The sequence below is a fragment of the Sphingobium rhizovicinum genome (assembly GCF_042647625.1).
Classification (GTDB): domain Bacteria; phylum Pseudomonadota; class Alphaproteobacteria; order Sphingomonadales; family Sphingomonadaceae; genus Sphingobium; species Sphingobium rhizovicinum.
This window is the reverse complement of the sequence record NZ_JBHRVU010000005.1, coordinates 1,017,501-1,073,248: the sequence shown is the minus strand read 5'-3', so window position 1 is coordinate 1,073,248 and position 55,748 is coordinate 1,017,501. Positions and strand designations below refer to the sequence as shown.

The window sequence follows — 55,748 nt, the reverse complement described above, 5'->3', positions numbered from 1 at the left end:
GTGACGTCCAGCGCCGTGGTCGGCTCGTCCAGGATGACCAGTTCCGGGTCAGTGATCAGCGCCATCGCCGCCATCAGCCGCTGTAACTGCCCACCCGACAGCTGGTGTGGGTAGCGGCTTCCGATCGTGTCGGGGAAGGGCAGGGCGAGCGCGCGGAACAGCTCCACCGCCTTCGCCTCCGCCTTGTCGCGCGGCATCAGGTCATGGATCAGCGCCGGTTCGACCACCTGATCCATGATCGTGCGCGACGGGTTGAAGGCGGACGCGGCGCTCTGCGCGATATAGGCGATGCGATTGCCCCGCAACTGCGCCAGCCCTTTGGCGTCCAGCGCGCGAATATCGGCGTCGCCCACGCGGATCGATCCGCCGGCAATGGTTGCGCCCGGTCGGGCATGGCCCAGCAGGGTCAGCGCAATCGTCGTCTTGCCCGACCCCGATTCCCCGATCAGCGCCAGCACTTCGCCGCGCTTCAGCGCAAAATCAATGTCGCTGACGATCGGGAATGTCTCACCCTGCGCATTGCGTGCGGTGACGCGCAGATTCTTCACCTCGACATGGAAAGCCTGTATCATTTGCGCTTCCCCCGGCCCGCGCCAGAAACCCCGATTGCGTCGATCAAAAGGTTCACGCCCACCGTCAGCGTCGCAATGGCAATGGCCGGCGCCAATATGGCGAGCGCCCCTTCGCCCAGCCCCGAAATATTCTCGCGCACCAGCGATCCCAGATCGGCGTCAGGCGGCTGCACGCCCAGCCCCAGGAAGGACAGGCCCGACAGCAGCAGCACGATGAACACGAAGCGCAGCCCGAAATCGGCCAGCAGTGGATGGATCATGTTCGGCAGGACTTCGGCGATGGCGATATGGAAGCGGCCTTCGCCCCGTGCTCTAGCCACCTGCACATAGTCCATCTGCGCCAGATTGACCGCCAGCGCGCGGGCGATGCGGTAATTGCCGGGGACATAGGTGATTGCCGCGATCAGCAGCAGCAGCGGCAGCGACGATCCGAACGCCGCCACCAGCACCAGCGAGAAGATTTTCGACGGAATGGAAATCAGCATGTCCATGAAGCGCGACAGTGGTTCGTCCACTTTCGCGCCTCCCACGGCCGCCGTCAGCGCCAGCGCGGTGCCGGTTGCGCTGGCCAGCAAAGCGGCGGCGGCGGCCAGCGCCACCGTATAGCGCGCGCCCCACAGCAGCCGGCTCAATACGTCGCGGCCCAGATAGTCGCTGCCCAGCCAGTGCGCACCGGATGATCCATCGAATACGTCATAGGCCACGAAGGCGCCCACCGGATAGGGGGCCAGCATCGGTCCAACCAGCGCGGCGACCAGCCAGAACAGCGCCAGCGCCAGCCCAACCTTGCCCGACAGAGGCAGGGCCTTCGCCCCCCTGATCGACCGCGCCATCATTGTGCGCGCAGCCGGGGGTTGGCCAGGATCGCGGTGACGTCCGCGATCAGCATCAGGATCAGATAGGCCGCGCAGAATATCATGGCGCAGGCTTGCAACAGCGGCATGTCGCGGCTGGTGACGGCATTGACCATCAGGCTGGCGAGTCCCGGATAGTTGAAGATGGTTTCCACGATCACCGCCCCGCCCAGCAGATAGGAGAGGGAAAGGGCCATGGCGTTGACGATCGGCGCGATCGCATTGGGCATGATGTGCTTCAGCACGACCTGTACTGGCGCGACGCCCTTCAGCACCGCCATTTCGACATAGGGCCGGTCCATCTGGTCGATTACCGCCGCGCGGGTCATCCGCGCCATCTGGGCGATGACGATGATGCTGAGGCACAGGATCGGCATCGCCGCCCCGCGCAGATAATCGCCCCAGCTCATTTCGTCGGAAACGAGCGCGATCGAGGGCAGCCAGCGCAGCTTGACGGAGAAGATCAGCACCGCGATCGTCGCGACCAGAAATTCGGGCACCGCAACCATCGACAAGGTCGTGATATTGAGCGCCCGGTCGATCCGCCCGCCCCGGTTCATGGCGGAACCGATGCCGATCGCCAGCGCCGCCGGCACCGCGACCAGCGCCGTCAGCGCGGCCAGCAACAGGCTGTTGGGCAGGCGGCTGGAAATCACTTCGGAAACCGGCATGTTGGCGACCAGCGACTGGCCAGGGTCGCCACTCACCATACCGCCAAGCCAGCTAATATACCGCACCGGCGCCGGCCTATCGAGGCCCATTTCATGGCGCAGCGCCGCCACTTGCTCCACCGTCGCGCTCTGGCCCAGCGCCTCCTGCGCGGCGTCGCCCGGCAGCAGCTGCGCGATGACGAAGATCGTCACCGACACCAGCAGCAACGTCAGCAGCGATGAGGCCAGCCGCTTGCCGATCAGGACGAAAGCGGCCTTCGCGCCGCTGGAGGTCGAAGCGCCCGCCATCAGCCTTCCCACCACACATGTTCGGCGAATTGATAGCCCATCAGCCCGCCCAGCGACACCGGGCGCAGTCCTTTCAGCCGCCGGTCATAGCCGTCGATCAGGCTGATGAAGACCGGGATGCCGATCCCGCAATGATGATGAACCAGCCCCTGCATTTCGCCATAAAGCTGTTTGCGCCGCGCCTGATCGGCTTCGCCCCGCGCTTCCAGCAGCAGCCTGTCGAAACGCGGATTTTTCCATCCGCTTTCGTTCCAGGCCGCGTCGGATTTGTAGAACAGGCTGAACAACAGGTCGGCGGTCGGGCGCGGATTGGTGTTGCCGAAACCCAGCGGGTGCTTCATCCAGTGGGTCGACCAGTAACCGTCCGCCGGCACGCGATTGACCGCCAGATTGAGGCCCGCGCGCGACCCATATTCCTGCAGGATCGACGCCATGTCGACCGACCCGTCCGCCGCCGGAGAGGCAAAGACGGGCAGGCGCACGCCCGACAGGCCGGCGCGTTGCAGATGCCAGCGCGCCTTGTCCAGATCGAGGCGCGTCTGCGGCAGGTCCGGCCGATAATAGGGGTGAAAGGGCGGGATCGGCTGGTCGTTGGCGATCGTCGCATAACCGCGATAGAGCGCCCGCTTGATCAGCGGCCGGTCCATCAGATATTTCATTGCCGCGACGAAATGCGCGTTGCCGGTTGGCAACTGATCCTGCCGCATGATGAGGTTGGTGTAGAGGCCCGACGGCGTTTCCAGCAATCCATGGCCGCGCGACGCCATGATCCGTTTTGTGGACCGCGGATTGACCGCGATCACCAGCTGAACGTCGCCCGACAGCAACGCATTGACCCGGCTGACCTCGTCGGGAATCCCGATCAGTTCAATCTCGTCCAGCCAGGCCTTGCCCGATTTCCAGTAATTCGGATTGCGCCGCACCAGCGTTCGCACGCCCGGCCGGAACTGGCTCACCATATAGGGTCCGGTGCCATTGGCGGTGCGAAAATCCTTCGTGCCCGCACGCAGGATCAGGAAATGGGACTGGGCGAGGATGGCGGGCAAATCGGCATTGGGACCAGTCAGGCGGATGACGACATCCTGTTTGCCCGTTGCCCTGATCTCGGCAAATTGCTCGGCGATGGTGGCGAGCTTCGATCCGACGGCCGGATCCTTGTGCCGCAGCAGCGACCAGACCACATCCTGCGCGGTCAGGCTGGCGCCGTCATGGAAGGTCACGCCCTTGCGCAGCCGGACATGCCAGACCGTCTGGTCGTTGCTGACGATCCGTTCGGCCAGCGCCGGGCGCGCAATCAGGTCGCCGCCCATCTCTGTCAGGCCGTTATAGACCATATAATGGCGCACATAGTCGGTCGATAGCGCGCCCTTGGCAGGGTCGAGCGTGTCGGCGGTCGAGCTGGACATGCCGGCGACACGGATGCGTCCGCCCCGGCGCGGCTTGCTGGCGGCCATCGCGCCGTCCGGCAGCAGCAGCCCTGCGCTCACACCCAGGCCCGCGCCGATCAGCCCGCGCCGCGAAAGAGGACCAAATATGTCCATCAATGGATCAGATCCTGCCATTTATACCACAGGCCGACCAGCGGCAGGAACCAGGGTTTGCCGAAATGGCCCGGCACGCTCGGCCAGTCGAGATCGCGCCATGGGTTGGCGGCGGCGTCGCCCTGCATGACGCGGGCCATCATCTGCCCCATATAGGTCGCCATCTGCACGCCATGGCCGCTATAGCCCATGGAATAGAATATCCCGTCCTGCTCGCCCGCGCGCGGCAGGCGGTCGGCGGTCAGGTCAACCATCCCGCCCCAGACATGGCTGACGCCCACGCCCTTCAATGCGGGGAAGATGTCGCCCATGACGTCCTTCAATATATGCCCGCTCTTCAGGTCCGATCGCGGATCGCTGATCGCAAAGCGCGCGCGCCCGCCAAAGATCAGCCGATTGTCGGGGGTCAGGCGGAAATAATTGCCGATATTCTTGCTGGTCACATAGTTGCGCCGGTTGGGCAGCAATGTGTCGATCAGCCTATCGTCCAGCGGATCGGTGGCGATGATGAAGCTGCCGACCGACACGATCCGCCGCCGGAAGAAGGCGAAGGGCGCCGCCGCCGGCGCGCCGCCGGTCGCGACCAGTATCCGGGATGCGGTGACTGATCCCCTGGACGTCGTCACCTTCCAGCCGCCCGCTTGCCTATCCATGCCGGTGACTTCAGCATTTTCGAAAATCTGCGCGCCGGCCCGCGCCGCCGCTTCCGCCAACCCCACGCCAAAACGGGCGGGATGGAGTTGCGCGCTGGTCGTCTGGATAAGCGCACCGTGAAAGGCGTCCGATCCGACTTCCTCGGCGATGCGTTCCGGCGGCACCAGTCGGACATTCTCGTCCACTTCCGCCGCCAACAGGTCATGCGCGCGGGCCAGCTTGTCATAATGGGCGGGCTTGGCGGCCAGCTTTACCCGGCCGCAGCGGTGGAAGGCGCAATCGATGCTTTCCGCCGCCACGATCCGTTCGACCATATCGACCGCGTCGCAATGGACGCGGTAATAGGCTTTGGCGACATCCTTGCCGAAGCGGGCGGACAGCGCGCCATAATCATGAGCCGTGCCATTATTGCACTGGCCTCCATTGCGTCCCGAAGCCTCTCCGGCCACCCGTCCCTTTTCCAGCAGCGTTACCGAAACGCCCTGCTTCGCCAGCGCGAGCGCCGCCGACAGGCCGGTGAAGCCGCCGCCGATGATGGCGACGTCCACCTTGCCTTCGACCGCGCCCTGTGCGCCGCCGGCAAAGGCGGGGGCGCTGGCCAGCCAGTAGGATAGGGAAGGGGCCGTCATGGCGCTCTTACAGCCCCACCACCGCCGGCAGCGCGCCGATATGGGGAATTTCAACGTCGCGATAGAAGGGGTTGGACGGCTCATGGCCGCGGCCCACGAATACGCGGCAACCGAAATGCAGGTCGGTGGCCGTATTCTGGTCGTACCGGAAGCTGGAGGAAACGTGCATCATCTCCTCGGGCTTGGCGCCCAGCTGATCGAACATATATTCGAACGCCTGCATGCGCGGCTTATAGGCTTGCGCCATCTGTGCGGTATAGACCGCGTGGAAGGGCGCGCCCAGCATGCCGACATTGTGATGGATCTGGTCGTTCATCGCGTTGGACAGGATGACGAGCGGGATCTTGTCGCCGATCTTGGAAAGGCCGCCGGGCACATCGTCATGCGGTCCCCAGGTCGGAACGGCGGCATAGACGGCGTCGGCATCCGCCTCATTATAGGCGACGCCCCATTTCTGGCAGGTGCGGCGCAGCGAATTGCGGATGATCTCCTGATAGGGTTCCCAGTCGCCCATCACCTGGTCGAAACGATAGGCGCTCCAGTCCTTGCAGAAGGCGGGCAGGTCTTCGGCTGCGACGCGATCGGCCATGAAGGCGGTCGCCATTTCGGTCATGCGGAAACGGGTCAGCGTGCCATAGCAGTCGAAGCTGATATATTTGGGCCGGAAATTGGGCATCGGCGGAGCGTCCTTTGCAGAGTCTACAGGTGGCTTGGGAAGCCGTTTGACGGGTATATTACGACATGGCGTGGCCGGAACATGCGCCCGATATGTTCGGGTCGGGGGGCAGATTCACGGCTTTATCGCGATCCTTTCGGCATAGTTTGCCGCGCCCTTTGGCAACCGGCAATCGGGCCGTCGACATCGGATGAAAAGCAGCGGTCCCACCCCGGCCACGGCATGGAATGTCGCTGCTTTAATAGCCTCGATTCCGTGCGACTTCGCCGTCCAGCGGCGCGCCTGCCTGATGCCGGCGGATATTGGCGATCAGCGCGCGTGCGGCGCTGTCTGCGCGGGTCATGCTGGCGATATGGGGCGTGATGACGATGCGCGGATGCGTCCATAAGGGATGATCGGCAGGCAAAGGTTCGGGGTCGGTCACATCCAGAAACGCGCCGGACAGATGCTCTTCATCAAGCAGCGACAGCAGATCATGCTCCACCAGATGGCCACCCCGTCCGACATTGACCAACGCCGCGCCGCGGGGCAGCTGCGACAGGCTGTTCCGGCACAAAATGCCGCGCGTCTCCTCGGTCAGCGGCAGCAGACAGATCAGTATGTCGCACGCCGCCAGAAAATCGGGCAGCGCCGCTTCCCCGGCATGGCAGGTCACGCCCTCGATTGCGCGGGGCGATCGGCTCCACCCCGATAGCGCGAAGCCGAACGGGGTCAGCGCCTGCAACACCGCCTGCCCCAGATTGCCCAGCCCCATGACGCCGATCCGTCGTTCGCCAGCCGGCGTCAGCTTGATCGGCGCCCAGCGCGCATCCTTCTGCGCCTCGCGATAGTCGATCAGGTTCCGGTGCAGCGCCAGCGTGGCCATCGTCGCATATTCGACCATGCCGGCCGCGATGCCCGGCTCGATCATGCGCACGACCCGCATATGCGGCGGCAACGCGCTCAGATCGAACTGGTCGATGCCAGCGCCGATCGAAAACAGGATTTCCAGATTGGGCAGGCTGGCGATCAGATCGGCTGACGGAGCCCATGCCGCCAGATACTGGATGGCCTCGCGATCATAGGCGTCGGCCTGATCGAAAAAGCCGACATCTTCCGCCTCGTGCGCGAATATGTCCCGCCAGATGCGGCCACGGGTCGGATCGGATGTGTAGAGCAGGGTCATGCCGGCGCCTTTGTAAAAGAAAAGGCCGCCCGTGTCCCCGAGCTTTGAGGGAGGGACACGGACGGCCGGTCGGGGCGGGCACGCCCCGAATGGGAAGGATCAGAAGTCGAAGCTGGCCCGGACCGTGAACTGGCGCGGCGTGCCCGGCTGGATCCACAGCGCCGAATAGGAGCTGGCGTAATATTTCTTGTTGAACAGGTTGTTCACGTCGGCCGACAGCTTGATCTGGTCGGTGATGTTGAACGATCCCAGCACCTTGGCGATGGTGTAGCTGGGCAGGTAGAATTGCGCCGCTGTCTGGCCCAGGCGCTTGCTGACATGGGTTACGCCCGCGCCCAGCATCGCTTCATGATTACCGATCGCAAAATTCTTGAACAGCAGGGCGTTGCCCTGATGCTTGGGAATGTTGATCAGCGGATCGTCCTTAAATACGCCGGCCGACGCATAATCATGGGCCCAACCGGCATCGGTATAGGCATAGGTTGCGAACAGTTCGAACCCGGCGGGCAGCTTGGCGTTGACGTCGAACTCCACGCCCTGGCTCTTGGCTCCGCCCACCGCCATCGACAGGCCGGTCAGCAGGTCGGCGGTCAGGACGTTGCTCTTCTTCATCTTGTACAGCGACAGCGTGCTGGTCAGCCTGCCGTCCGGCGTCACGAACTTCGCACCGACTTCATAGCTTTTGCTGACTTCGGGCGCGAAGGGATTGTTGTTGACGTCGACGCCGCTGTTCGGCCGGAACCCCTTGCCATAGCTGGCGTAGAAGGACAGGCTGCTGGTCGGTTCGAACACCAGTCCCGCCATCGGGCTGAACTTGGTGTAGGACGCCGGGTTGGTCGTCCCCAGGCGATTGTCGATATTCTGGCTGAAGTCGTCATACCGGCCACCGAAGCGCACCTTGAACTGCTCGGTAATCTCGATCTGGTCCTGCGCATAGACGCCCCAGGCCTTCTGGATTTCCGTCGCATTCTGGATCACGCTGGTCGGCGTTGGCGCTGCAATCGTGTAATCGGGATTGAAGATGTCGATCGAATAGGACTGGTCCGCTGCGGTCGGGCGATAGCGCAGCTGATAGGTGTCGATCTTGAAACGGTCCCAGTCCCCGCCGATGCGGATATTGTGGACGATCGATCCGGTTTCCAGCTTGCCGCTGATTTCCCCGCGGAACACCATATGGGTGGTGCTATAGTCGCGATAGCGGCGCTGGCGCGACAGGGTGCGCCCGTCATTGTCCAGCATCTGCCGGCCCATCGCCAGTTCAGGGTCGCTGGAATAGCCTTCAAAGGTCGTCTTCTTGTATCCCGCGCCCAGCATCAGCGTCCAGTCGTCGCTGAAGTCATGCTGATATTGCGCCTGATGCCCCAGCACGCCGATACGGATCGGGCCGTCATTGGGATTGCTCAGGAAGCGCGAATTGGGAATGGCCCCCAGATTATAGCTGGTCGTGCCGTCGGCGTTGGTGGTCGGGATCGCCACGACGCCGCGATCGAACGGCACCTTCTGCTTCACATATTCCAGTTCGTAGGTGAAGATGTCCTTGTCCGACAGCTTCGCCAGGAAGGATGGCGTCAGCGTATATTTCTGCGTCTCCACCGTGTCGCGGAAGCTGTCGCCCTGTTCGGCCGAACCGTTGATGCGCACCGCGATGCTGTCGCTTAGCGGCAGATTATAGTCGCCCTCGACGCGATAGGTTTCCCAACTGCCGCCTGCGACAGAGAAGCTGCCGCCCTGCTTGAAGGTCGGCTTCTTCGTCACGATGTTGATCGTGCCGCCCGGTTCGCCGCGCCCGAACAAGGCGGAGTTCGGCCCCTTGAGCACTTCGATCCGTTCGACGTTGGATGCGTCGCGCGGGCCGCCATAGCCACGGCCGCCGTTGAAGCCGTTGACCAGGAAGCCGCTCGGGAAATTTTCGTCGCCGGCAAAGCCGCGGATCGCGAAACTGTCCCAGAGGCCGCCAAAATTATTCTGCTTCGACACACCGCTCGCCAGTTCCAGTGCGGTGTCGAGCCGGGTGATGTTCAGATCGTCCAGCAGCTTGCCTTCCAGAAACTGGACCGCCTGCGGAATTTCACGGACGGGCGTGTCGCCAAAATATTGGCGCTTCAGGCCGGTGACGACGATTTCGCCATCCGTCGTTTCGGCGGCAGGTTCCTGCGCCTGCGCGGCGGAGGACAAGGCGATGGCGGCGGTGCTGGCGATGCAAGCCAGGCGTAGGGCGGATGATGATCGCATAATGCTGTAACCCCTTCTGAAATCGCTGTTCCCTTATGTCCTGCGAAACGGGGGGATCGGCTTGCCTTGTTATTTTCCCGCGCGGACTTTGTCCTGTCGTGGGGCCGATCCTCGGGTGATTTGCCACCTCTTCTTGGTTTCGAGGCTAGGTTGAGTGACGGAAATATTACGTCAAACTTGGCTCATGGAACGGCGCAAAATTGTGAATCCGGCGCCGTTACGGCAGGAAAATGCTGCGCTGATTTTTGACGCGAAAGGGCGTGAAAACCCCGGAAAATGGCCGCCTTCCACGGGGAAGGCGGCCCAGGTCGACCCTAACGCAGGACCGTCAGAGATATTTGAGCCACCATATGTCCTTGCGGCGCTGCTTAAGCTGCGCGAACCAGCGGGTCGGAAAATAGAGGACGGGGATCAGGATGAAGACCCAGATCCACACCCAGCGCAGCTGGTCGACGCCAAACACCGTCCCCTTGGTCGGGCCGTACATCAGCAGCGCGACATTATAGATGGCCTTCAGCACATAGAGGTGCAGGATGTAGTAGAACATTGGCGCGCCGCCCAGCATGGCCAGCGTCGGCATCGCCTTGCTGCTTTCGAAGCGTTCGAACAGGGCAAGCAACAGGCAGCCCGTGCCGATGGTGGGCATCAGGAACAGCAGCGATGGCGGATATTTGGTCAGCGCCAGAAAGCTCATCACGGTGCGCAGCGGCGTTTCCGCCACGAACCAGGGCTTGTCGCCATAGATGTTCAGCCAGCGAAGGACGACGAAGCCCGCGATCAGGCCAAGGCCCAATAGCGCCAGCCGGCGAATGCGGGGAGCCGGATCGCTGCCCCGCGCGAACCACGGACCGCAGGCATAGCCCAGCAGGATGACGCCGATCCATGGCAGGATCGGATAGGTGGTCTTGACCGCGATGCCGCCAAAATCGATCAGCGACCGCTGGTGCAGCACCGCCCATAGCGCATAGCCCGGCTGGTCGGCCGTCAGCCGGACCGGATCGAGCAGATTGTGCAGGCATACGATGGCAAGACCCACGGCAAATTGCGCCGGTCGCGGCAGGTGCAGCAGCGCAGCGAGCGCAATCATGCTGAAGCCGATCGCCCAGATCACCTGCAACCAGATCGCCGTCGGGGGAAAGGCGGGGGCCTGTGTCGGCCAGGCATAACCGACCACGGTGAATTCCAGAAAGATCAGGAACAGGCCGCGCTTCAGCAGGAATTCCGACACCTGCCCCTTTGTATGCGACTGGCCGTAAAGCCAGGCCGACAGGCCGGTCAGCGCCACGAAGGTCGGCGCGCAGAAGGTGGAGAGCAGCCGGGTGAAGAACAGGCCCGGATCGGTGGTGTTGGCGTCGACCGGGTCCGTGACCTGCAAATGCAGGAACCATGTTTCCCGCACATGATCGACCAGCATGAACAGCATGACGAGACCGCGCAGCGCATCGATGGCGATCAGTCGCGTCCGGGCCTTTGCTGCGTCGATCGGGGATGTCGAGGCCCGAAGGCCGATGGGGGGCGTCTGGCCCGCAATACTGTTCATAACCTTGATCCCTGTCCCCGCTACGTCTTCCGGCCGCATATGATACACTGTATCATTTATGGCAAGAGGGCGCGACGTGTATGCCCAGCGATGCGCCATTCGTGGACGATGGCGCTATCGCCTGAAAATCGAAGCTATGTCTCGCACACGACGGAATGTTCCGAATATGTGAAGGCAAGGAGCGGAAAATATCAAAAAGAGAGGGCCGACGAAGCGCAATGCTTCGCCGGCCCCTTTCCGACGCGATCGGAGTCGGGCGTCAGGCGTCTTCGAGCGCGACGATGTTGACGATATGCGCCTGCGTATATTCCAACAGGCCCGCCTCGCCCAGTTCGCCGCCAAGGCCCGATTGCTTCACGCCGCGAAAGGGGATGTTCGCGTCGATCGCCAGATGCTGGTTGACCCAGACGGTGCCGGTGTCGATTTTCATCGCGATCTGGGTCGCCCGTTCGACATCCTTGCCCCATACCGTGCCGGCCAGCCCATAATCGCTGTCATTGGCCCGTGCTATGACGTCGTCAATATCGTCATATTTCAGCACCGGCAGCACCGGGCCGAACTGTTCCTCCTGCACTAGCGGCGCGTCCTCGGGCAGGTCGCGCACAATGGTCGGCGCGATGAAATACCCGGGCCGGTCCATCGGCTCGCCACCCGCCAGCACGGTGCCGCGCGTCTTGGCGTCGGCGATCAGCGCGCTGACCTTGTCATACTGCATCTTGTTCTGCACCGGGCCGATGGTCGTGCCCTGCTTGGCGCCATCATCGACGATCGCTTCGTTCGCCAGTCTGGCCAGTTCGTCGCAGAAATCATCATATAGCGGGCCGGGCACATAGGCGCGCTTCACCGCGACGCAGATCTGCCCGGCATTGGTCATCGCGCCCTGATAGACCTTCCTGGCCACCTGCCGCGCATCCACATCGTCCAGCACGATCGCCGCGTCATTGCCCCCCAGTTCCAGCGTCACGCGCTTCACTGTCCCGGCGGATGACGCCATCACCTTCTTGCCGGTCGCGGTCGATCCGGTGAAGGCGACCTTGGCAATATCCTTGTGCCCGGTCAGCAATGGTCCCAACTCATTCTGGTCGCAGATGATGTTGAGCACGCCTGCGGGCAATATGTCCTTCGCCAGTTCGCCGAACAGCAACGTGGTCAGCGGCGTTGTCGGCGCGGGCTTCGACACCATCGTATTGCCCGTCACCAATGCCGGTCCCAGCTTGTTCATCAGCAGGATCAGCGGGAAATTCCAGGGCGTGATGGATGCGACCACGCCCAACGGGGTGCGATGTTCGATCACCTTGTTGCCGCCTTCATCCTTCAGCAGCTTGGGTTCAATCCGCATCGCGGCAAAGGCGCGCAGGGTGAAGACGCTGCCCATGATTTCATAGGCGGCCTGATCCAGCGGCTTGCCCTGTTCGGCGGTCAACAGGCTGGCGAATTCGCCGATCCGCGCCTCCAGCGCGTCGGCCAGTTGGTTGGTCAGCGCCGCGCGCTCCTCCACCGGCCTTGCCGCCCAACCGGGCTGCGCCTTCTTGGCCGCCGCGACTGCGCGCTCCAGCAGGGCTTCGTCCGCCTTGGGACAGGTGGCGAAGGGTTGCGCCGTCGCCGGGTTCACCACATCGAATGTGCTGACGCCCGGCACCAGTTCGCCGTCGATCAGCAGTTGATACTCTCGGTCCATCCATCGCTCTCCTGATTTGCGCTGTGCGCCGTCATTGCCTATCGCAAAATCATTCCGGCGCTTATAGCATATATTTGTGCGCTTAGGATACAATATTGGCAAGAGGGTAAAATAGGGATGAAACAGGGGGCCGACCTCCAGTCACTCATCGGCTATCAGGTGCAGCGCGCCAATCTGCGCATGGATGCCGATGCGCGGGCGGCGCTGGCGGATCATGATCTGTCTCCGGCCAAGATGACGGCGCTGATCCTGATCCGCGACAATCCGGGTTGCGACCAGACCGCGCTGGGCCGCGCGCTCAGCATCAATCGGTCGAGCGCGATGAAGCTGGTCAACATCCTGGTCGACAAGGGGTTGATCGAACGACGTCCCGGCCGCGATCTGCGCACCAATGCGCTAGTGCTGCTGCCCCATGGCGAGGCGCAACTGGCGGCGATGATGAAGGCGATGCGCGCGTCCGATGCGCAGATGACCGCGCGCCTGAGCGCCGCAGAGCTGCGCACGCTGCTCGACCTGCTCGACCGTATTGGCCCGGACGACACGGAAAGCGAATGAGGCTTGCGCTAATTGTATCATAGGCGCACAATTATTGCGGAAACCGGCGGCTGATTCGCCGGACCGGCAGGAGAGGTGTGCGTGACGGAAGAAATTTGCCTGGCAGATCGGACCATCGCCGCCCCGTCGCTCGACTGCCTGTTGCGCCCGCAATCGGTCGCCATCATCGGCGCCTCTGACAAGCCCGGTTCGCTTGGCGCCTCGGTTCTTGCAAATCTGGTCCGGCAGGGCTTTGATGGACCCATCTATCTGGTGAACCCGAAGCGTGCGGAGATTGGCGGCCGGCCGTGCATTGCGTCGGTCGATGATCTGCCCGCAGCTGTCGATGTCGCTGTTCTCGCCATTCCGCGCGCCGGTGTGCTGGATGCCATCCGGGGACTGGCGCGCAAGAGCGTCGGCGCCGCCGTCATTTTTTCCGCCGGTTTTGCCGAGGATGGGCCACAGGGTCTGGCCGACCAGCAGGAAATCGCCCGCATCGCCCGCGACAGCGGCATGGTGGTGGAAGGCCCTAATTGCCTTGGCCTTGTCAATTTCCGCGAGAATGTCTCCCTGACCTTCATCGAAATGCCGGAGGCGCGGGCGCAGGGCGATCGCCGCGTCGGCATCGTGTCGCAATCGGGCGCTATGGCCGCCGTGCTGGCGACGACGATGATTCATCGTGAAGTCCCGCTCAGTTGCTACATCTCCACGGGCAATGAGGCGGCGAGCGGGATCGAGGATTATCTCGCCTATCTGGTGGATCAGCCCGACACCGCTGTCATCGCGCTCATCGCCGAACATGTGCGCGATCCCGCCCGATTCCTCACCGCCGCCCGCGCCGCGCGGGCGGCCAATAAATCTGTCGTCCTGCTCCACCCCGGCCGCAGCGCGGCGGGCGCGGCCAGCGCCGCCACCCATACCGGCGCGATGGCGGGCGACCATGCCGTCATGGCCGTCCATGTCCAGCGGGCCGGCGTCATTCTGGTCGATTCGCTGGAGGAACTGGGCGATGTCGTCGAAATCCTCGCCCGCGCGCCCGATGCGGGGATTGGCGGGGCGGGCGTCATTGCCGAATCCGGCGCGTTCAAGGCGATGATGCTCGATCTGGCCGAAGCGGTCGATCTTGATCTGCCGACACTGACCGACGCCGACAGCCCGGCGCTGCGCGCGGCGCTGCCCGATTTCGTTCCTGTCACCAACCCGATGGACATCACCGCACAGGGGTTGGTCGATCCCGGCCTCTATGGCCGCACCCTTGCCGCGCTGGCGCTGGACGACCGGATCGGCACCATCCTCCTGACCCTGATCCAGACAGACATTGGCACATCGCATGTGAAGTTTGCGGCCGTGCTGGATGCGCTGAAGGCGATTGGCGAAACCAAACCGATCATCGTGGGCGGCGTGGACGAAGGTGGCGGCGTTTTTGCCGACGATCTCGCCGCCTTGCGGTCCGCCGGCGTCACCTATCTGCCCACCGCCGAGCGGATGCTCCGCGCGCTCGCCCGCATCGCGGCGCATCGCAAGCGGGACGAAACGATCGCGCCGCTCGGCGCCCCGTCGGTCGAATGTCTGTCAGTCGAATGTCTGTCACAGGTCGGCAGCACCATTCCCGAACATCGGGCGAAGGCGATCATGGGCGCGCAGGGCATCGCCTTCCCCGCCTTCGCTCTGGCGCACAGCGCGGCGGAAGCCGTCGCCGCCGCTGATCGCCTCGGCTATCCGGTGGTCCTGAAGGCCCAGTCGCCCGAACTCCCGCACAAGAGCGATGCGGGAGGGGTCATCATCAACCTGGCCGACGCCGCAGCCGTCGCAGCCGGATGGGATCGATTGATGGCCAATCTCGCCGCCTCGCGGCCCGGCCTGCTGCTGGATGGGGTGCTGGTGGAGGGCATGGCGGCCAAGGGCGTGGAACTCATCGTCGGCGCGCGCAATGATCCGCATTGGGGACCGACCATCCTCGTCGGCTTCGGCGGCGTCGCGGCGGAATTGTTGCACGATGTCTGTTTGCTGCCGCCTGACCTGACCCGCGACGCGATCATTGCGGAAATCCGCACCCTGCGCATGGGGCCGCTGCTCGATGGCTTTCGTGGCGCGCCAGTGATGGACATCGGCGCCGTCGCCGACATCGTCCAGCGCCTCGGCCGGATGGTTGCCGCCACGCCCGCGATCCGCGAGGTCGATCTCAATCCGGTGATCGTCTATCCGCAAGGGCAAGGCGCGCTCGCGCTGGATGCGCTGATCTCGCTTTGAAGAGGGATAGGGCGGTCCCACGACCGCCCTATCCTTCAGGTCAGCGCATAATAGCGCAACACATTGCCGTCTGCTCGCCGCTCGCCCACGCCGACGAATACATGCTTGGTCAGCCAGTCATGTTTGCCCACCGGCGTTTCGAAACTGGGATTGCCGCGCAGATAATAGTCCTGCTGCTCCACCGGCTCGCCGCCGGCAAAGGCCCAGTCGCGCAGCCGTTGCATCGTGTCGGGCTTGCGCCCCCACAGGAAACCGCGATTGTTGAGCAGGATCAGCGTGCCATCCTCCTCCTCCAGCATATAGCGCGCGTCGAACACCGCGACGTCATCGGGCCGGAAATAGGCATAGTCGCCGCCCGATCCCGGCACCGCCTTGCCGCGCAGCCTTGGCCCTTCGAACGTGCCGCTTTCCACATAGACCGCGCTGCGATTGCCGCCCCATGGGGTGTTGGCGATCATCTGGACGCGCGGAAATTGCAGCCGCACCTCCATCACAAATTCCAGCCGGGGATTGTCCAGCGTCGAAAACAGATTTTCCATCATCCTAACTCCAATGTCCCTCCATCCACGAACAGATTGGCGGCGGTGATAAAGCTGGCTTCGTCAGACGCCAGAAACAGCACGGCACGCGCGACTTCCTCCGCCCGGCCCATGCGTTTCATTGGCACTGCCGCGATCATCGCGTCGCGCAAACTGTCCACATCCTTGTCGCTCATGCCGGGATTGCGATGCAGCAGCGGCGTTTCGATCGGGCCGGGACTGACCAGATTGACGCGAATGCCTTCGCCCACCAGTTCGCCCGCAATCACCTTCAACGCCGCATACAGCCCGCCCTTGGCCGCCGCATAGGCGGTGTTGCCCGGTACGAAGGCATGGCCGCCGATCGATCCCGTCGCCACGATCGACCCGCCCCGGCTCATCAGCCGCAACGCCTTCTGGATCGCAAAGACGCATCCGCGCAGGTTGACGCCATGGACATGATCCCAGTCGGCCGGCGTCAGATCGCGCAGCGGTGCGAAGCCGCCCACGCCCGCATTGACGAACAGCGTATCGATCCGCCCGTCCCGCGCTGCGATGTCGGTGATCACCGCCTCCATCGCATCCAGATCGGCAATGTCTGCGCGATAGCCCCGCGCCCCTGCAATCCCCGCCACCGCTGCATCGATCGTCGCCTGATCCCGGCCGGTCAGTCGCACGACGCCGCCCTCCGCTGCAAAGGCCTGCGCGCTGGCGAGGCCAATACCGCTATTGCCGCCGACGACCAGAACCACCTTGTCCTTGAACCGCATCGCTCGTCTCCGGCTCAAAAGGGCGAATGGGGATTGGGGCTTTGGGACGGCACATCCTGCACCACGTCCCAATGTTCGACGATCAGGTCATTCTCGACCCGAAAAATATCCATCACCGCGAAGCCCGGATCGCCGTCGAACCGCCGCACATGATAATGCATGATCACATGATCGCCATCGGCAAAGCGCCGCTTGATGTCATGCACCGCGTCGGGATTTTCCCCGCGCACCTTGCGCAGAAAGGCTTTCAAAGGCGCCAGCCCGGTATCCACCCACTGATTATGCTGGATGTAATCGGGCGCAATGAAGCGATCGGCCGCATCGCCATCCATCGGTATCAGCACATGGTCGAACATCGCCTGCACCAGATCCAGATTGCGCTGCTCCTGCGCATTATAGCCCATTTGCCTCTCCTCATTTTTTGCTTTCCAAAATGATAACGATCGTTATCAAATAAGCAAGGCAGAAGGAGAGGAGAAAGCGTCATGAATCGCGCCGACTATGATCGCTATGCGCAGGCGTTCAACAATCGCGACTATGACGCGGTGTTCGATTTCTATGCGCCCGGCGCCAGCATCCGCTTCTTTGGCGTGGACCTTGGCACGCGGGAAGCGTTCAGGCGCTTCTACGGCTTTCTTCATGCCCATGTCGTTGAGACGCTGACGATCGAGCGCTTCGCCGCCAGCGAAGAACTGATCGCGCTGGAAGGGATCATCCGGGTCGAAGCGATCAAGGATCTGGATGCCGCGACGCTGGCGCAGCAGGGCCTCGACCAGTTCATGCCGATTGCGAAAGGGCAGGTGCAGCAGATGCGCCAATATATCCATTATCATCTGGCCGATGGCAAATTCACCAGTGTCGGTTGCGCCATCGTCGGCTTGACTTGAGCGCCGGCAAATGCCCTATCGCAAGACCATGTCGAACAGCAGCCCCAAGACCGACCCTGCGGCGGCCGAAGCCAGTCCGGCCGACACGCTGCACCGCGTCCTGCGGCTGGCGAACAAGCTGATGGCCCCCTTCTCCACCTATCTGGAGCATCGCTACAAGATCAGCCTGAACGAATTTCGGCTGTTGATGCTGCTTGGTCGCTTTCCCAATTCGGCCAGCCATGAACTGGCGGAAATGACCGGGGTCAATCCGATGAGCGTCTCCCGCGCCGTCGCCGCGCTCCAGAAACATGGCCGCATCACGGTGGAGCGCGACCCGGCCAACAAGCGCCGCAAGATATTGGTGCTGACCGACGAAGGGCAGCGACTCTACCGGCTGATGCGCCCCCAGACGGACAAGGTCGCGACCTATCTCGTCTCCGATCTCAAGGCAAAGGAGGTGGAGACGCTCAACCAGTATCTCGACACGCTGGTCGACACGCTTGAGGCGACCGATGCCGAAGGCAACAGCCGTTTCCTGGAATTCACCCGGCCCGATGGCGAGGCCGATTAGCTAAGGGTTGTGGGGATTTAGGATTCCCATTTATCTGGATATGTGATTCATGTTGTGGATGGATCGCTTTGTACTGACCGACGCCCAATGGGCGAAGATGGAGCCACATTGTCTGGGGAAGGTCAGCGATCCTGGACGCAGCGGCAAGAACAATAGGCTATTCATGGAAGCGGTGTTGTGGATTGTCCGAACGGGCAGTCCATGGCGCGACCTGCCAGCACAGTTCGGCAATTGGAGTACGGCGTTTCGACGCTTTCGCGATTGGCGCGAAGCGGATGTTTTCAAGCGGATTTTCGATGCTTTGTCGGATCAGCCTGACATGGAATACGCTATGATCGATGCCACCATCGTCAAAGTTCATCGTCATGGACAAGGCGCAAAAGGGGGACTTCGAGCCAGGCCATCGGCCGCTCCAAAGGCGGCATGACGACCAAGATATTGGCGCTCACCGACGCCTTGGGCAACCTGGTGCGCTTCCGTCTGATGCCGGGCAATCGCTTCGATAGCGTTGGTGTTGCACCGCTGATCGAAGGCGTCGAGTTCGGAGCGTTGCTCGCCGACAAGGCTTTCGACAGCAACGACATCATTACCGATCTCAACCAACGCGGCGCCAAGATCGTTATCTCTCAGCACCCTCGCCGCGCCATACCCATCCCGCTCGACGCCGAAATGTACAAATGGCGACACCTGATCGAAAACTTCTTCTGTAAACTCAAAGAGTTCAAGCGCATCGCCATGCGCGCATGCAAAACTGATCGCAGCTTCGAGGCCATCATCTACCTCGCTGCTGCCGTCATCAACTCAAGATGAATCCCCACAACCCTTAGATTGTGCCAATGCGGCTGGCAGTTGTTGGCGCAGCAGGTCCAGCAATCCGCTGATCTTGGGCAACAGGTGTCGTCGCTGGGGATAGACGGCCCAGATCGGTTCCTCATCCGGCCGAAAATCGGCCAGCACCTCCTGCAACGCGCCCGAAGCCAGATGCGGCAGCACGTAGAATTCGGGCAACTGGCATATGCCCATGCCTGCCAGTGCCGCCTCCGTCACCGCGCTGCCGCTGTTGCAGCGCCAGCGCCCCTTGGGTCGGATCGTTTCGTCCCGCCCGCCGCGCCTGAACCGCCAGAGCGGCGTCGTCCCGGCCAGACATTCATGATCCGCCAGATCGGCGGGCTTTATCGGCACGCCATGTTTGGCCAGATAATCGGGCGAGGCGCAGCTATAGAGACGGCGTGACGCGATGCGGGTGCCGATCAGCCGCGATTCCGCCAGTTGCCCGGTCCGAATGGCCAGATCATAGCCTTCGCCGACCAGATCGACGATCCGGTTTGTCAGGTCGATCGTCACCCGCAATTTTGCATGCTGCATGGCGTAAAGCTGTACGATCGGCGCGATGAACCGCTCTCCCATCGCCGTGGAGCAGGTGATGCGAATGTCGCCCTGCGGCTCGCCGCCCTCGCTGATCATCGCGATCGCCTCGTCCCGTTCGGCGACGATGCGGCTGCAATGGTCGAAGAACAGCCGTCCCGTATCGGTCAGTCGCACCGTGCGCGTAGTCCGGTGGAACAGGGGCGCCTGCACGCGCGACTCCAGCGCTGCAATGGCGCGGCTCATATGGGTGGTGGACACGCCCAGCGCCTCCGCGCCGGCCTTGAAACTGCCGGCGGCCGCGACTGCGACAAACTCGTCTATCCCTTCCCAGCGGCGCAATGATTATCCCGTCAGTGTAATAATGAATTTCCTATATGCTTTCTTATCGCGCCGGTGGGATATTGCTAGAGCGGGCTCATAACGGCGGAAACAGCCGCTCGGTCTTGCGGCCGGGCGGCTGTTTCCGCCATATCCCATCATCCTTGTCCTTTCGGGAGTAGCCCCCATGAAAACCCGCGCCGCCGTCGCCTTCGAAGCGAAGAAGCCCCTCGAAATCGTCGAGCTGGATCTGGAAGGCCCCAAGGCCGGCGAAGTGCTGGTGGAAATCATGGCGACTGGCATCTGCCATACCGACGCCTATACGCTCGACGGCTTCGACAGCGAAGGCATTTTCCCGTCCGTACTGGGCCATGAAGGCGCGGGCATCGTGCGCGAAGTCGGCGCGGGCGTGACCTCGGTCAAGCCGGGCGACCACGTCATCCCGCTCTACACCCCCGAATGCCGCCAGTGCAAAAGCTGCCTCAGCGGGAAGACCAACCTCTGCACCGCGATCCGCGCGACACAGGGCAAGGGGCTGATGCCCGACGGCACGACCCGCTTCAGCTATAAGGGCCAGCCGATCTACCATTATATGGGCTGTTCCACCTTCTCCAACTTCACCGTCCTGCCGGAAATCGCGCTGGCCAAGATTCGCGAAGATGCGCCTTTCCAATCGAGCTGCTACATCGGCTGCGGCGTGACGACCGGCGTGGGCGCGGTCATCAACACGGCCAAGGTGCAGGTGGGCGACAATGTCGTCGTCTTCGGGCTTGGCGGCATCGGCCTCAACGTCATTCAGGGCGCGCGCCTCGCCGGCGCGAACAAGATCATCGGCGTCGACATCAATCCCGATCGCGAGGAATGGGGGCGCAAGTTCGGCATGACTGACTTCCTCAACAGTAAGGGTCTGTCGCGCGAGGACACGGTCGCGAAAATCGTGGAGATGACCGACGGCGGCGCCGACTATACGTTCGACGCGACCGGCAATACCGAAGTGATGCGCACCGCGCTGGAAGCCTGCCATCGCGGCTGGGGCACGTCGATCATCATCGGCGTGGCCGAAGCGGGCAAGACCATCGAGACGCGCCCCTTCCAACTCGTCACCGGGCGCAACTGGCGCGGCACGGCATTCGGCGGGGCCAAGGGGCGGACCGACGTGCCCAAGATCGTCGACATGTACATGACCGGCAAGATCGAGATCGATCCCATGATCACCCATGTCATGGGGCTGGAGGAGATCAACACCGCCTTCGACCTGATGCATGCGGGCAAGAGCATCCGTTCGGTCGTCGTCTTCTGATGGAGACGGTCAGCACCAATCGCGCCCATGGCGGCGTGCAGGGCGTGTACCGGCATGCCTCCGCCGCCACCGGCACGGACATGACCTTCTCCGTCTATGTCCCGCCGCATGCGGAAGGCGCGCGCCTGCCGGTGGTCTGGTATCTGTCGGGGCTGACCTGCACCCATGCCAATGTCACCGAAAAAGGCGAGTTCCGTGCGCTGTGCGCGGAACTGGGCCTGATCTTCGTCGCGCCCGATACGTCGCCGCGTGGAGAAGGCGTGGCGGACGATCCCGACGGCGCCTATGATTTCGGCCTTGGCGCGGGCTTCTATGTCGATGCGACCCAAGCGCCCTTTGCTGCCAATTACCGGATGTGGTCCTATGTCACGGACGAACTCCCCGCTCTGATCGCGGCGGAATTTCCCGCCGATATGGATCGTCAGTCGATCATGGGGCATAGCATGGGCGGTCATGGCGCGCTGACCATCGGCCTCAGCTTTCCCGATCGGTTCAAGGCGGTGTCCGCCTTCGCCCCGATCGTCGCGTCTTCGCAGGTGCCCTGGGGCCAGAAGGCGCTGGGCGGCTATCTGGGCGATGACAAGGCGGCATGGCGCAAGCATGACGCCGTCGCGCTGATCGAGGATGGCGCGCGCGTGCCCGCCCTGCTGGTGGATCAGGGCGCGGCCGATACCTTTCTGGAAAAGGAATTGCGCCCCGACCTGCTACGTGCCGCCTGTGATGCGGCCGGCATCCCGCTGACGCTCACGTTGCGCGAGGGGTATGATCACAGCTATTATTTCATCTCGACCTTCATGGCCGATCATCTGCGCTGGCATGCCGATCGTTTAAAGGCGGGGAGCAAGGCATGAGCAGCGCCCTGTTGCAGAGCTATTATGAGGCCTTCAACCGCGGGGATGCCGCGGCGATGCTGGATCTGCTGACCGACGATGTGGTGCATGAACCTTCGCAAGGCGCGGTACGCACGGGCAAGGCGGCCTTCGCCGATTTCCTCACCCATATGAACCGCTGCTATAGCGAGCAGGTGATTGATCCGGTCCTCCTGACGACGGTGGAGGGCGCGCACGGCGCGGCGGAGTTCCTGCTGGAAGGCCGCTATCTGGAAACCGACGGCGATCTGCCGCCAGCCAGCGGCCAGACCTATCGGCTGCGTGTCGGCGCCTTCTTTGAGTTTGTCGACGGCCGCATCGCGCGGGTCAGCAACCATTATAATCTGGCCGACTGGCTGGCCCAGGTGGGCTAACCCGCCCGCTGCCGCCCCAGCGCCAGCATCACCAGCGCCATCAGAGCGAAGCTGCCGCCCAGCAACAGGGTTAGCGGCAACACCGCCATCGACGGCAGCAGCGACACTGCGCCGCTCGCCAGCGCGGTGATCGCCAGTTGCAGCGTGCCGAGCAGCCCTGCGGCCGCGCCCGCCCCGCCGGCGGCGGCATCCAGTGCGGAGATTGCCGCAGGGGTCAGGATCAGCCCGGCCAGCGCGAAGAGCAGCATGGCGTAAAGCTGGAACAGGGGGAGTGAGACAAGGAGTGAGACGGTTGCGAGCGTCATCAGCAGCGATGCGGCGATTGCGACACTTGCCGCTAACGTCACCAGCCGCCCCGCGCCCAGCCGCCGCATCATCGTCGGCGCAAACTGGGTGGCGATGATCGACGTTCCGGCATTGAGCGCCAGCAACAGGCTGTATTGATGGGCAGTCAGGCCAAAGCCCTGCGTGTAGAGAAAGGGCGCGGCGGTGACGAAGGCAAAGGGGATGGTCGTGCCCAGACCCGCGACCATGGTCCAGCCAAGGAAGGCGGGGCTGGTCAATAGCTGGCGATAGCTGGCCAGCATCGGCAAGCGGTGCAGCCGGCGCTCGGCAGGCAGGGTTTCCGGCAGGAATAGCAGCACCGCCAGCAGCGCGATCCCGCCGCCCCCCGCCAGCAGCGCGAACAGGCCGCGCCATGGCAGGATTTGCAGCAGGATGCTGCCGGCCAGCGGCGCCAGCACCGGCGAAATGCCGATGATCAGGAAGGTGAAGGCCATCAGCCTGGCCGCGCGATGACCGCTGAACCGATCGCGGATCATCGCCCGCACGCTCGACGTGCCGGCGCAGGCGCCCATGCCCTGGAGAAAGCGGCAGAGGATCAGCTGATCGAGGCTGGTCGCCGCCGCGCAGGCGATCGAGGCGAGGATGAACAGGGCAAGGCCGCCCAGCAAAGGCCGCCGCCGGCCATATATATCCCCCAAAGTGCCGAGCGGAATCTGCGCCAGCGCCAGCCCCAGGAAGAAGGCGGACAAGGTACGCTGTATCCCACCGGTGTCGACCGCGAAGCTGCGCGCCATGCCGGGCATGGCGGGCAGATAGAGGTCGATCGCCAGCGGACCCAGCGACGACAGAAAGCCAAAGGCGATGCCCAGCGCCAGACCGGGTTCGTCCTGCCTGTCGGCCGTCGCCTCCATGGTTGCCGCCATTCGTCCCTCCCGCCTATTTGATAACGATCGTTATATTTATTCAGGGGCAGACACAAGCGGCGATGCGGAGGGACCGGCACAACGGATCGGCACATGGGCAAAGATGCGCATGCCCGGTTTACAACTGTGTCATAAGCATACAGTATCGCGGGCAATAACAAACAGGAGAGGATCGCCGCCATGGCATCGACCCTTAACATCGCCCTGCCGGCGGACGATCCGCGCGCGATCCTGGCCGCCCGGCCGATGCGCTGGCCGCAATGCATGGCGATCGCCATCTGCTTCCTGCTGAGCGCGCTCGACGGCTTCGACATATTGGCCGTGACCTTCGCCGCGCCGGGGATCGCGCGGCAATGGGATGTCGGGCCGGGGGCGATCGGACTGGTCGTATCGGCGGGCCTCGCCGGCATGGTGGTGGGATCGCTGACGCTGGGTCAGCTGGCCGACCGGATCGGCCGGCGGCCGCAGGTGCTGCTGTGCCTTGCGATCATGATCCTGGGGATGTTCGCATCCGCCTTTGCCGCCAATGTGACGATGCTGTGCCTGCTGCGGGCTTTCACCGGCCTTGGCCTGGGCGCGGTGCTGGCGTCGATCAACGCCCTGTCCGCCGAATTCGCCAACCGGAAGCGGCGCGATCTGGCGGTCAGCATCATGGCGGCCGGCTATCCGGTGGGCGGCATCGTGGGCGGATGGGCGGCGGCGCAACTGCTCAAACATCATGGCTGGGAATCGATCTTCCTGTTCGGGGCGGGCGCGACGGCGGCGATCGTGCCGCTGGTCCTGCTGTTCCTGCCCGAATCGATCGGCTGGCTGGCGACGCGCGGCGGCCCCGATGCGCTGAAGCGGATCAACGCCATCCTTGGGCGTTTGGGCCAGCCGCATGCCGCGCGCATCGCCGCGATCGACGCGCCAAAGGCGGCGATGGCGACGCTGTTCACCGATCGCTATCGCGCCACGACGATCGCGCTGATCGCCATGTACGGCCTGCATATGATGACTTTCTATTATGCGCTGGGTTGGACGCCCTCGCTGGTCGTGGCGCTGGGCTTCGATCCGTCGCAGGCGACGATCGTGTCGGTGGTGATGAACATGGGCGGCGCGACCGGCGGGCTGGTGCTGGGCCTGCTGTCGCCGCGTCTGGGCCTGCGCCCGCTGGTGATTACTGGCCTTGTCGGGGCGACCATTGCGGTTGCCGCGTTCGGCGGCATCCCGGCGGACATGCTGTTGTTGCAGGGCGGAGCGTTCCTGCTGGGTTTCCTGTCCAATGGCGCGGTCGTGGGCCTTTATGCGCTGATCGCCAACATCTATCCCACCACGCTGCGGGCGACGGGGACCGGAGCGGTGATCGGCTTTGGCCGGTGCGGTGCGGCGCTGGGACCGTTTCTGGCCGGGCAGTTGCTGGCTATGGGTGCGGGCAGGGGCGTGACGTCCCTGCTGCTGGCGCTGGGGTCGGGCCTGGCCGCGCTGGTGCTGATCATCGCGCGCCTGCAAGTCGCAGACGAAGAGGATTGAAGGATAGGGCGTTCGACCATGGCCGAACGCCCGTCCCATTATCGTCCCATGCACACTTCCACGCCAGCCATGCCGCGCGTGATGGCGAAGGGCTTGTCGATGCTTATGCGCGCGTGCATCACCCCGCCCATGGCAAGGCAGCGATCGCCCAGCCGCTGGGCGAAGGTTTCGATCAGGGGAATGTGGACCAGCGCCAGTTCCTCGGCCGCCTGCGCCACGCGGCGATAATCCACCGTCTCGCCAATCCCGTCGACCCGCCCGGCATTCAGAGTCAACTCGACCGAAATCACCAGCGGTTGCCGTCGGCCAATCTCGTCGGGGTTGATGCCAATGTCGGCCAGCAGCGGCAGGTCGCGGACCCGCACGATCGTCGTGCATTGTGTCTCAGTCATGCCGCGCCCTTTCCGCCGCCGTCACCGTGTTGCTCAGCAGGCAGGCGATGGTCATCGGTCCCACCCCGCCCGGCACCGGCGTCACCGCCCGCGCATGGTCCAGTTCATGGGTGGCGCAATCGCCCACCAGCCGCATCGATCCGTCCGCCTGCCCGATCCGGCTGATGCCCACATCGATGACGATCGCGCCGGGCTTCACCCAATAGCCGCGCACCAGATGCGGCGCCCCGGCGGCGGCGATGATGATGTCCGCCTTGCGCGCAATATCGGGCAGGTCGCGCGTTTCGATATGGGTGACGGTGACGGTCGCTTCCCGCTCCAGCAGCAGCATGGCGACCGGCTTGCCCACGATGTTGGATTTGCCGATCACCACGACGTCCAGTCCGCGATAGTCCGTCACCACGCTGTCCAGCAGCTTCATGATGCCCAGCGGCGTGCAGGGGACAAGGCCGCCAGTGCCGGTGGACAGGCGGCCGACATTGACCGGATGGAAGCCGTCCACATCCTTGGCCGGGTCGATCCTGTCCAGCACGCACGCGGCATCGATCTGCGGCGGCAATGGCAACTGGATCAATATGCCGTCGATCGCGTCGTCGCCATTCAGCCGGTCGATGAGCGTCATCAGTGTCGTCTGCGTCGTATCGGCGGGCAGGCGATGTTCGACCGATCGGATGCCAACCCTGGCGCATTCCGCCACCTTACGCCCGACATAGACTTCGCTCGCCGGATCGCTGCCGACCAGTATCACCGCCAGCGCGGCGGCATGGCCGGTGCGGGCGTGCAGCGCGTCCACGCGCGCGGCCGTCTCCGCCGACAGGGCGCGCGCCAGCGCGCGTCCGTCGATTCGCTGGGCCACGGCCTCAGGCCCGGAAGACGACAGTGCGTGCGCCATTCTGGAAAACCCGTCCCTGAAGATGATGCTGCACGGCGGTCGCCAGCACGCGCCGTTCGATGTCGCGTCCCTTGCGGACCAGATCGTCGGGCGTGTCGGCATGGTTGATCGCCTCCACATCCTGATGGATGATCGGTCCTTCATCCAGATCGGCGGTCACATAATGGGCGGTCGCGCCGATCATCTTGACCCCGCGGGCATGCGCCTGATGATAGGGTTTGGCGCCCTTGAAGCCGGGCAGGAAACTGTGGTGGATGTTGATGCAGCGCCCTGACAGGAACCCGGCCAGATCGTCGCTCAATATCTGCATATAGCGCGCCAGCACGATCAGGTCGGCGCCGGTCTGCTCCACGATCGCCTTGATCTGCGCCTCCTGCTGCGGCTTGCTGTCCTTCGTAATCGGCAGATGATGATAAGGCAGATCGCCCATCAGCGACGTCGTCAGCACATGGCGGGGATGGTTGCTGACGATGCCGACCACATCCATGTTCAGCTCGCCGATGCGCCAGCGATACAGAAGATCTCCCAGGCAATGGTCGAACTTGCTGACCAGCAGCAAAATCTTCTGCCGCTCGCTGCGGCGGCGCAGGGCCCAGTCCATGCCGCGCTCGCGCGCCAGCGGCCCGAAGGCGGCCGCCAGCGGTGCGATCTCATTGTCGCCAATTTCAAATTCGACGCGCATGAAGAAGCGGTCGGTCAGCCTGTCATTATATTGCTGCGCATCGGTGATGTTGCCGCCCTGCCGCGTCAGGAAGGTCGCGACATCGGCGACCAGCCCCGGCCGGTCGTCGCATTGCAGGGTGAGGGTGCAGATTTCGGTCATGCTCGTTTCTCTCCACGGGGGCGCGCGCTCAAGGGCGGGCCTTATAATTGTTGATCCATTCGACCGTGCGGGTGAGGCCGCCGAACGGATAGAAATGCAGCCGCACCTTGCCATGCTGGGGACCAAGCGCCTTGCCCAGCGCATCGACCAGCTTGTCGGGGCCAGCGGTGCCGATCAGCTTCGTGATCGAAATGCCATATTTGGCGAGCACCGATGTCGAAGCGCCCACGCCGCAGCGGGCGGCAAAGCGCATCAGCGTCTTGATGCCCGCTGGCCCCGGCACCCCGATCCGCACCGGCGCATCGATCCCGCGCGCGCGCAATTCGGCCAGCCATTGCAGGATCGGCGCGGCGTCGAAGCTGAACTGGGTGACGATCAGCGGTGCCATCTTCCGGCTGGCGATCTCGGCGCATTTTTCGGTCAGGACCGCAAAAGTCTGTTCACGGCTCATATTGGGATGGCCTTCGGGATGGCCGCCGATGCCGATCGCCTGGATGCCCGCGCGTTCGAACGCGCCGGTACTGATCAGCGCCATGCTGTCGCCATAGGGACCGGCCGCTTCCGCGGGGTCGCCGGCGATGACGAAGCATCGCCGCACGCCGGCTTGCTGCACGACCGCCTCCAGATAGCCCTCGAAATCATCGCCCGATTCCAGCCGGCGTGCGGAAAAATGCGGCATCGGTTCAAAGCCAAGATCGCGCACCACCTTCGTCGCGGCGATCCGCGCCTCCAGCGACTCGCCGGGCAGGAAGGTGACGGCGACCGGCGTTTCGCCTGCAATAGCCGGGGCCGCCTCGACCAGCGCCTCCATATCCCTGGCGGTGATCTCCAGCGAATAGCCGTCGGTCATGCCCTTTGGCGGCAAATCCCAGTTTGGATGGATCGACGGCAGGCTCATGATTCTCTCCCGGCAGGACTGGTTGCCGGGACGGTCTGGCGCATCTTCTTGGCGCTCTTTGTATCCCGGGCGTATTTTCCCCCTAGCCGATCGAAAAACATTCGTATAGATGAAATATTCATGAGTGCGAAAACATCGGAGAGGGGCGCAGAGACGCCATTAATCATCCTTCCGGGGCTGATCTGCGACTCGCGCATGTTCGGCGACACGCTCGCCGCCTTCTCCGGCAGCCGGGTGATCGACGGCTTTTATGGCGGCGCGGACCGGATCGGGGCGATGGCCGACCATGCGCTGGCGCATATGCCGGCGCGCTGCGCTTTACTGGGCCATTCCATGGGCGCCCGCGTCGCGCTGGAGGTAATGCGCAAGGCGCCCGAACGGGTCGAGCGGCTGGCGCTGGTCGATACCGGCGTTCATCCGGTCAAACCCGGCGAGCAGGAGGGACGCTATCGGCTGCGCGACCTTGGCCGGGCGCAGGGGATGGCGGCGCTGGTGGCGCAATGGCTGCCGCCGATGATGGGGGCGGACGCGCTGCGCGACGAAGGGCTGATGGACCGGCTCTACGCCATGGCGGTCGGTGCGGGCCTGCCGATTTTCGAAGCGCAGATCGAGGCGCTGCTGCATCGCCCCGCGCTCGACACGCTGCTGCCGACCATCGCCTGCCCGACGGTCGCGATCGTGGGGCAGGAGGATCGCTGGTCCCCCGTCGCCCAGCATCAGGCGATCGTCGCCGCCATTCCCGGCGCACGCCTGCGCGTGGTGCCGGGGGCGGGCCATATGATGCCTGCGGAAACGCCGCGGGCCTTCAACAGACACGTGCGGGAATGGCTCGACCGGCCATCGCCCGACAACGGTGTGAACTTTGCCAATCAAGTCGAAGGAGAGGTTTGAATGACCGACAAGACCCTGCAACAGCTGCTCGATGAAAAGGGCGACATCGTCCATTTCCTGCGCAACCAGCAGACCGGCCCCAATGTCTATCCCGGCGTTCCGGCCGAATATAGCAACTGGCGCGACGAACAGCGCAGCTGGGCGGAAAGTTCGGTGCTGTTCAACCAGAGCTTCCACATGGTCGACCTGCTCGTCACCGGTCCCGGCGCGTTCGACATGCTGGCCTGGCTGGCGCCCAACAGCTTCAAGGGCTTCGTCCCCAACCGCGCCAAGCAGTTCGCGCCCGTAACTCCGGAAGGCTATGTGATTGGCGATGTCATCCTCTTCTATCTGGAGGAGGAAAAGTTCGAACTGGTCGGCCGCGCGCCTTCGATCGAATGGGTCGAATATTGGGCGTCGACCGGCAAATGGGATGTGAAGGTGGAACGCGACGAGCGCACCGCCGCCCGTCCGCTGGACGAGCAGGGCTATCGCCGCAATTATCGCTTCCAGTTGCAGGGGCCGAACGCCATGCCGGTGCTGGAAAAGGCGATGGGCCAGACCCCGCCGGACCTGAAATTCTTCCACATGGCGCCGATCACCATCGCCGGCGTCGAAGTGCGCGCGCTGCGCCATGGCATGGCCGGCCAGCCGGGCTATGAGTTGTTTGGCCCGTGGAAGGATTATGACACTGTCCGCAATGCGCTGATCGAAGCGGGCAAGGATCATGGCCTGGCGCTGTGCGGCGGCCGCACCTATTCGTCGAACACGCTGGAATCGGGCTGGATCCCCTCGCCGCTCCCCGCCACCTACACCGGCGAAGGCTCGAAGGGCTTCCGCGAATGGCTCGGCGCCAACACCTATGAAGGCAAATGCTCGCTGGGCGGCAGCTTCGTCTCCGACAGGATCGAGGATTATTATCTGAACCCGTGGGAGCTGGGCTATGGCATCATGGTCAAGTTCGACCATGAGTTTGTCGGCCGCGAGGCGCTGGAAAAGATCAAGGATCAGCCGCATCGGCAGAAGGTGACGCTGGCGCTGGACAATGAGGATATTGTCCGCGTCATGAGCTCGATGCTCCAGACTGGCGACAAGGCGAAGTTCCTGGAGTTCCCCAGCGCCGTCTATTGCATGCATCCCTATGACGCGGTGCTGAAGGACGGCAAGACGATCGGCCTGTCGACCTGGATCGGCTATACGGTGAATGCCGGTCGTTTCCTGGCGCTGGCGATGGTCGATGCGGCTTATGCCGAACCGGGCACCGAAGTCACTTTGCTGTGGGGCGAACCCGATGGCGGCACATCAAAGCCGACCGTCGAACCGCATGTCCAGACGGAGATCAAGGCGATCGTCTCCTCGGTCCCCTATTCGGAAGCCGCGCGCGACAATTATGCCGACGGCTGGCGCACCAAGGCCGCCTGATCCAACCATAGCCGAGTGCGATGGGAACGGGGGATGCTAAAACGGCGTCCCCCGTTTTTCTGTTTTTAGAGGAATGCCGGATTGCGGCCAAGAGCGGTCGTCCGGCGGTCATTTTGGCCTGCCCCATAGTCGTCACCCCAGCGAAGGCTGGGGTCTCAGGCGGTAGCAGAATGAGGCCAGCCGTATAGCGCTATCCATTTATGTCGCGTGCGCCTGCCTGAGATGCCAGCCTTCGCTGGCATGACGAAATTCTTGAAAGCTGCCATTCCGCTATCCACCCTTCACGGACATGCTCACGGAACATCCGCGACATCCCCAAAATCCTTCCAATGTAGGATTTTGTCTGATCTATCCTTTTGGATGGATCAGCCCCCCCCGCGCATCCCGGCTTTCCGTTGCCAATCCGTCGCTTCCCCGGCGCGTGGCGGTGGCGCAACTGTCGCGTGGGTGGCGCGTCGCTGTGACCCTAATGGCGCTTCCGCGTCGCTCCGGCGGTGCGTTGCTGTCGCTTTGCCGGAAATCGTGCGACGACGCTGTGAACTTCGGCCTGTCGCGTCGCGGTGGCGTACTATGCTAGGCCGCCGGCCCCTCCGCTGCGGCGAACAGCGCCACCGCCTGTTGCAGTTTGGCGATCGTGCGCGCCTCCAGTTCTTCGGTGAAGCGCGGCATCGGGATGGCCACGGCAAAGGCGCCTGCGGCGACGCCGCCCGCCGTCACCGCCATGCCAAGGCCGCAAATGCCGGGCGTATATTCCTCCCGCGTGCGGCCGATGCCGGTGGCGCGCACCTGCGCCAGTTCGGCGCGCAGCACCGTTTCGTCGGTGATGCTGCCCGGCGTGAAGGCGCTGAGCGGGGTGGCGGCGAAATAGGCGTCCAGTTCCGCCTGGGGCATGGCCGCCAGCAGCGCCTTGCCCGCGGCGAGGCAATGGATCGGGCTGCGCGTGCCGACGCTGATCGAATAGCGCAGCGACTGTTCCGCCGTTTCGGTGACGATCGCCTCCAGTTGCCACCCGTCGCGCACGAAGAAGGACGCCGTTTCGTTGGTTTGCAGGCGCAGCGATTTGACCAGCGGGCGCACCCGGTCCGCCAGCGACAGCGATCCGCGCGGCGCCGCCAGCCGGTCCAGCGCCGGACCGGGCAGATAGCGCCGGCCGTCGCGCGCCAGATAGTCGCGCTCCACCAGGGTCGCGAGCAGATAGGACAGGCTGCTGACCGGGATCGCCAACCCGGCCGCAATTTCCTGCGCGACCACCCCGGTCGGGCGCGCGACGACATATTCGATGATGTCGATGGTGCGCATCGCCGATTTGACGGTGGATGGCGTGGAGCCAATCATATGCGGCCTACCCCTTTAGAAGATCAGGCTGCCCCGCCGTTCGGCAAAGCGCCAGCCTTCGTCCGTTTGGACGAAAAGATCGTGAAAGGAACCGACCTTAGGCGCTCCATCGCCGGTGAACAACAGCATCGCGCTTTCGCCCCGCGCCTCGCCTTCGTTCAGCACATCGACGACGATGTTGGAGCAGAAATGGCGTGTCGTGCGCGCCGGCCGGGCCAGAAAGGCGGCCAGGATCGCGTCCCGCCCGACGATCCAGTCGTCTGGCGCGGTCGGGCGCGCCATGCGGCCATGGGGCGCATAGAGCGCCGCGACATCATGCCAGCGCGCCGCATCGTTAAGATTGGCGTAGAGCGCAATGAGGCGGGCGCAATCCAACTCGATCGCGCGGCGCTGCTGCGCATGATCGGCGTCTGTGGGGGCCATGGGGTGATCCTTCTCCTTGATCGGGATCACCCTGTCATAAATTCATGTATATGGAAATGTCATAAACATGAATTTCTAAACCGGAGTCTTGCTCTTTTCCAGATCATAGCTGCCAAGGCCGGGCTTGTAGCTTTTCTCATCGATGAACTGGCGAATGCCTTCCTTGCGACCTTCGCTCTTGTCGTGGAAATTGGCGGCTTCCTGCATCCGCACCAGATAATCCTCCGCCTCGTCATAGGTCATGGTGCCCACGCGGCGGACGGCGTCCTTGGCGAATTTGAGCGCGACCGGATTCTTCCTGAGCAGCAATTCGGCCACCTGCGTCGTGCGCGCCTTGAGTTGCTCCAGCGGCACGCTTTCATTCACCAGCCGCATCGCCGCCGCCGCCTTGCCGTCGATCAGGTCGCCGGTCAGGGTCAGCCACATGGCGTCGCGCATCGGCAGCAGGTCGACCACCACCTTGGTCACGCCGCCGCCGGGCAATATGCCCCAATTGATTTCGGAGAGGCCGAACTGCGCTTCATCCGCGCAGATGGCGAGGTCGCAGGCGAAAAGCGGGCCAAAGCCGCCGCCAAAGCACCAGCCATTGACCATGGCGATGGTCGGTTTCTGATACCAGCGCAGGCGGCGGAACCAGCCATAGCTTTCGGCCTGCGATTTGCGCACGCCGCGCAGGCCCTGCGCTTCGGTTTCGCGGAAATATTCCTTCAGGTCCATGCCAGCGGACCAGGCGCTGCCTTCGCCGCCCAGCACCAGCACGCCGACATCGTCGCGATATTCCAGTTCGTCCAGCACCTCCATCATGCGCCGGTTCAGCGTCGGACTCATCGCGTTGCGTTTGGCGGGGCGGGCGAAATTCACCCAGGCGATGCGGTTTTCGACATGAAAGGAAACGACGTCCTGCTCTTCCATCATCCTGGCTCCCATCTGTAATATGTATCATTGGCATACAATCTGATCGGGGGTGCAGGCAAGTGGTTTTTGCAGCCTTGCTTGACAAGTGGGCTTTGCTTCTAAATGATAACGATCGTTATTAAATAAGCCGGCGCGACCGGCGGAGCGAGGTGAGATGGATGGGACGGGCATGAAGGCGCCGCCGGTGGCCGCCGCGACGATCGCGGCCTTTGCGGCGATCGTCGGCAAGGATCATGTCTTCTTCGCGCCGGAGGATCAGGCCAGCTATCAGGACAAGTTCGCCATTGACGACGCCCGCCATCACCCCGCCGGTGCGGTCGCCCCCGCGAGCGTTGAGGAGATACAGGCGATCGTGCGGATCGCGTCGGAGCGCGGCGTTGCGCTCTGGCCGATCAGCCGGGGCAAGAATCTGGGCTATGGCGGCTCCGCGCCGTTGCTGGCGGGGTCGGTGGTGCTGGACCTTAGCCGCATGAAGAAGATCGATTATGATGAGGCGAACGGCACGGTGTTGCTGGAGCCGGGGGTTGGCTTTTACGATCTGTATGATTTTCTGAAGGCGAAGGGGATGAAGCACTGGCTGTCGGTGCCCGGCAATAGCTGGGGGTCGGTGGTCGGCAATGCGCTGGATCGCGGCATGGGCTATACCCCCTATGGCGAACATGCGACCCGAATCTGCGGCATAGAGGCGGTGATGGCCGACGGACTGGTGGTGCGCACCGGCATGGGGGCGCTCGACGGCGCACCGACCTGGCAGCTTTATCGCTTCGGTTTCGGCCCCGGCTGGGACCAGATGTTCGTCCAGTCCAATTTCGGCATCGTCACCAAGATGGGCCTGTGGTTGATGCCGGCGCCGGAATCGCTGATGGGCATGGATCTGGAATTTGACCGGCCCGACGATCTGGGGCCGTTGATCGATGCGATCGCGCCGTTGCGCCGCGAAGGATTGTTGCAGCAGTCGCCGACCATCGGCAACTGGCTGCGCGCCGCCGCCGTGGTCACGACCCGCGACCAGTGGACCGACAGGCCCGGCGCCTTGCCCGACGATGTGATCGCCGCGATCCGCAAGAAGTTCAACGTCGGCTGGTGGGGCGTCAGTCTGCGTCTTTACGGGCGGGAAACGGTCAACAAGGCGGCCTATGCGATATTGGAGCAGGAAATGGGGAAGCTCAAACCCCTGTCGATGCGGCCCACGACATGGAGGACGGGCGAGCCGCTGGAGGCGACCGGCTGGACCGGAACGCCGCTGACCATGCCGATGCAGAACGCCAACTGGCATGGCGGGCGCGGCGGGCATATCGGCTTTTCTCCCATCCTGCCGCAATCGGGCGCGGCGGCGCAGGCGCAGTTCCAGCGCACCTACGCCCGCTACAGGGAATATGGCATGGATTATCAGGCCAGCTTCGCCTTTGGCGAACGCCATCTGATCAACGTCAACGCCGTGCTGATCAACAAGGATGATGCGGACCTGATGGGCCGGGTCGATCCTTTCCTCAAGCATCTGATCGCGGACGCCAAGGCGCAGGGCTATGGCGAATATCGCACCCATCTCGATTATATGGACGCGGTCGCCGGCACCTATGATTATAACAAGGGGGCGCTGGGGCAACTGAACCGCAAGGTGAAGGATGCGCTTGATCCCAGGGGCGTCATCGCGCCGGGCAAGAGCGGCATATGGCCCAGCAATCGTGCGGGAGGACAAGGCTGATGCGCCAGGGAATGATCGCGCTCGCCGCGGCCGCGCTGATATTGGCGGGCGCCGCCTGTGGTCGTGCGGCCGAGGCGCCGACGGATGCGCCAAAGGGACCGCCGCCTTTGCCTGCGCCCGACACGCTATCGTCACGTCCTGCGGCGGGACCGGGCGAGAGGCTTTATCTCGAAAAATGCGCCATGTGCCATGGGCCGGGCGGTATGGGGACGGGGCTGCTGGCGCGGCGGACCGACCAGCCTCTGCTGGAAAAGCGCACCGATCTGACGGCCGATTATGTGGTGCAGGCGGCGCGCATGGGCATCGGCAACATGCCCGCCATTCCGCGCGGCGAGGTGAGCGACGCGGATTTGCAGCAGATCGCCGAGCATCTGGCCAAGGGGGCAAAGCCATGAGCGGCCTGTCCCGCCGGGGTTTTCTGGCGAGTGCGGCGGGGGCATCGGCGGCGCTGGCCGGTGGGCGGGCGGATGGGGCCACCCTGCCGCTGCTGTTGCACGATCCTGAACTGTCAGCCGGTCGCCGCTTCGCCGCCCGCGCGCACTATCTGGGTGGGCAGGCCGTGGCTCTGGAGGGCGACCGGGTGCGGCAGATGCGGGCCTTGCTAGCCATTTCGCCCGCTGCGATCTTCGCCGTTACCCGGAGGAGTGATGAACTGCTGGTCGGGGAAATTGCGGCGGAAGCGGGCTATCGTCGCGTGGCGCTGGTGCGTCATGACAGGGGGGGCGTGACAGCGAAGCGTGCGTTGGACGGCGCTGCCGTTGCCAGACTGGCCCATCTCTCCGGCGCAGCATGGCCGGAAGCCTTTGCCGAACTGGCGCTGGACAAGATCGGTGAGTGCGCCGTTGCGCCCGACAGTCGGGTCATGCCTGCCTTCAGTTGGGTGATGATCCGAAAATAGAGCATAATCCGATCATTCTGAATCGGATTATGCTCTATTTCTCTTTTATTTTCCGCATTTTCCGAGTCAGCAGATGATGCCATCTGCTTCAAAAATGCTCTAACCCCGTTCGCTTCGAGCGTGTCGAGAAGCGGCCAGAACGGCGCTTCCGTTTCTCGACTTCGCTCGAAACGAACGGCCGGTGTCACCGCCGAATAATCAGCGAATCCGGCCGTTTGCGCGGCACCCACTCACCGCGACCCGGAAAATTCTTCAGCACTTCGCCGTCCCATAGCCGCACCGTGCGGCGATGGAAGCGCCACTGGCCGTCCGCGCCCTTGACCGCATGATCGTCGTACCAGCCGGCGAAGCGCAGCAGATAGGGCGGCTCCCCCTCGCACTCGGTCACGAAGGCGAAGGATCGCATCGTGCAACTGCCATCCTCTTGCGGCCTATATTGGGTCTGCGTCACATGATGCTGACGGCCCGGAAAGCCGGGCGCGTTGCGATAATGGTCTGCGATGCCGCGAATCCCCTCATGCCCTTCCCAGATGTCGGGATCGTCAAATACTTCCTCCACCATGCGCGCGTCGGGGGTGAAGCAGGCGACCAGTCCGTCGACATCGCCGGTGTCCAGCGCCCAGCTATAGGCGGCGATCAGGTCTTGCAGCGCGATCCGGTCCTCGATCGGAAGGGAAGGCATGATAGTCACTCTCCTTGGCTTGTGTCTCTTGACGTAATAATAACAATCGTTACGGTTGTCTGCAACAAGACGGCAGATCATGCAAGCGAGAGGACGCATGGGGAAGATCATCATTTCAGGCGCTTCGGGATCCTTCGGCCGGGCGGCGGCGGAATTGCTGCTGGAAGAGGTCGCGCCGCGGGACGCGATATTGCTGACCCGCACGCCGGCGAAGCTGGCCGATATGGCGGCAAAGGGCGCGGATGTGCGCTTTGCCGATTTTGACGATCCCGCCAGCCTGCCGGCCGCCATGGCCGGGGGCGAGAAGATGCTGCTGATCAGCACCGCGCGGGTCGGCACGCGAGTCGGCCAGCATCGCAACGCCGTGGAGGCGGCAATGGCGGCCGGCGTGAGGCATATCGTCTACACATCGATCATCGCCGCCGACGCGCCAGGCAATCCGGCCATCGTCAAACATGACCATCGCGCAACCGAGGAGATTATCGAGGCGTCGGGCGCGGCGTGGACGCATTTGCGCGACAGCCAATATGCCGAGGCGATCGCCGGGCCGATGACGATCCCGGCGCTGATGGCGGGCGGAAAGCCCGACAATTGCGGTGACGGGCCGGTCGCCTTCGTCAGCCGCGACGATTGCGTCGCGACGGCCGTTGGCGTTCTGACCCAGTCGGGTCATGAGAATAAGGCCTATGTGCTGACCGGCCCCGACCTCATCACCATTCCGCAGGCGATGGCGCTGGCGAGCGAACTGGCGGGCAAGCCGATCCTGGTCGAAGCGGTCGATGATGATGCGATGTTCGCCTATTTCGATGGGCTGGGCGCGCCGCGCCATGCCTCCGACATCATCCCTGACGGGCCGATCCCCTGGTCGAGTGACGATATGGTGACGTTCGGCCAGTCGATCCGCGAAGGCTATTTCGCGCAAAAGACCGATTGGGTCGAGACGATCACCGGCCGCAAGCCCAAAAGCCTGCGCGACGTGATGCTGGCGCATAAGGGAAGCTGGCCGCTGTGAGAAAGGCGCTATTGGCATTGGCCGGGTTGCTGGCGCTGGCGGGGTGCGCGCGTGGCGGCAGCGACGCGGGGGCAGGCGACGACTGGCCCTATACCGGCGGCGACGTCTGGGGCAGCCATCATTCGCGCCTGACCGATATCGACAAGGATAATGTCGCAAAGCTCGGCCTTGCCTGGTCCTATGACCTCAACACCAGTCGCGTCCAGGAAGCGACGCCGGTGGTGGTCGATGGCGTGATGTACACCAGTGGCAATCTGGGCCGCGTCTATGCGCTGGACGCGGCGAGCGGCAAGCCGCTCTGGACCTTCGAGCCGGAGGTCGACATGCAGGCGAACCGATCCGCCTGCTGCGATCAGGCCAATCGCGGCGTCGCGCTCGCCAATGGCAAGGTGATGGTCGGCGCGCTCGACGGGATGCTGTATGCACTCGACGCGAAGAGCGGCAAAGTCGTCTGGAAAGTCGACACGGTGGTCGATCATAGCCGGGGTTACACCAGCACCGGCGCGCCCGAAGTAGCGGGCGATCTGGTGCTGATCGGGAATGCCGGCGCGGAATATGACACGCGCGGCTATGTCACCGCCTATCGCATTGCCGACGGCGGGCAGGCCTGGCGCTTTTACACCGTGCCGCATGATCCGGCGAAGGGGCCGCAGGAGGATAAGGCGCTCGACGCCGCGCTCAAGACCTGGGACGCCAACAGCCGCTGGGATATTGGCGGCGGCGGCACCGTATGGGACGCGATCAATTACGATCCCAAGTTCGGCACCGTTTATATCGGCGTCGGCAATGGCGGCCCCTATTCGATCGCGACCCGGTCGCCCAAGGGCGGCACCAACCTCTATCTCTCCTCGATCGTCGCCCTCGATGCCAAAAGCGGCGCGGTCAAATGGCATTATCAGGAAACGCCCGGCGACAGCTGGGACTTCACCGCCACCCAGCCGATGGTGCTGACGGAGATGGAGGTGGACGGGCAGGTTCGGCCGGTCATCCTCCATTCGCCCAAAAATGGCTATCTGTTCGTGCTGGACCGGCAAGCCGGCAAACCGCTGCGGGTCAACGCGCTGGTGCGGACCAACTGGACCAAAGGGTTCGACAAGGATGGCGTGCCGCAGATGACGCCGGAGCGCACCGACTTCTGGAATGGCCCGCGCCTGATCTTCCCGGCCTCGGCGGGTGCGCGTAACTGGTATCCGGCGGCCTATGATGCGCAGCGGAAAAGCTATTACGCCTCCGTGCTGGATATGGGGAATTTGATGTTCACCGTGCCGCCCGGCACCCCGGCGGAAGCGCGGCGTCCCAAGGCGCTGAATGTCCAGACGACCCTGATCTTCACGCCGCAATTGCAGGCATTGCTGCCCACTTTGCCGCCCGCGATCCGCGAACAGGTGGAAAAGTTGCCCGAAATGCAATGGGTCAAGGACAAGCCCTATAGCAGCGAGTTGCGCGCCATCGATCCGCTGACCGGCAAGGCGCGCTGGTCGGTGCCGACCGAAGGCTGGCAGGACCGGATGGGCATGCTGTCCACTGCATCTGGCCTGATCTTCCATGGTACGATTGGCGGCAAGCTGATCGTTCGCGATGCTGACACGGGCAAGCTGATCAAGGCAATCGACACCGGCAGTTCGATCATGGCGGCGCCCATGACCTATCGGGTGAAGGGCGTGCAATATGTTGCGGTCGCGACGGGCTTTGGCGGTGGCGGATGGGGCTATGTGCCGCGCTATTCGGCCGCCTATCGCTATGGCAACGCCAACCGCATCCTGGTGTTCAGGCTGGACGGCGGGCCGGTGCCCAAACCGGCGGAATTGCCGCCGATGGAGGCCGCGCTCGCACCGCCTGCGCAAAAGCCGGGCGTGACTTCAGCGACGATCGCGCAGGGGCAGGCGCTGTTCTTCCAGAATTGCGCTATCTGCCACAGCAATCAGTTGCGCTCCACCGCGCCCGATCTGCGCCGGATGCAGCCGGCGACGCATGATGTCTTCGCGCCGATCGTGCGGGAGGGGGTGTTGCTGCCCGGCGGGATGCCGCGCTGGGATGACCTGCTGAGCGTTCAGGATGTGGATGCGATCCACGCCTGGCTGATCGACGAACAGGGCAAGCTGCACGCACGCGAAACGAAGATGCGGGCGGCGGGCCAGCCGATCGACGCGCCCAGCGCCGCCATCATGTCCAATTTCTAGGAATGATCATGGAAGAGACGGATCTCATCGTCGTTGGCGGCGGGTCGGCGGGATGCGCCATGGCCGGGCGGCTCGCCGAAGCGGGCCTTGCCGTCGCGCTGATCGAGGCGGGCGGGACCGACCGGCATATGCGATCGCGCATCCCGGCGCTGACCAGCGCGATCGTCCAGAACCCGGCCTATGACTGGTGTTATCAGGTGGAGCCGGACCCGTCGCTGGGCGGGCGGGCGGACATCTGGCCGGCGGGCAGGATGCTGGGCGGGGGCAGCGCGCTCAACGGCATGATGTTCATTCGTGGCCATCGCTGGGATTATGACGAATGGGCGCGGCAGGGCGTGGCGGGCTGGGATTATGAAGCGGTCCTGCCCTATTTCCGGCGGCTGGAGGATAATGAGCGCGGCGCCGACACATGGCGCGGCGCGGGTGGGCCGATTGCGGTGTCGGAAGGCCGTGCGCGTTATCCGATTACCGATCAATGGATCGCCGCGGCGCAGGCGGCAGGCATCGCCCGATCGCCAGACCTGAATGGCGAAAGCGCCGAGGGCGTCGATTATGTGCAGGTATCGCAGCGGGGCGGTGAGCGCTGTTCGGCGGCGCGAGGCTATCTGCACGAACGGCGTGGCGGCAAAGCGCCCGCCATCCTGCTGGGCGCGCAATTGCTGCGTATCCTGATCGACAATAATCGCGCCATCGGCATCGTCTATTGGCAGGATGGCGTCGAAAAGATGCTGCGCGCGCGTCATGGCGTGGTGCTGAGCGCCGGCGCGATGAACACGCCGCGCCTGCTGATGCTGTCGGGCATCGGTCCGGCCGATCATCTGCGCGCTCATGGCATTGATGTCGTGCGCGATCTGCCCGGCGTCGGCGGCAATTTGCAGGATCATGTCGGCACCCATGTCGTCAACGAAGTCGATGTGAGGACGCTGAACAGCGATGCGCAGGGACTGCGCGGAGCATGGCAGTTGTTGCGCTATGCGCTTGCCCGGCGGGGCGCGCTGACCACGGCGATCGGCCACGCCCAGGCGTTCGTGAAAAGCCGGTCGGATTTGCCCGCGCCCAATCTCCAGATCAGCTTCGCCGCCTTCGCGTTCGACTTTGATGCGCGGGGCCGGCTGATGCTGCGCAAGACGCCGTCCGTCTCGACGCTGGTCGGATTGATGCGGCCCAGTCATCGCGGACGGATCAGCCTGCGATCGGCCGATGCTTTCGCGCCGCCGAAGATCGCGCATCGCCAGCTGGGCAGCGACGATGACATCGACCAGATCGTCGAGGGGATCGGCATCGCCCGGTCGATCCTGCGTGAGACACCGATTGCGACACATATAATAGATGAATTGCGGCCCGGACCTGACCTGACCGATCCGCAACAGTTGCGCGCCTATGTGAAGATGGCGTCGATCCCGCTCTATCACCCGGTCGGCACGGCGAAGATGGGCAGGGCGGACGATCCGCAGGCGGTGGTCGATGCCGATCTGGCGGTGATCGGCATTGACGGCCTGTGGGTGGCCGATGCCTCGGTCATGCCGACGCTGCCGGCGGGCAACACCAATGCGACGGCGATCATGATTGGCGACAAGGGCGCGGACCATGTCCTCAAGCGCCTTGATCGCCCCAGCCAAGTCCGATAGGGCCGGCGCTGCGTCCGGTTCCCCGCAAGGGGATCAAAAGGGAACGGGGTTCAAGACCCCGGCTGCCCCTGCAACTGTGAGCGGCGAGCCAGCGAGGCACAAGCCATTGGGACGCCTGTCCCGAGAAGGCGCTTCGCCCCGGCATTGACCCGCAAGCCAGGAGACCTGCCGGCCGTGGTCGTTCTTCGACCGGACAGGGTGTGCCGGGCGAACGGGGTCATCCCTCGCGCAACGACGAGCCGACCGTGCGGGAGCGCGGCGGGGATGTCGTGCGCGTGAAGTGCATTGCATCGTCGTTTCGTCGCCGCGCGGTCCTGTCACGGACCGGGGATCATGATGCGCGCGTCATTTATATATAGATTTTCCAGCCAGAGGCCGGCCTGAGCCATGTTGCGGCCGGTCGAGGATGTGCCCGCAGTGGTGGTGTGCAACAGCTGTCGCCATTCGCCCGATGCGCGCGAGGATGCGGAAGGCGTGCGCGGCGGCGCGCGGCTGGCGGAAGCATTGCGGCGGGTGAAGGCCCAGTCGCCCCGCTATGAGGGTGTCGCAGTGCAGGACATGCCCTGCCTGTTCGCCTGTTCGGAGCATTGCACCGTCCATCTGCGCGCGCCGGGCAAAGTCGGTTATGTGTTGGGGCGCTTCACCCCCGATGAGGAGGCTGCGCGCGCGATCCTGGACTATGCCGCCCATTATGCGGAGAGCGAGCATGGCCGCGTGCCCTTTGCCGACTGGCCGCAGGGGGTGAAGGGTCATTTCATCGTCCGCACCCCGCCGCCCGGTTTCGTCGCGACATGAGCCGCTTTCCAACCGTCGCCGCGTTCGAGGCGGCGCTGGCGTCGCTGCCCGGCCCGGATCAGGCGGCGCGCGATGCCGCCGCCGCGCGACAGATGCAACTGACCAAGCCGGCCGGATCGCTGGGCCGGCTGGAAGACATTGCGTTGTTCATGGCGGGATGGCAGGGGCGGGCGCGGCCGCGGATCGACCATGGCCTGGCGCTGGTCTTCGCCGGCAATCATGGCGTGACCCGGCATGGGGTCAGCGCCTTTCCTGCAGAAGTGACGGCGCAGATGGTGGCCAATTTCGCCGCCGGGGGCGCGGCTATCAACGCGCTGGCCGGGGCGGCGGGACTGGACCTGCGTATCGTGCCGATCGATCTGGACCGGCCGACGGCGGACTTCACGGTCGAACCGGCGATGAGCGAGGCGCAATGTCTGGCGGCGATCAATGCGGGAGCCGATGCGGTCGATCCGTCGCTGGACCTGTTGTTGCTGGGCGAAATGGGCATTGGCAACACTACGGCGGCGGCGGCGCTGTGCCTGCGCAGTTTCGGCGGTACGGCGCAGAATTGGGTTGGCGCAGGCACCGGGGTTGGGGCGCATGGCCAGATGGTCAAGCGACAGGTGCTCGACCTTGCCATGGCCTGCCATGCCGATTTGCCCAGAACGCCGTTCGAAACGCTGCGCTGCGTGGGCGGGCGTGAAATCGCGGCGATGGCCGGGGCGATGCTGGCGGCGCGGCATCATCTTATTCCCGTGGTGCTGGACGGCTTTGTCTGTTCTGCTGCGCTGGGGGCGATGGCGGCAGGGGCACCGGACATTTGCAACCATGTGATCGCCGGCCATCGTTCGGCCGAAGCGGCACATGGACGCCTGCTAAAACGGCTGGTGCTGACGCCGCTGCTGGACCTGGGCATGCGGCTGGGTGAGGGCAGCGGCGGCGCGGTTGCGGTTGCGGTGATGCGGTCCGCGCTGGCGATGCATGACCAGATGGCGACCTTTGCCGACGCGGGCGTGTCGGCCGGTTGATGCAAAGCGTGCTGCTCCACCTGATGCGGCATGGCGCGCCGGCGGAAACGGGGCGGTTGCTGGGACATGGCGACTGGCCTTCGACCGATGCGGGGATCGCCGCCTGTCGGGCGCGGGCGAAGGGGCTGGATGTGGCGGCGATCCAGTGTTCCGACCTGTCGCGTACGGCGCAGGCGGCGGCGGCGATCGCGCAGGATTGCGGCCTGACGCCCCGGATCGACGTGCGATGGCGGGAGCTGGATTTTGGCGCGTGGGACGGCGCCGATCCGGCGACGCTGGACGCGGGTGCGCTGGCGCAATTCCATGCCGACCCTGACGCTAGCCCGCCGCCCGGAGGCGAGCGCTGGTCGGCGCTGGTGGCGCGGGTCGGCGCGGCGATTGCCGATCTGTCGGCCGAACCGGCATTGATCGTCACCCATGGCGGGGCGATGCGCGCGGCGCTGGCCAGCCTGTGCGGTTTCGACCAGCGCCAGACATGGGCGATCGACCTGCCCTATGCCGCGTGCCTGACCCTGCGGCTGTGGCGGGGAGAGCCGCGCTGGGGGCAGATTGTCGGGCTGGCGACATGAAGGGGCTGGTGCTGGCGATCCAGTTTTTGACGCGCCTGCCCATGCCGCGCGTTACGGCGGACGATCGGGATTTTGCAGCGTCGATCCGCTGGTTTCCGGCAGCGGGTCTGGCCGTGGGCGTTATGATCGGCGGGGCAGCGTGGATCGGCATGCGGGCCGATGTCTGGACCGGCGCGCTGCTGGCGCTGATCGCCTGGGTCTGGGTGACGGGCGCGCTGCATCTGGATGGCCTTGCCGATCTGGCTGATGCGTCGGGGGCCGTGCACAAGGGACCGGATCGGCTGCGCGTGGTGCTGGCCGATCCGCATGTCGGCGCGATGGGTGCCGTAGCGGTGGCGGTGCAGGTCGCGGCGAAGCTGGTGCTGCTCCATGGTCTGCTGGATCAGCAGGCATGGCTGGCGTTGATCTTGATCCCCGGTGTCGCGCGGGGCGGGCCGCTGGTCTGGAGCCGCTGGTTGCCGCCGCTGCATGACGGGCTGGGCGCGCGCTTTCAGCATGCGGTGAGACGGGTCGACCTGCTGATCTGGGCGGCGGCGCTGCTGGCCGCAGGCTGGTTCGCGCCGGCGCTGTGGGTGGCGCCTTTGCTGATGCTGTACTGGGCATGGAAGCTGCGCCGGTTGCTGGGCGGCATATCCGGTGATGGCCATGGCGCGGGGATCGAACTGATGGAAAGCGGGCTGTTGCTGGCGACGCTGATCGCGGGGCGGCTGTGACAAGTCCATGGACCTATCATGGCGGCCGGCTGGATGCGGCGCGCCGCCATTATGGCGGCGGCGATGCGGACTGGATCGACCTGTCGACCGGGATCAATCCCAATCCCTGGCCGGTCGAGCGCGCGGGCGGAATCGATTGGGCCAGCCTGCCCGGCGAAGGGGCGCTCGCCGATCTGGAGGGCGCTGCTGGCCGCTATTTCGGCGTGGCGGCGGACCATGTCTGCGCGCTGCCGGGAACGGAAATCGGGCTGCGCATGCTGGCCGACATGCTGCCCGGCGCAGCGCGATACGCCACGCCCTGCTATCGCACCCATGGCGATATTTATCCGGCTGGTCGGGCCATCGCTCTTGATGAAGAGGCGGGCGGGGAGGGCGAGACAATGCTGCTCGCCAATCCCAACAATCCCGATGGCCGCTTGCTGACTCCGGCCGAACTCAACGCAATGCTGGCGCGGGTCGAGGCGACGGGCGGCTGGCTGGTGGTCGATGAAGCCTTTGTCGACATCCATCCCGGCTTCAGTCTGGCGGATCGGATCGGGGAGGGGCGGCGACTGCTGATCTTCCGATCCTTCGGCAAATTTTTCGGCCTTGCCGGGGTGCGGCTGGGGTTTTTGCTGGGGCCGCAGGAAATTGTTGCGCGCTATCGTGTGCGGCTGGGCAGCTGGCCGGTGTCGGCGGCGGCGCTGGCGATCGGGCGGGCTGCCTATGCCGATGCGGCGTGGATCGATGCGACCCGCAAGGCACTGGTGGCGCAGGGGGCGGGGCTGGATGCGCTATTGCGTCGTCACGGTCTGGAGCCGGCCGGGGCCTGTCCGTTGTTTCGGCTGGTTGCCTGCGATGACGCAGCCGCCCTGTTCGACCGGCTGGCGCGGGCGGCCATCCTGACCCGGCCCTTCGCCGATCAGCCGCACTGGCTGCGCTTCGGCCTGCCGGCCGATGGGGCGGCGCTGGATCGCCTGGACCGGGCGCTGACCCATGGCTGAGCCGGTGGCGTTGCTGGCGATGGCGATGGAGGCGCCGATCGGCTGGCCCGATGCGGTGCAGCGCCGGATCGGCCATCCGGTCGGGCTGTTCGCTGCGATCGATGGATGCGCGATCGGATGTTGCGGGCCTGCGTGGATCCTGCTGGTGGATGCATGGTGGCGCGCTGCTGGCTGGATGCCGGGCATGGCGGCGGGCAGTCTGCACCGCCATGTCCGGGCCGTGGCCGTTCCGCTGAGCGGGGGCGATCTGGATCAGGCGCGCAGGGCTGTCGGCATGATCGTGGGGCGGGATACGGCGCAGCTTGACCGGGCCGGGGTCGCGCGCGCCGCGATCGAAAGTCTGGCGGAAAGTTTCTGCGATGGCGTGGCGGCGCCGCTCTTCTGGCTGCTGGTCGGCGGACTGCCGGGGCTTTGGGCCTATAAGGCGATCAATACCGCCGACAGCCTGATCGGGCATAAGGAGCAACGCTGGCGGGCCTTTGGCTGGGCGGCGGCGCGGCTGGACGATGGGCTGAACCTGATTCCGGCGCGGCTGGCGGGGCTGTTGCTGTGTCTGGCGGCTGGACGCGGATGGCGCATTCTATGGCGCGATGCGCGCCGCCATGCTTCGCCCAATGCGGGCTGGCCGGAGGCGGCGATGGCCGGGGCGCTTAACCTGTCGCTGGCCGGGCCGATCACCTATGACGGCATACGCCATGAGAAGGACTGGATCGGATCGGGCCGCCGCGATCTGGACGGGCAGGATATAGAGCGGGCGCTGCGCCTGTATCGGCGGGCCTGCCTGTTGCTGGCGGCGATGGCGGGGGGGAGCGCATGGGCATGGGGATGAACCATCTGCTGGTGCTGGGCGGCGCGCGATCGGGTAAGAGCCGCCATGCGCAGATGCGCGCGGAGGCCATGCCGGGCGAACTGATCTATGTGGCGACGGCGCAGGCGCTGGACGCGGAAATGGCCGACCGGATCGACCGCCACCGCGCCGATCGCGGTGCGCGCTGGCGCACGGTCGATGCACCGTTCGATCTGGCGGAGGTCGTGCAGGCGCAGGCGCGGCCGGGCCGCACGCTGTTGATCGATTGTCTGACGCTATGGGCGTCCAACCTGTTGCTGGCGGATCGGGATATGGACGCCGCGCTTGCGGCGCTCATCAATGCGCTCGACCATGCGCAGGGGCCGGTCATTCTGGTCGCCAATGAAGTGGGACTGGGCATCGTGCCCGATAATGCGCTGGCCCGGCGCTTTCGTGACATGGCGGGGACGATCAATCAGGCGGTCGCCGCCCATTGCGCCGAAGTCCTTTTCGTTGCGGCGGGGCTGCCCTTGCGATTGAAATAGGCTGCGACCGACTCTTGCTCTTGGCAACAATAATAACGATTGTTACTATGAGTCGAAATAAGAGAGGATCGAAAGGCTATGCCTGCCTACCCCCGGACCATCCATTTCATCGGCCTGAACACGCCCGTTGGCGTCGAATGGTCGGCACGCAATCTGGACGTGATCGGAGACATTCCGGCTGAAATTGACGGCGCCTTTTTCCGTGCCGTACCCGATCCCGCGCATGCGCCGATGTTCGATGATGACATCGTCCTGTCGGGCGACGGCATGGTCGCGAAATTCGCGATTCAGGACGGCAAGGTCGACTATGCCATCCGTTTTGTCGAAACCGAGCGCTATGCGCTGGAGAAGGACGCCCGCCGCGCCTTGTTCGGCCGCTATCGCAACCCTTTCACCGACGATCCTGCTGTCGCCGGCCGCGACCGGACCGTCGCCAATACGACACCGGTCTGGCATGGCGGCCGCCTGTTCATGACCAAGGAGGACGGGCTGGGCTATGAGGTCGATCCCGACACGCTGGCGACGATCGGCCGCTGGGATTATCATGGCGCCTTCACGTCGCAGACCTTCACCGCCCATCCGCGCGTCGATCCGGACACGGGGGAGATGTTCTTCTTCGGTTATGAGGCGGACGGCCTCTGCTCCACCAGGATCGCCTATGCCATCGCCGATCGCGACGGCAATCTGGTGTCGGAACAATGGTTCGATCAGCCCTATTGCTCGACCATCCATGATTTCGCGATCACGCAAAATTACGCGATCTTCCCGATCTTCCCCACCACCGCCGACCTGGACCGGCTGAAGGCTGGCGGCGAACATTGGGCGCATCAGCAGCATCTGGATAGCTGGGTCGGCATCATGCCCCGCTATGGCAAGGTGGAGGAAATGCGCTGGTTCAAGGGTCGGCCGGGCATTTCCGCCTTCCACCTGCTCAATGCCTTCGAGGAGGATGGCCGCATCCATCTCGACCTCTGCCTGTTGGACACCAATGCCTTTGGTTTCATGCGCGAAGCCGGCGGCATTCAGCGCGACCAGCGCGACATTCATGGCGGCCTCACCCGCTGGACCTTCGACATGGAAAAGCCGGGCGATGGCTATGAGGAGCGGGTCGTCGGCCCGCCGGGCGATATGCCGCGGCTTCGCGATGCGGATCAGGGCAGGCCCTATCGGGCGGCCTGGTATCTGTCGATGAACATGGCCGGCGGCCCTCCGCTGCTGGGCGGGCCGGTGGGTGTCGCTTTCAATGCGCTGTTGCGGATCGAGCCGGGCAATGGCCGGATCGACATGATGGGGCTGGAGCCCGGCATGGCGATCAGCGAGCCGGTGCATGTGCCCTCGCAACGGCCCGACCATGAAGGCTGGTTGCTGATGGTGGTGGACCGGCAGGTGGGAGAAGCAGATTTCAAGTCTGCCCTGTGGATCGTCGATGCTGGCGCGATCGACGCAGGCCCGATTGCGCAGGTGCCCATGCCCCTGCCGATGCGGGCGCAGGTGCATGGCGCCTGGGTATCGGCGGCGCAGCTTGCCACCGCAAAAAGTCGCCGACCGGCTTGACATAATAGTAACGATCGTTATTGATTGCAGGAGAGGGAAGGCGATGCGTCCTCCCCTCCAACAAGGACTGCAAAGCAGAACCGGCCAGCGGGGCGGGTGAGAGGATGAAGGGCAAGGCAGGCGCACAAGCGCCGCCCGCCCGGTGCCGTCGACAGGCGGCGCCGGTCCCTCTTTCCACGCCTGCGGCCATGAAAAGAGGGAGGACAAGCATGACATCCTTTGGAAAGTGCGCATTTCGGGGCCATGGTGCAGCGCTGGCCCTGGTCGCGGCGATGACCGCCGCGCCGGCCTTCGCGCAGGAAGCGACACCCCCGGACCAACCGGCCGATCAGGCCAACAGCGCGGACATCATCGTCACCGCCCAGTTCCGCGCCCAGAATTTGCAGGACACGCCGATCGCGATCACTGCCGTCTCGGCCGATACGCTGGCCGCGCGCAGCCAGACTAGCGTCACCGATCTCGGCCAGTTCGCGCCCAATGTGGCGCTGGCCCCGGCGACCAGCATTCAGGGCAACAGCGTCGCCGCCTTCATCCGCGGCGTGGGCCAGCTTGACGCCAGCTTCGCACTGGAACCGGGCGTGGGCATCTATGTCGACGACATTTATTATGGCACCACCTTCGGCGCGGTCATGGACCTGACCGATCTGGAACGGGTGGAGGTGCTGCGCGGGCCACAGGGCACGCTGGCCGGCAAGAACAGCGTCGGCGGCGCGGTCAAGCTGTTCAGCAAGAAGCCGGATTCCACCCCCGGCGGCTTTATCGAGGCGACCTATGGCCGGTTCGACCGGATCGAACTGCGCGGCAGCGCCAATATTCCGCTGACGAACGACCTGTTCCTGCGCGTGTCCGGCGTGTCGAAAAATGTCGACGGCTATATGAGCCTGCTCGACTATGGCTGCGTCAATCCGACATCGGGCATCCCGGCCAGCAGCGGCAATAAAAATTGCAATATCGGCACCGAAGGCGGCATCGACGTGATGGGCCTGCGCGCCGCGCTCCGCTACGCACCCGCCGGATCGCCGCTCGAAATCAACATCGTGAGCGATGTGTCGCGCGACAATAGCGAGGTGGTCGCCACCAAATTGCTCTATGCCGATAATCCATCGGTGCGCAGCTATGACGCCAGCGATGCGACGGTCGGCATCCCCTTCGACAGCCGCTTCCTGACCGGGGCGAAAAGCTACACCTCATACGCCACCTATGCCACCGGCGGCAATTATACGACCGCCTTCGGCATCCCGACCCAGGTCGCGCCGGGCGGCTTCACCGCCAGCCCGACCAGCACGGTCAAGGCATGGGGCCTGTCCGGCACGATCGATTATGATCTGTCCGACAGCCTGAAACTCAAATCCATCACCGGCTGGCGCGAAGCCCATGGCACCAGCGCGATCGATGTGGACGGATCGCCGCTCGCCATCCTGCTCCAGCAATTCACCTATGGCCATGAACAGTTCACGCAGGAACTGCGCCTCAGCGCCAATTTCAACGATCTGGTCGATCTGACCGTGGGCGGCTTCTATTATAGCGCGACCGACACAATCAAAGGGCGCAGCCAGATCCCGACCCTGTTGTTCGACTTCATGTCCGACGATGTGATCAAGAATCGCAGCATATCCGCCTTCGCCCATGGCGAATTTCATGTGACCGACGCCTTCAACATCATCGGCGGCCTGCGCTACACCGACGACAAGAAGACCTACCGCTATTCCCGCCGCAATGTGGACGGCAGCCTGCCGAGCGGCGCCTTCTTCACCCCCAATTTCCTGCTGGCGGGGCTGGATGGGCTGACCGGCACGTTCAAGGGCGACCGGCTCGATTATCGTCTGGGCGTCAATTATCGCTGGTCCGGCGACCTGATGACCTATGCCCAGTTGTCGACCGGCTTCAAGGGCGGCGGCATCAACCCGCGCCCGTCCGCCCCGGATCAGGTGTTGACCTTCGGCCCGGAAACGCTGACCACTTATGAAGCGGGCTTCAAGGCCGATCTGCTGGGCCGCATGCTGCGCCTGAACGGCGCGGTCTTCCTCAATAAATATAAGGATATGCAGCTTGTCCGCTATCAGTGCCCGGAAAGCGTGGTGCTGTCCTGCTCGGTGCCGTCCAATGCGGGCGATGCGGAAGTGTTCGGCTGGGAAGCGGAAGCGCAATTCCATCCGGCTGACGGCCTGTCGATCGACGCATCGGTCGGCTATCTCGATTTCGACTATACGAAGATCACCAATGCCGCGACGCTGGTGACGAAGGACATGATCGCGCCCTTCATCAGCAAATGGCAATTGTCGGCCGGTATTCAGTATGAGGCCGATCTGGGCGGCAACGGCACGCTGACGCCGCGGATCGACTGGTCCTGGCGCTCCAACTTCTATTATAATTCGGTCAACAACGCCTATAATCTGATCGATCCGCCCAGCCTGGTGAATGCGCGGCTGACCTATCAGGCGGCGAACAGGGACTGGTCGCTCAGCGCCGGCGTCACCAATCTCTTCGACAAATTCTATTATAATGGCGTCGCGGAAAATGTCGGCACCTTCGGCGTCGTGACCGGCACCGTCGGCCGCCCGCGCGAATGGACCGTGACCGTGAAGAAGAATTTCTGATCCTTGTCTGGCCGGGATGATCCCCGGCGAAAGGGCGAGGATCGGCCATGCCGTAGGGAAGGGGAGGAAGGCCCGTTCGCGACAAGCGGGCGGGCCTTTTTCATGGGGCCATGTACTCGGATTGCGGCGTGTGTTGAGATGCGTCTGGCCCAGAATGCGCGCAATCGGGGATCACCCAACCCCGTTCGGCCCTTCGACAAGCTCAGGAGCGCCTGAAGCCCTGTTCTGCTCTTTGGGTGGGTGACGAATGCGCGGCCAACATGGGATTGTCGGCAGGTCGGAAGGCAATCACGTCGCGGGCATAGGCACGCCCAAAGTAGCCCACAAACTGAAAGTGGTTCTTTACGTCAGTCCGAACATTTCGTTCATTGATCGCCATTTCACGCGCGCTGGCATCAGATCTTTATGAAGAAAGGCGGCGAAAACCTCGGCAGCGTCCTTTAACAAGAACCATTCATCGTGCTTCAGAACGATCTCCCCTGCGCCCGTCATAATTTTGGCACCATCCTTATACTTGGGCGTGGGTGTCTCCTGAAAAGCTCTCTCATGCTGCGGAGGCTTAATGCGGCGACGCTCTAGGACGCACCATGGGCGACTGCCTACTACCTGTATGTAATCTCCTGCCTCATCAGTGAGTGACGCGAAAGACGTTCCTCCCCGCTGCAATTTGAGAACTACCGTTCGCACCTGCTCTTCTGACGGGTTCCGGATTAAGGGCTGTCCCTCTGCCTCAAGCAGCATAGTTGATGAACAGGGACGGATCAGCTTGCGTAGAAAAACCATCGGTCGATAATGACGCCTCCAATGCCTGCTTTCCACCATATTCGCTATTCGCGGACAACGCCCGACAATCAGGCGAAATCCGTCAGGTGAAGGCACGCAGCACGCGCTCAATCGTCTTCCCACGGGTTGAGTATGGGAACGCCCGTCGCCTCAAAGTCAGCGACATTGCGCGTCACTATGGTCAAGCCATGCGCTTGAGCGGTTGCGGCAATCCAGCCATCGCGCTCACTTACCGGATCGGGAACGTGCAGCGCAGCGCAAGCAACTGCGACTGTCGAGTCCATCGCCAGCACACGACCGGCAAAGCCGGGTTTGACGATATGGTCGAGCCAGTGCCGTAATCGCTCGCCCTGTGCGGGATCACGACGCTCGACACGCACCACGCCCAGTTCCAGTTCGAACAGCGACATGGCCGAAACGAAAGTTGTGCTGGGATCGGTTGCCTTGAGCCATGCCACGACCGCCGGCGCTGCGCGACCGGATCGGGCCTTGCGACTTTCGGAAATGACATTGGTGTCGATCAGGAACATCAATCCAGTTCCGCCGGACGCGAAGCGAGACGGGCCTTGGGCGGCTCAAAATCGAAATCCTGATCATCGTCGGGCATCAGCACGTCCAACAGTGACATGCCGCGCCCTGCCAAACGCTCATAATCCTTGATCGCCATCACAACGAGCGAAGGCTTGTTGCGGTCGGTGATGAAGACGGGACCAGACAGGGCGGCACGCTTGATGCTGCCAGGGTCGCGATTGAACTCCCGACTGGTGAAAGTGGCTGTCATTGGTGCATCCATATGTCGTTACATACAGACATGTGTATGTGTGGCGTCAGAATGTCAATGGAGCAGCTATGCAACCGGATCCGCAGTTCGTCGGGAAAATGGCGATTCATTTTCCGCCATCCCGACTATGTCCCGCAACTGCACGCCGATACACTCTTACAATGTAGGATTTCTTCTGATCTACCATGGCGGATGACGCCATCCTCCCCCCTGAAATCGATCGCCCTCGCCACGCGCGGGACGCGCGCGTGGCAGGTGCAAAGCTGTTGCGTTTCTGCCGCGTCCCCGTCGCGTTGCGGCCGCCTGACAGGCGCGTCTCCGCAGGGGCAGGTGGCGCGTCACAGGCGCTTGGGGGACGCTTCGCGAGGGCTTTGCAGGCGCGTTCTGCCCTTTTGACCCCGACGACACTGTGAACTTCGGGAGTATCCTACACGCCACCCCATCTTCGCCCCCCCCCCCCAACCGCCCGATTGACCGTTGCAATAATAATAACGGTCGTTATGATGTTTCCATCAGCTGGCCGACCGTCCGGATCAGGGGCGGCGGCGCACAGGCAGGAGAGGATTGATCATGTTGCCCGACGCCGTTCGCATTGCCCATCCCGACAGGCTGTTCATCGGCGGCGCATGGGTCGCATCGACCGGCGATGGCGTGATCGACATCGTCTCGCCCAATAGCGAGGAGGTCGTCGCCCAGGTCGCGGAAGGCAATGCGGCGGATATGGACCGCGCTGTCGCCGCCGCGCGCAAAGCCTTCGACGAAGGGCCGTGGCCGACCATGGCCCCGGCGGAACGCGGCGCGATTGTCCGGCGCATGGGCGCGGAACTGGAAAAGCGCGCGCCCGAACTGGCGGCCGCCTGGACCGCGCAGGTCGGCGGCCTCGCCAGCTTCGCCCTGATCATGACCGGCGGCGCCACCGCGACGATGATGGCGATCGCCGGCTATGCCGACAGCTATCCCTTCGTGGAGCGCCGCCCGTCGCATATGGTGGACACCGCCATCGTCGTGCAGGAACCGGCCGGCGTCGTCGCGGCGATCGCGCCGTGGAATGCGCCCTATGGCATCATGTCGGCCAAGGTCGCCTATGCACTGGTTGCGGGCTGCACCGTCATCATGAAACCTTCGCCCGAAACCCCGCTGGAGGCCTATATCATGGCCGAAGCGGCGGAGGCGGCCGGGGTGCCCGCCGGGGTCGTCAATCTGGTCGCCGCCGGGCGCGATGCGTCCGATCATCTGGTCCGTAATCCCGGCATCGACAAGGTGACTTTCACCGGGTCGACGCTGGCGGGCAAGCGGATCGGCGAAGTCTGCGCCGGGCGCGTGGCGCGCTGCACGCTGGAACTGGGCGGCAAGTCGGCGGCGATCGTGCGCGACGACTTCCCGATCGAGGTGGCCGCCGCGATCCTGGGCAACACCATCACCATCATGAGCGGGCAGGTCTGCGCCATGCTGAGCCGCGCCATCGTGCCGAAGCACCGGCATGACGAACTGGCCGACGCCATCGCAAAAGTGATGCAGGGCATCCGCATCGGCCATAGCGACGCGCCCGATACCCAGCTTGGCCCGGTGGCGATGAAGCGGCAACTGGACCGGGTGGAGGAATATGTCGCGCTGGGCCGCGAGAGCGCCGACCTCGTCACCGGCGGCAATCGCCCGGCGCATATGAACAAGGGCTATTTCATCGAACCGACCCTGTTCGCCAATGTCGATAACGCCAGCCGCATCGCGCAGGAGGAGATTTTCGGTCCCGTCCTCTGCCTGATCCCGGCGGAAGATGAGGAGGATGCGATCCGCATCGCCAATGACAGCGCCTTCGGCCTCAACGGATCGGTGCTGACCCATGATGCCGACGCGGCCTATCGCATCGGCCGGCGCATCCGGGCCGGGGGCTTTGGCCAGAATGGCATGAAGCTGGAATTCGGCCTGCCCTTTGGCGGGTTCAAGCAATCGGGCATTGGCCGCGAAGGCGGGGTGGAGGGGCTGCATCCCTATCTGGAAACCAAGACGATCCTGCTCGACGCGGCGCCTGCGGGCTTCTGACCATGATCGGCCTCAATGCGCAGGGGCGCGGGACCGGCGCGGCCTTCACCGCCGCCCGGATCATCTTCGGCGGCTGGTTCCTCTTCTCGGGGGTGGAATATTTCACCCCCTTCGACCTTCAGCCGCTGGGCAACACGCCGCTGGCGCAGGAATTCACGCTGGCGCTGATCCATTCGGGCCTGTTCGCCTGGATCAAGGTCATGGAAGTGGTCGCGGCCTTGCTCATATTGGCGAACCGGGCGGTGCTGCCGGCCGCGCTCGCCTGCGTGCCGCTCAACATCGTGATCGGCTACTGGAATTTCGTGCTGGATCCCGGCGTGGTCGAATATGCGTTCGGCATTGTGACGCTGCTGCTCAATGCGATCCTGCTCTGGCCATGGCGGGGGGAATTGGTCGGGCTGCTGCGCTGGTAAAGGAGCCTTGACCTGTCCTGCCCATTTCGGGATGGCGGTAAGCCTGTGTCCGACAGGATAAGGATTTGCGCCGCTTGGAACCGACTACCCTGCTGTCGAAGGCGTCGCCCGGTCTGCTGGCCGCAACCCGGATCGCCTTTGTCGTGCCCGGCTATGCTATATCGGCCTGGGCGCCGCTCATTCCGCATGTGCAGGCGCAGATCGGCCTTAATCCGGGCCAGTTGGGGCTTGCCCTGCTGGCTCTGGGCGCCGGATCGATGACGACGATGCCCATGGCGGGCGGTCTGGTGGGGAAATTGGGGTGCCGGCGGCTCTTTGCCGGATCGGGTTACGCCATTGCGCTGATCCTTCCCTTGCTGGCGCTGGCGCGATCGGCCTGGTTTCTGGCCTCGGCGCTGTTCGTGCTGGGGCTGGCGATCGGCTTGTTCAGTTGCGCCCGCAACCTGCACGGAATCCATACCGAACAGGCTTTGGGTCGGCGTCTGATGTCGGGCTTCCACGGCTTCTATAGCATGGGGTGCATCTTGGGTGCCGGCACGATGAGCGTGCTGATGGGATCCGGCGTGTCGCCGGCGATCGCCATTCTGCTGGTCGCGATCGCCGTGATGATCGGCGTGACCGTGTCGACGCCGCGCATCACGGATGAACGCAATGCCAGCGGGCCGGCCCATGCCTGGCCGCGCGGCGTGGTGCTGGGGATCGGTCTCTTATGCTTTATCATCTTCATGGCGGAAGGATCGGTGCTGGACTGGAGCGCGCTGCTTCTGTCGGACCATTTCCATCTTGATGCAGCGCGGGCGGGCCTTGGCTATGTCGCCTTCGCCACGATGATGACGGTCGGTCGCTTGAGCGGCGATGCGCTGGTCCGTCGCTTTGGCGATGGCATCATGCTGGGTCTTGGACCAATCATTGCCGCCTTCGGCTTCTGCATCGCCATATTGCCGTTGCATTGGACATTGGCGGTCGCCGGCTTTGCGCTGGTGGGGGCGGGATTGGCCAATATCGTGCCGCTGCTCTACAGCGCGGTCGGTCGGCAAACCATCATGCCGCAAAATCTCGCACTCGCGGCGGCCGGATCGATCGGGTTCGCCGGCGTGCTGACCGGCCCTGCCGCTATCGGCTTCATTGCCCAGTGGACCAGT

Annotated in this window: 55 protein-coding genes and 1 riboswitch (2 of these 56 cut by a window edge); of the genes, 29 read left to right on the top strand and 26 right to left on the bottom strand. The window is 64.1% G+C overall.

The window, feature by feature from the left end; genetic code table 11:
• The 10 genes from ACFOKF_RS23665 to ACFOKF_RS23620 all read right to left on the bottom strand — a co-directional run.
• Positions 1–572 carry the 5' end (the start) of an ABC transporter ATP-binding protein gene (locus ACFOKF_RS23665; protein ID WP_380799063.1) on the bottom strand. It extends 1,249 nt beyond the left edge of the window, so 572 of the gene's 1,821 nt are visible here — the first part of the coding sequence; the start codon lies at positions 570–572; its stop codon lies off the left edge, out of view.
• The gene (locus ACFOKF_RS23660; RefSeq protein ID WP_380799061.1) at positions 569–1,408 is read right to left on the bottom strand and encodes an ABC transporter permease; all 840 of its coding nucleotides are present in this window, start codon (positions 1,406–1,408) and stop codon (positions 569–571) included. Before ACFOKF_RS23660 ends, ACFOKF_RS23665 begins: the two co-directional genes overlap by 4 nt.
• On the bottom strand, positions 1,405–2,385 hold the full coding sequence (locus tag ACFOKF_RS23655) for an ABC transporter permease (RefSeq protein ID WP_380799059.1): 981 nt from the start codon (positions 2,383–2,385) through the stop codon (positions 1,405–1,407). The genes ACFOKF_RS23660 and ACFOKF_RS23655 overlap by 4 nt, the downstream gene beginning before the upstream one ends.
• Complete coding sequence (locus ACFOKF_RS23650) at positions 2,385–3,926, bottom strand: ABC transporter substrate-binding protein (protein WP_380799058.1); 1,542 nt, start codon at positions 3,924–3,926, stop codon at positions 2,385–2,387. Before ACFOKF_RS23650 ends, ACFOKF_RS23655 begins: the two co-directional genes overlap by 1 nt.
• A complete protein-coding gene (locus ACFOKF_RS23645; protein ID WP_380799056.1) occupies positions 3,926–5,209 on the bottom strand; it encodes an NAD(P)/FAD-dependent oxidoreductase in 1,284 nt (427 codons plus the stop codon). The genes ACFOKF_RS23650 and ACFOKF_RS23645 overlap by 1 nt, the downstream gene beginning before the upstream one ends.
• 7 nt (positions 5,210–5,216) lie before the next feature.
• Entirely contained in the window at positions 5,217–5,885 is a 669-nt protein-coding gene (locus ACFOKF_RS23640; protein WP_380799055.1) for a haloacid dehalogenase type II, read from the bottom strand.
• A 238-nt stretch (positions 5,886–6,123) separates the two neighbouring features.
• Entirely contained in the window at positions 6,124–7,050 is a 927-nt protein-coding gene (locus tag ACFOKF_RS23635) for a 2-hydroxyacid dehydrogenase (RefSeq protein WP_380799054.1), read from the bottom strand.
• A gap of 99 nt (positions 7,051–7,149) precedes the next feature.
• Positions 7,150–9,282, bottom strand: a complete 2,133-nt coding sequence (locus tag ACFOKF_RS23630) for a TonB-dependent siderophore receptor (RefSeq protein WP_380799053.1) — start codon at positions 9,280–9,282, stop codon at positions 7,150–7,152.
• 328 nt (positions 9,283–9,610) lie between these two features.
• The gene (locus tag ACFOKF_RS23625; protein WP_380799052.1) at positions 9,611–10,822 is read right to left on the bottom strand and encodes a DUF1624 domain-containing protein; all 1,212 of its coding nucleotides are present in this window, start codon (positions 10,820–10,822) and stop codon (positions 9,611–9,613) included.
• Positions 10,823–11,081: 259 nt separating this feature from the next.
• Positions 11,082–12,500 (bottom strand): aldehyde dehydrogenase family protein, encoded by a 1,419-nt coding sequence (locus ACFOKF_RS23620; protein WP_380799051.1) that lies wholly within the window; start codon positions 12,498–12,500, stop codon positions 11,082–11,084.
• 117 nt (positions 12,501–12,617) lie between these two features.
• Here ACFOKF_RS23620 and ACFOKF_RS23615 point away from each other — a divergent pair, with 117 nt between their 5' ends.
• Both ACFOKF_RS23615 and ACFOKF_RS23610 read left to right on the top strand, forming a co-directional pair.
• Positions 12,618–13,055: a MarR family winged helix-turn-helix transcriptional regulator gene (locus ACFOKF_RS23615; protein WP_380799050.1), complete on the top strand. Its 438-nt coding sequence runs from the start codon at positions 12,618–12,620 to the stop codon at positions 13,053–13,055.
• 81 nt (positions 13,056–13,136) lie between these two features.
• Positions 13,137–15,284: an acetate--CoA ligase family protein gene (locus ACFOKF_RS23610; protein WP_380799048.1), complete on the top strand. Its 2,148-nt coding sequence runs from the start codon at positions 13,137–13,139 to the stop codon at positions 15,282–15,284.
• Positions 15,285–15,319: 35 nt separating this feature from the next.
• Here the strand turns inward: ACFOKF_RS23610 and ACFOKF_RS23605 are convergent, their stop codons facing one another.
• The 3 genes from ACFOKF_RS23605 to ACFOKF_RS23595 are packed head-to-tail and all read right to left on the bottom strand — an operon-like array spanning position 15,320 to position 16,976.
• Positions 15,320–15,823, bottom strand: coding sequence for a DUF3237 domain-containing protein (locus ACFOKF_RS23605; RefSeq protein ID WP_380799348.1), 504 nt, complete (start codon positions 15,821–15,823; stop codon positions 15,320–15,322).
• Positions 15,823–16,572, bottom strand: coding sequence for an SDR family oxidoreductase (locus tag ACFOKF_RS23600; RefSeq protein ID WP_380799047.1), 750 nt, complete (start codon positions 16,570–16,572; stop codon positions 15,823–15,825). Before ACFOKF_RS23600 ends, ACFOKF_RS23605 begins: the two co-directional genes overlap by 1 nt.
• A gap of 14 nt (positions 16,573–16,586) precedes the next feature.
• Positions 16,587–16,976, bottom strand: coding sequence for a nuclear transport factor 2 family protein (locus tag ACFOKF_RS23595; protein ID WP_380799045.1), 390 nt, complete (start codon positions 16,974–16,976; stop codon positions 16,587–16,589).
• An 81-nt stretch (positions 16,977–17,057) separates the two neighbouring features.
• On the opposite strand from ACFOKF_RS23595, the gene ACFOKF_RS23590 reads away from it, so the two are divergent.
• The 3 genes from ACFOKF_RS23590 (at position 17,058) to ACFOKF_RS23580 (ending at position 18,822) form a co-directional block, all read left to right on the top strand.
• Positions 17,058–17,459, top strand: coding sequence for a nuclear transport factor 2 family protein (locus tag ACFOKF_RS23590; protein ID WP_380799044.1), 402 nt, complete (start codon positions 17,058–17,060; stop codon positions 17,457–17,459).
• A gap of 10 nt (positions 17,460–17,469) precedes the next feature.
• Positions 17,470–18,012 carry a MarR family winged helix-turn-helix transcriptional regulator gene (locus ACFOKF_RS23585; RefSeq protein WP_380799043.1) on the top strand — a complete coding sequence of 181 codons (543 nt, stop codon included), beginning with the start codon at positions 17,470–17,472 and terminating at the stop codon, positions 18,010–18,012.
• Between the two features lie 58 nt (positions 18,013–18,070).
• A protein-coding gene (locus ACFOKF_RS23580) for an IS5 family transposase (protein ID WP_380797779.1) occupies positions 18,071–18,822 on the top strand; the annotation gives its coding sequence in 2 pieces (ribosomal slippage) (positions 18,071–18,401 and positions 18,401–18,822; 753 coding nt in all).
• On the opposite strand, the gene ACFOKF_RS23575 is transcribed toward ACFOKF_RS23580, so the two are convergent.
• Positions 18,814–19,719 (bottom strand): LysR family transcriptional regulator, encoded by a 906-nt coding sequence (locus tag ACFOKF_RS23575; protein WP_380799042.1) that lies wholly within the window; start codon positions 19,717–19,719, stop codon positions 18,814–18,816. The genes ACFOKF_RS23580 and ACFOKF_RS23575 overlap by 9 nt on opposite strands.
• A 166-nt stretch (positions 19,720–19,885) precedes the next feature.
• Between ACFOKF_RS23575 and ACFOKF_RS23570 the strand changes: the two genes are divergently transcribed.
• From ACFOKF_RS23570 to ACFOKF_RS23560, 3 genes are read left to right on the top strand one after another with little or no spacing between them, the layout of a single operon-like run.
• Positions 19,886–20,998 (top strand): S-(hydroxymethyl)glutathione dehydrogenase/class III alcohol dehydrogenase, encoded by a 1,113-nt coding sequence (locus ACFOKF_RS23570; protein WP_380799040.1) that lies wholly within the window; start codon positions 19,886–19,888, stop codon positions 20,996–20,998.
• Complete coding sequence (gene fghA / locus ACFOKF_RS23565; protein WP_380799039.1) at positions 20,998–21,849, top strand: S-formylglutathione hydrolase; 852 nt, start codon at positions 20,998–21,000, stop codon at positions 21,847–21,849. The genes ACFOKF_RS23570 and fghA overlap by 1 nt, the downstream gene beginning before the upstream one ends.
• Complete coding sequence (locus ACFOKF_RS23560) at positions 21,846–22,241, top strand: ketosteroid isomerase-related protein (RefSeq protein WP_380799037.1); 396 nt, start codon at positions 21,846–21,848, stop codon at positions 22,239–22,241. The genes fghA and ACFOKF_RS23560 overlap by 4 nt, the downstream gene beginning before the upstream one ends.
• On the opposite strand, the gene ACFOKF_RS23555 is transcribed toward ACFOKF_RS23560, so the two are convergent.
• Positions 22,238–23,449 carry a multidrug effflux MFS transporter gene (locus ACFOKF_RS23555; protein ID WP_380799036.1) on the bottom strand — a complete coding sequence of 404 codons (1,212 nt, stop codon included), beginning with the start codon at positions 23,447–23,449 and terminating at the stop codon, positions 22,238–22,240. The genes ACFOKF_RS23560 and ACFOKF_RS23555 overlap by 4 nt on opposite strands.
• A 180-nt stretch (positions 23,450–23,629) precedes the next feature.
• Here ACFOKF_RS23555 and ACFOKF_RS23550 point away from each other — a divergent pair, with 180 nt between their 5' ends.
• Positions 23,630–24,961: an MFS transporter gene (locus ACFOKF_RS23550; protein WP_380799035.1), complete on the top strand. Its 1,332-nt coding sequence runs from the start codon at positions 23,630–23,632 to the stop codon at positions 24,959–24,961.
• A gap of 38 nt (positions 24,962–24,999) precedes the next feature.
• On the opposite strand, the gene ACFOKF_RS23545 is transcribed toward ACFOKF_RS23550, so the two are convergent.
• From ACFOKF_RS23545 to ACFOKF_RS23530, 4 genes are read right to left on the bottom strand one after another with little or no spacing between them, the layout of a single operon-like run.
• The gene (locus tag ACFOKF_RS23545; RefSeq protein ID WP_380799033.1) at positions 25,000–25,353 is read right to left on the bottom strand and encodes a dihydroneopterin aldolase; all 354 of its coding nucleotides are present in this window, start codon (positions 25,351–25,353) and stop codon (positions 25,000–25,002) included.
• Entirely contained in the window at positions 25,346–26,245 is a 900-nt protein-coding gene (locus ACFOKF_RS23540) for a bifunctional 5,10-methylenetetrahydrofolate dehydrogenase/5,10-methenyltetrahydrofolate cyclohydrolase (RefSeq protein ID WP_380799032.1), read from the bottom strand. Before ACFOKF_RS23540 ends, ACFOKF_RS23545 begins: the two co-directional genes overlap by 8 nt.
• Positions 26,214–27,068, bottom strand: a complete 855-nt coding sequence (purU, locus tag ACFOKF_RS23535) for a formyltetrahydrofolate deformylase (RefSeq protein ID WP_380799031.1) — start codon at positions 27,066–27,068, stop codon at positions 26,214–26,216. The genes ACFOKF_RS23540 and purU overlap by 32 nt, the downstream gene beginning before the upstream one ends.
• Before the next feature lie 28 nt (positions 27,069–27,096).
• Positions 27,097–27,966 carry a methylenetetrahydrofolate reductase gene (locus ACFOKF_RS23530; RefSeq protein WP_380799030.1) on the bottom strand — a complete coding sequence of 290 codons (870 nt, stop codon included), beginning with the start codon at positions 27,964–27,966 and terminating at the stop codon, positions 27,097–27,099.
• Between the two features lie 195 nt (positions 27,967–28,161).
• Here ACFOKF_RS23530 and ACFOKF_RS23525 point away from each other — a divergent pair, with 195 nt between their 5' ends.
• Both ACFOKF_RS23525 and desA read left to right on the top strand, forming a co-directional pair.
• Positions 28,162–28,857, top strand: a complete 696-nt coding sequence (locus tag ACFOKF_RS23525; protein WP_380799029.1) for an alpha/beta fold hydrolase — start codon at positions 28,162–28,164, stop codon at positions 28,855–28,857.
• Entirely contained in the window at positions 28,858–30,258 is a 1,401-nt protein-coding gene (gene desA, locus ACFOKF_RS23520; protein WP_380799028.1) for a syringate O-demethylase, read from the top strand.
• Between the two features lie 573 nt (positions 30,259–30,831).
• Here the strand turns inward: desA and ACFOKF_RS23515 are convergent.
• The 3 genes from ACFOKF_RS23515 to ACFOKF_RS23505 form a co-directional block, all read right to left on the bottom strand.
• Positions 30,832–31,593: an IclR family transcriptional regulator gene (locus ACFOKF_RS23515; RefSeq protein ID WP_380799027.1), complete on the bottom strand. Its 762-nt coding sequence runs from the start codon at positions 31,591–31,593 to the stop codon at positions 30,832–30,834.
• Positions 31,594–31,608: 15 nt separating this feature from the next.
• Positions 31,609–32,016 carry a nuclear transport factor 2 family protein gene (locus ACFOKF_RS23510; protein WP_380799025.1) on the bottom strand — a complete coding sequence of 136 codons (408 nt, stop codon included), beginning with the start codon at positions 32,014–32,016 and terminating at the stop codon, positions 31,609–31,611.
• Positions 32,017–32,091: 75 nt separating this feature from the next.
• Positions 32,092–32,931: a p-hydroxycinnamoyl CoA hydratase/lyase gene (locus ACFOKF_RS23505; protein WP_380799024.1), complete on the bottom strand. Its 840-nt coding sequence runs from the start codon at positions 32,929–32,931 to the stop codon at positions 32,092–32,094.
• A gap of 169 nt (positions 32,932–33,100) precedes the next feature.
• Here ACFOKF_RS23505 and ACFOKF_RS23500 point away from each other — a divergent pair, with 169 nt between their 5' ends.
• The 3 genes from ACFOKF_RS23500 to ACFOKF_RS23490 are packed head-to-tail and all read left to right on the top strand — an operon-like array spanning position 33,101 to position 35,534.
• Positions 33,101–34,636 carry an FAD-binding oxidoreductase gene (locus ACFOKF_RS23500; protein WP_380799023.1) on the top strand — a complete coding sequence of 512 codons (1,536 nt, stop codon included), beginning with the start codon at positions 33,101–33,103 and terminating at the stop codon, positions 34,634–34,636.
• A complete protein-coding gene (locus ACFOKF_RS23495; RefSeq protein WP_380799022.1) occupies positions 34,636–35,031 on the top strand; it encodes a c-type cytochrome in 396 nt (131 codons plus the stop codon). Before ACFOKF_RS23500 ends, ACFOKF_RS23495 begins: the two co-directional genes overlap by 1 nt.
• Positions 35,028–35,534 (top strand): hypothetical protein, encoded by a 507-nt coding sequence (locus tag ACFOKF_RS23490; protein ID WP_380799020.1) that lies wholly within the window; start codon positions 35,028–35,030, stop codon positions 35,532–35,534. Before ACFOKF_RS23495 ends, ACFOKF_RS23490 begins: the two co-directional genes overlap by 4 nt.
• A 184-nt stretch (positions 35,535–35,718) precedes the next feature.
• On the opposite strand, the gene ACFOKF_RS23485 is transcribed toward ACFOKF_RS23490, so the two are convergent.
• Positions 35,719–36,216: a nuclear transport factor 2 family protein gene (locus tag ACFOKF_RS23485; RefSeq protein ID WP_380799019.1), complete on the bottom strand. Its 498-nt coding sequence runs from the start codon at positions 36,214–36,216 to the stop codon at positions 35,719–35,721.
• Positions 36,217–36,313: 97 nt separating this feature from the next.
• Here ACFOKF_RS23485 and ACFOKF_RS23480 point away from each other — a divergent pair, with 97 nt between their 5' ends.
• From ACFOKF_RS23480 to ACFOKF_RS23425, 12 genes are all read left to right on the top strand, one after another.
• Complete coding sequence (locus ACFOKF_RS23480) at positions 36,314–37,228, top strand: NAD(P)H-binding protein (RefSeq protein ID WP_380799018.1); 915 nt, start codon at positions 36,314–36,316, stop codon at positions 37,226–37,228.
• Positions 37,225–39,408 carry a PQQ-dependent dehydrogenase, methanol/ethanol family gene (locus tag ACFOKF_RS23475; RefSeq protein ID WP_380799017.1) on the top strand — a complete coding sequence of 728 codons (2,184 nt, stop codon included), beginning with the start codon at positions 37,225–37,227 and terminating at the stop codon, positions 39,406–39,408. The genes ACFOKF_RS23480 and ACFOKF_RS23475 overlap by 4 nt, the downstream gene beginning before the upstream one ends.
• Positions 39,409–39,416: 8 nt before the next feature.
• Positions 39,417–41,036 (top strand): GMC family oxidoreductase, encoded by a 1,620-nt coding sequence (locus ACFOKF_RS23470; RefSeq protein ID WP_380799015.1) that lies wholly within the window; start codon positions 39,417–39,419, stop codon positions 41,034–41,036.
• Positions 41,035–41,223: riboswitch (cobalamin riboswitch) on the top strand. It overlaps the preceding gene by 2 nt.
• Positions 41,224–41,423: 200 nt before the next feature.
• Complete coding sequence (locus ACFOKF_RS23465; RefSeq protein WP_380799014.1) at positions 41,424–41,831, top strand: DUF1636 domain-containing protein; 408 nt, start codon at positions 41,424–41,426, stop codon at positions 41,829–41,831.
• A complete protein-coding gene (gene cobT, locus ACFOKF_RS23460; RefSeq protein WP_380799013.1) occupies positions 41,828–42,841 on the top strand; it encodes a nicotinate-nucleotide--dimethylbenzimidazole phosphoribosyltransferase in 1,014 nt (337 codons plus the stop codon). The genes ACFOKF_RS23465 and cobT overlap by 4 nt, the downstream gene beginning before the upstream one ends.
• Positions 42,841–43,410: a histidine phosphatase family protein gene (locus ACFOKF_RS23455; RefSeq protein ID WP_380799011.1), complete on the top strand. Its 570-nt coding sequence runs from the start codon at positions 42,841–42,843 to the stop codon at positions 43,408–43,410. The genes cobT and ACFOKF_RS23455 overlap by 1 nt, the downstream gene beginning before the upstream one ends.
• The gene (locus tag ACFOKF_RS23450; protein ID WP_380799010.1) at positions 43,407–44,123 is read left to right on the top strand and encodes an adenosylcobinamide-GDP ribazoletransferase; all 717 of its coding nucleotides are present in this window, start codon (positions 43,407–43,409) and stop codon (positions 44,121–44,123) included. Before ACFOKF_RS23455 ends, ACFOKF_RS23450 begins: the two co-directional genes overlap by 4 nt.
• Complete coding sequence (locus ACFOKF_RS23445; RefSeq protein WP_380799009.1) at positions 44,120–45,106, top strand: threonine-phosphate decarboxylase; 987 nt, start codon at positions 44,120–44,122, stop codon at positions 45,104–45,106. Before ACFOKF_RS23450 ends, ACFOKF_RS23445 begins: the two co-directional genes overlap by 4 nt.
• A complete protein-coding gene (gene cbiB / locus ACFOKF_RS23440) occupies positions 45,099–45,935 on the top strand; it encodes an adenosylcobinamide-phosphate synthase CbiB (RefSeq protein ID WP_380799007.1) in 837 nt (278 codons plus the stop codon). Before ACFOKF_RS23445 ends, cbiB begins: the two co-directional genes overlap by 8 nt.
• Positions 45,932–46,438 carry a bifunctional adenosylcobinamide kinase/adenosylcobinamide-phosphate guanylyltransferase gene (gene cobU, locus ACFOKF_RS23435; RefSeq protein ID WP_380799346.1) on the top strand — a complete coding sequence of 169 codons (507 nt, stop codon included), beginning with the start codon at positions 45,932–45,934 and terminating at the stop codon, positions 46,436–46,438. The genes cbiB and cobU overlap by 4 nt, the downstream gene beginning before the upstream one ends.
• Positions 46,439–46,516: 78 nt before the next feature.
• Positions 46,517–47,992 carry a carotenoid oxygenase family protein gene (locus tag ACFOKF_RS23430; protein WP_380799005.1) on the top strand — a complete coding sequence of 492 codons (1,476 nt, stop codon included), beginning with the start codon at positions 46,517–46,519 and terminating at the stop codon, positions 47,990–47,992.
• Positions 47,993–48,201: 209 nt separating this feature from the next.
• On the top strand, positions 48,202–50,589 hold the full coding sequence (locus ACFOKF_RS23425; protein ID WP_380799004.1) for a TonB-dependent receptor: 2,388 nt from the start codon (positions 48,202–48,204) through the stop codon (positions 50,587–50,589).
• A gap of 342 nt (positions 50,590–50,931) precedes the next feature.
• Here ACFOKF_RS23425 and ACFOKF_RS23420 read toward each other — a convergent pair whose 3' ends face one another.
• The 3 genes from ACFOKF_RS23420 to ACFOKF_RS23410 all read right to left on the bottom strand — a co-directional run bounded on the left by ACFOKF_RS23420 (position 50,932) and on the right by ACFOKF_RS23410 (position 52,153).
• Complete coding sequence (locus tag ACFOKF_RS23420) at positions 50,932–51,081, bottom strand: hypothetical protein (protein WP_380799002.1); 150 nt, start codon at positions 51,079–51,081, stop codon at positions 50,932–50,934.
• A 398-nt stretch (positions 51,082–51,479) separates the two neighbouring features.
• On the bottom strand, positions 51,480–51,902 hold the full coding sequence (locus ACFOKF_RS23415) for a type II toxin-antitoxin system VapC family toxin (RefSeq protein ID WP_380799001.1): 423 nt from the start codon (positions 51,900–51,902) through the stop codon (positions 51,480–51,482).
• Positions 51,902–52,153, bottom strand: a complete 252-nt coding sequence (locus tag ACFOKF_RS23410; protein WP_093086975.1) for a type II toxin-antitoxin system Phd/YefM family antitoxin — start codon at positions 52,151–52,153, stop codon at positions 51,902–51,904. The genes ACFOKF_RS23415 and ACFOKF_RS23410 overlap by 1 nt, the downstream gene beginning before the upstream one ends.
• 570 nt (positions 52,154–52,723) lie before the next feature.
• Between ACFOKF_RS23410 and ACFOKF_RS23405 the strand changes: the two genes are divergently transcribed.
• From ACFOKF_RS23405 to ACFOKF_RS23395, 3 genes are all read left to right on the top strand, one after another.
• Positions 52,724–54,193, top strand: a complete 1,470-nt coding sequence (locus ACFOKF_RS23405; RefSeq protein WP_380799000.1) for an aldehyde dehydrogenase — start codon at positions 52,724–52,726, stop codon at positions 54,191–54,193.
• 2 nt (positions 54,194–54,195) lie between these two features.
• Positions 54,196–54,606, top strand: a complete 411-nt coding sequence (locus tag ACFOKF_RS23400; RefSeq protein ID WP_380798998.1) for a hypothetical protein — start codon at positions 54,196–54,198, stop codon at positions 54,604–54,606.
• A 74-nt stretch (positions 54,607–54,680) separates the two neighbouring features.
• Positions 54,681–55,748: the 5' portion of an MFS transporter gene (locus tag ACFOKF_RS23395; RefSeq protein WP_380798996.1), read on the top strand. It continues 81 nt past the right edge of the window; the window shows 1,068 of its 1,149 coding nt (coding positions 1–1,068); it begins with the start codon at positions 54,681–54,683; its stop codon lies off the right edge, out of view.

Coding starts and splice junctions, on each gene's coding strand:
- ACFOKF_RS23620 (WP_380799051.1), bottom strand. CDS start 12,500: ATGGACCGAGAGTATCAACTGCTGATCGACGGCGAACTGGTGCCGGGC.
- ACFOKF_RS23655 (WP_380799059.1), bottom strand. CDS start 2,385: ATGGCGGGCGCTTCGACCTCCAGCGGCGCGAAGGCCGCTTTCGTCCTG.
- cobT (WP_380799013.1), top strand. CDS start 41,828: ATGAGCCGCTTTCCAACCGTCGCCGCGTTCGAGGCGGCGCTGGCGTCG.
- ACFOKF_RS23505 (WP_380799024.1), bottom strand. CDS start 32,931: ATGATGGAAGAGCAGGACGTCGTTTCCTTTCATGTCGAAAACCGCATC.
- ACFOKF_RS23555 (WP_380799036.1), bottom strand. CDS start 23,449: ATGGCGGCAACCATGGAGGCGACGGCCGACAGGCAGGACGAACCCGGT.
- ACFOKF_RS23550 (WP_380799035.1), top strand. CDS start 23,630: ATGGCATCGACCCTTAACATCGCCCTGCCGGCGGACGATCCGCGCGCG.
- ACFOKF_RS23600 (WP_380799047.1), bottom strand. CDS start 16,572: ATGCGGTTCAAGGACAAGGTGGTTCTGGTCGTCGGCGGCAATAGCGGT.
- ACFOKF_RS23570 (WP_380799040.1), top strand. CDS start 19,886: ATGAAAACCCGCGCCGCCGTCGCCTTCGAAGCGAAGAAGCCCCTCGAA.
- purU (WP_380799031.1), bottom strand. CDS start 27,068: ATGACCGAAATCTGCACCCTCACCCTGCAATGCGACGACCGGCCGGGG.
- fghA (WP_380799039.1), top strand. CDS start 20,998: ATGGAGACGGTCAGCACCAATCGCGCCCATGGCGGCGTGCAGGGCGTG.
- ACFOKF_RS23595 (WP_380799045.1), bottom strand. CDS start 16,976: ATGGGCTATAATGCGCAGGAGCAGCGCAATCTGGATCTGGTGCAGGCG.
- ACFOKF_RS23645 (WP_380799056.1), bottom strand. CDS start 5,209: ATGACGGCCCCTTCCCTATCCTACTGGCTGGCCAGCGCCCCCGCCTTT.
- ACFOKF_RS23405 (WP_380799000.1), top strand. CDS start 52,724: ATGTTGCCCGACGCCGTTCGCATTGCCCATCCCGACAGGCTGTTCATC.
- ACFOKF_RS23455 (WP_380799011.1), top strand. CDS start 42,841: ATGCAAAGCGTGCTGCTCCACCTGATGCGGCATGGCGCGCCGGCGGAA.
- cobU (WP_380799346.1), top strand. CDS start 45,932: ATGAACCATCTGCTGGTGCTGGGCGGCGCGCGATCGGGTAAGAGCCGC.
- ACFOKF_RS23510 (WP_380799025.1), bottom strand. CDS start 32,016: ATGGCCCCCACAGACGCCGATCATGCGCAGCAGCGCCGCGCGATCGAG.
- ACFOKF_RS23540 (WP_380799032.1), bottom strand. CDS start 26,245: ATGGCGCACGCACTGTCGTCTTCCGGGCCTGAGGCCGTGGCCCAGCGA.
- ACFOKF_RS23400 (WP_380798998.1), top strand. CDS start 54,196: ATGATCGGCCTCAATGCGCAGGGGCGCGGGACCGGCGCGGCCTTCACC.
- desA (WP_380799028.1), top strand. CDS start 28,858: ATGACCGACAAGACCCTGCAACAGCTGCTCGATGAAAAGGGCGACATC.
- ACFOKF_RS23485 (WP_380799019.1), bottom strand. CDS start 36,216: ATGCCTTCCCTTCCGATCGAGGACCGGATCGCGCTGCAAGACCTGATC.
- ACFOKF_RS23660 (WP_380799061.1), bottom strand. CDS start 1,408: ATGATGGCGCGGTCGATCAGGGGGGCGAAGGCCCTGCCTCTGTCGGGC.
- ACFOKF_RS23635 (WP_380799054.1), bottom strand. CDS start 7,050: ATGACCCTGCTCTACACATCCGATCCGACCCGTGGCCGCATCTGGCGG.
- ACFOKF_RS23615 (WP_380799050.1), top strand. CDS start 12,618: ATGAAACAGGGGGCCGACCTCCAGTCACTCATCGGCTATCAGGTGCAG.
- cbiB (WP_380799007.1), top strand. CDS start 45,099: ATGGCTGAGCCGGTGGCGTTGCTGGCGATGGCGATGGAGGCGCCGATC.
- ACFOKF_RS23450 (WP_380799010.1), top strand. CDS start 43,407: ATGAAGGGGCTGGTGCTGGCGATCCAGTTTTTGACGCGCCTGCCCATG.
- ACFOKF_RS23490 (WP_380799020.1), top strand. CDS start 35,028: ATGAGCGGCCTGTCCCGCCGGGGTTTTCTGGCGAGTGCGGCGGGGGCA.
- ACFOKF_RS23470 (WP_380799015.1), top strand. CDS start 39,417: ATGGAAGAGACGGATCTCATCGTCGTTGGCGGCGGGTCGGCGGGATGC.
- ACFOKF_RS23495 (WP_380799022.1), top strand. CDS start 34,636: ATGCGCCAGGGAATGATCGCGCTCGCCGCGGCCGCGCTGATATTGGCG.
- ACFOKF_RS23630 (WP_380799053.1), bottom strand. CDS start 9,282: ATGCGATCATCATCCGCCCTACGCCTGGCTTGCATCGCCAGCACCGCC.
- ACFOKF_RS23650 (WP_380799058.1), bottom strand. CDS start 3,926: ATGGACATATTTGGTCCTCTTTCGCGGCGCGGGCTGATCGGCGCGGGC.
- ACFOKF_RS23585 (WP_380799043.1), top strand. CDS start 17,470: ATGCCCTATCGCAAGACCATGTCGAACAGCAGCCCCAAGACCGACCCT.
- ACFOKF_RS23465 (WP_380799014.1), top strand. CDS start 41,424: ATGTTGCGGCCGGTCGAGGATGTGCCCGCAGTGGTGGTGTGCAACAGC.
- ACFOKF_RS23415 (WP_380799001.1), bottom strand. CDS start 51,902: ATGTTCCTGATCGACACCAATGTCATTTCCGAAAGTCGCAAGGCCCGA.
- ACFOKF_RS23425 (WP_380799004.1), top strand. CDS start 48,202: ATGACATCCTTTGGAAAGTGCGCATTTCGGGGCCATGGTGCAGCGCTG.
- ACFOKF_RS23590 (WP_380799044.1), top strand. CDS start 17,058: ATGAATCGCGCCGACTATGATCGCTATGCGCAGGCGTTCAACAATCGC.
- ACFOKF_RS23525 (WP_380799029.1), top strand. CDS start 28,162: ATGTTCGGCGACACGCTCGCCGCCTTCTCCGGCAGCCGGGTGATCGAC.
- ACFOKF_RS23410 (WP_093086975.1), bottom strand. CDS start 52,153: ATGACAGCCACTTTCACCAGTCGGGAGTTCAATCGCGACCCTGGCAGC.
- ACFOKF_RS23530 (WP_380799030.1), bottom strand. CDS start 27,966: ATGAGCCTGCCGTCGATCCATCCAAACTGGGATTTGCCGCCAAAGGGC.
- ACFOKF_RS23430 (WP_380799005.1), top strand. CDS start 46,517: ATGCCTGCCTACCCCCGGACCATCCATTTCATCGGCCTGAACACGCCC.
- ACFOKF_RS23640 (WP_380799055.1), bottom strand. CDS start 5,885: ATGCCCAATTTCCGGCCCAAATATATCAGCTTCGACTGCTATGGCACG.
- ACFOKF_RS23560 (WP_380799037.1), top strand. CDS start 21,846: ATGAGCAGCGCCCTGTTGCAGAGCTATTATGAGGCCTTCAACCGCGGG.
- ACFOKF_RS23420 (WP_380799002.1), bottom strand. CDS start 51,081: ATGACGGGCGCAGGGGAGATCGTTCTGAAGCACGATGAATGGTTCTTG.
- ACFOKF_RS23625 (WP_380799052.1), bottom strand. CDS start 10,822: ATGAACAGTATTGCGGGCCAGACGCCCCCCATCGGCCTTCGGGCCTCG.
- ACFOKF_RS23515 (WP_380799027.1), bottom strand. CDS start 31,593: ATGATTGGCTCCACGCCATCCACCGTCAAATCGGCGATGCGCACCATC.
- ACFOKF_RS23605 (WP_380799348.1), bottom strand. CDS start 15,823: ATGGAAAATCTGTTTTCGACGCTGGACAATCCCCGGCTGGAATTTGTG.
- ACFOKF_RS23545 (WP_380799033.1), bottom strand. CDS start 25,353: ATGACTGAGACACAATGCACGACGATCGTGCGGGTCCGCGACCTGCCG.
- ACFOKF_RS23480 (WP_380799018.1), top strand. CDS start 36,314: ATGGGGAAGATCATCATTTCAGGCGCTTCGGGATCCTTCGGCCGGGCG.
- ACFOKF_RS23500 (WP_380799023.1), top strand. CDS start 33,101: ATGAAGGCGCCGCCGGTGGCCGCCGCGACGATCGCGGCCTTTGCGGCG.